A 54,345-nucleotide genomic window follows, 5' to 3' on the forward strand; every position below is an offset into this window, starting at 1 on the left:
CTGCCTGGCCGTCGAGGCGGACGTCGGGGAAGTGGAATGAACATCTGCGGCAGTCATGGCTACGTCTCCCGGAGTTCTTAAACATTGAAAAAGACTGCGCGCCATTGCCGCTCTTCGCCTTGACCGGCGTCAAAGCCCATCACGAATGCAAGGCTCATTCTCTCCTGCGTTCAAAACTTCGAACCCCGCAAAGGAGATTGAGATGAAGGCTCTCGTTTACGAAGGTCCGGGACGGAAATCCCTCATGGAACGGCCGCTGCCCACGATCGCGGCGGCGACCGACGCCATCGTAAAGGTGACGCGCACAACGATCTGCGGAACCGACCTGCACATCCTCAAGGGCGACGTGCCGACCTGTACGCCCGGCCGTATCCTGGGTCACGAAGGCGTGGGCATCGTTGAAGAGACGGGCGCCGGCGTGACCCAGTTCGCCAAAGGCGACCGCGTCCTGATCTCCTGCATTTCCTCCTGCGGCAAGTGTGAATATTGCCGGCGCGGCATGTATTCCCATTGCACGACCGGCGGCTGGATTCTCGGCAATACGATCGACGGGACACAGGCCGAATATGTCCGCATCCCTCATGCCGACACCAGCCTCTATCCGATCCCCGACGGCGCGGACGAGGAAGCGCTGGTCATGCTGAGCGACATCCTGCCCACCGGCTTCGAATGCGGCGTGCTGAACGGGAAGGTGCAGCCCGGAAGCACGGTGGCCATCGTCGGCGCCGGCCCGATCGGGCTTGCGGCGCTGCTGACGGCACAGTTCTACTCCCCCGCCGAGATCATCATGATCGACCTCGACGACAACCGGCTTGCGTGGCCAGCCGCTTCGGTGCGACGCAAACGGTCCGGGCGAGCGGCGGCGACGCGGCACGCCAGCTCCTGGCCTTGACCGGCGGCAAGGGCGTCGACACCGCGATCGAGGCCGTCGGCATCCCGATCACCTTCGAGCTTTGCCAGGAGATCGTCGCGCCTGGCGGCGTCATCGCCAATATCGGCGTGCATGGCGTCAAGGCCGATCTGCATCTGGAGAAACTGTGGTCGCAGAACATCGCCATCACCACGCGGCTGGTGGACACGGTCACGACGCCGATGCTGCTGAAGACCGTGCAGGCGGGCAAGATCGACCCGAAGAAGCTGATCACCCATCGGTTCAGCCTCGATCGGATCGGCGAAGCCTACGAGACCTTCTCCCGCGCGGCCGATACGCATGCCCTCAAGGTCATCATAGAAACCGGCAGCGCGCTGACGATCCCGGCCGAGGCGATGGCAAACGACTTTCTGGACACCGCTCTCATGACCCATACGGGGCTCATGTTGCATGTGCGCGCGGTCAAGCCGGAGGACGAGCCGCTTCTGGCGGAATTCTTCCGACATGTAACGCCCGGGGACCTGCGCTTCCGGTTTCTTGGCGGTGTCCGTGAAGTGAGCCACGAGCGCTTGCTTGCCATGACGAAGGTAGACCATGTCACCACGGAGCACTTCCTCGCCTTCTCCGGCGGCAGCGACGCGATTATCGCAGCGGCGCTCGTGGCCTGCGACCCGTCGATGACGAAGGCAGAGGTGGCGATCTCCGTGCGCGCCGACGACAAACACAAGGGCGTCGGCTGGGAAATGCTGCGCCATGTCGCCCGCTACGCGCAGGCCCATGGCGTCAAGACGCTGGAATCGCTGGAAAGCCGAGAGAACCACGAAGCCATCGAACTCGAACAGGAGCAAGGGTTCGTGGCGGTTCCCTACCCCGACGATCCGACCTTGGTCCTCATCCGCAAGGATCTTCGCTCAACCTGATATCGTTGCTACTGTCCGCGCCTCGTCAAAGCACGAACTCCTGATCGAGGCGCGGCACGACGCTCGGCCATCCAAGCTCGCGCCCAATGCGGATGCGCAACGCCTCCGACGCTTCCGGCTCGCCATGGACGATGAAGATGTTGCGCGGCGGGCGCGGGCAGGCGGAGAGCCAGCGCATCAGTTCGTCGGCATCGGCATGGGCCGAGAGCATGTCGAGATGCGCCACCTCCGCGTTGACCGGCACCCAGGCCCCATGGATCTTCAGCTCCTTGGCGCCGGCCTGAAGCGAGCGCCCCTCGTGCCGGCGGCCTGGAAGCCGGCAAGCAGGATCGTGTTGCGCGCGTCAGGGGCAAAGGCTTTCAGATGATGCAGCACACGGCCGCCCGTCGCCATCCCGGATGCGGAGATCACGATCTTCGGAATAGGGCTCGTGCTGATCGCCTTCGAGGCCTCGACGTCGTCGGTGTAGCGCGCGATGCCACACACCGCTTTGCAGGTTTCAAGATCGAGCCGATGGTCTTTGAGGTGCTCGTCCATCAGCCCCGTCGCATTGATGGCCATGGGCTGTCGAGGAACAGGGGAACGTCGCCAAGAAACCCCGCCTGTTTCAGTTTCCAGAAATAGTAGAGCAATTCCTGCGCCCGGCCGACGGCGAAGGCCGGCACGACAACCGTGCCGCCGCGTCTGATCGTCCGCTCGACGATTGCCCGCAAGGCATCGGCCGGATCGGTCTTGTCGTGGATGCGGTCGCCTTATGTGGATTCGATCAGGATATAGTCCGCCTCTACCGGGCGAGCGGGGTCCGGCATCAGCGGATCGCCGTAACGGCCGATATCGCCGGAAAAGACGATCCGCTTGCCACCCCATTCCAACTCCACCCATGCCGCGCCAAGTATATGACCGGCGCGGTGGAAACGGAACCATGCTCCATTGGAAAGCCGCACCGTCCGGCCGAATTCGGCGGTCGAGAAGTGCTCCACGGCATTTTGCGCGTCATGGACGGTGTAGAGTGGGAGAGCCGGCTTATGGCGGGAGAGCTTGTGTCGATTGAGGAATTCCGCGTCCTTTTCCTGCAGATGGCCGCTGTCCATGAGGATCAGCTCCGCCACATCGCGGGTGGCGCGCGTCGCATAGACCTTGCCCTGGTAGCCCTCGCGCACCAGACGCGGCAAATACCCGCTATGATCAAGATGCGCATGCGTCAGGATCACCGCGTCGATATCGCGTGATGAGACCGGCAGGGGCGTCCAATTAAGGTCGCGCAGGTTTTTCAGGCCCTGGAAGAGACCGCAATCGATCAGGATGCGATAGTCGCCGAGGCAGAGCAGATGCTTCGAGCCGGTGACGGTTCCGGCTCCACCGAGCGATTTCAATGACAGCATGGTTCCCTCCCCCTCGCGGACCGCCTTGCCCACGTCCATGCAATCCGGTTTGCTCCGGAAAGAGCGAGGCTCTACTGCGGCAGCGACCCACCAGCGGCGAAATGCCCGCAGGCCGTGTCGGTGATCGTATCGACACCCCGGCGTAATTCATCCAGCCCCGCCAAGACGGATTTCTCGGCAAATTCGGTCTGGCAGACCAGCATATTCAAAGGATCGTCGCACTCCGCAAGGTTCTGCAGATGGGCACACTGGTCCCGAAGCAGGCGGGACGTCGCCCCGAGCCAGTGCCTGTACATCGCCATTGCGATCTCGAAAGGCGCCATAAGAAGTGGATCGGCAGCCATGGGGGAAAAGGTTACCGCAATTCGCTCCGCATCTGCCGCATTCTTCGCGGACATGACGAACTCCCGTTTCGATTAGATCGCATTCTAGGCGGTTTCGCGCAATGAAACTTGATCTACGTCAACGGAGATAAAGACTGCCCTGTGTAGGGTAATATTCGATCCGCTACCCGTTCATGAGGTTGTCTTCAGCGGAAACCCACTCCTGCCGAAGGAGACACCCATGAATGCTCCGGCGAGCGAGATGTTGGCCTCCCGGCGGATGACGGATCTGCCGCCCGTCCCCCTGGGTGGAGGAACTGGGAAGCGAAGCCTTTCGCGCGATCGACCGCATGCGGGAAGCGATCGCCGGCCAGTTCAGCGCCGGCATGTCGCCTGCTGCCTTCGCACTTGCCCTGTTCGACTGGTCGGTCCACCTCGCCTCGGCCCCCGGGAAGCGGATGGAGCTCGTCGACAAGGCGAACCGCAAGGCGGTCCGCCTGCTCTGCCACCTTGCGGCCGTGGCGGCAGCACCGGATGTGCCGCCGTGCATCGAGCCCCTACCCGGCGACTACCGCTTCTCCGACGAACGCTGGAGGAAGCCGCCCTTCAGCATCTGGGCTCAGGCTTTCCTTCTCCAGCAGCAATGGTGGCACAACGCGGCAAAGGAAGTGCCGGGTGTCGCGCCGCACCACGAGGACGTGGTGCCCTTCGCCGCCCGCCAGATCCTCGACGTCTTTTCCCCCTCCAACATGCCTTTCGCCAATCCGGAGGTGATGGACAGGACGATCCGGACCGCCGGGATGAACTTCCTCGACGGTTTCCGCAACTGGATGGAGGATGTGAGCCGCCTCGCGACCGGGCAGCAGTCGGTCGGCACCGAGAATTTCGTCGTCGGCAAGAACGTCGACGTGACCCCGGGCAAGGTGGTCTACCGCAACCACCTGATCGAGCTGATCCAGTATGCGCCCGCGACGGAGGGCTGCAGGCCCGTCGCCGATGCTCCCGGTACCTATGTTTTCCAGAGGTGAACCGCTGATGGACGAATTCCTCCGCAACCGGACCTTCGATGAACTGCAGCCCGGCGACACCGCGTCGATCGTCAGGCTCGTCGGGCGCGACGACATCGACCTGTTCGCCGCCATCTCCGGCGATCAGAACCGGCGCATCTCGACGCCGCCTTCGCGAAAACCGGCTCTTCGGCCATGTCATCGCCCATGGCATGTGGACGACGGCCCTCGTCTCGGCCGTGCTCGGCACGCGGTTGCCGGGGCCGGGTACGATCTATCTCGGCCAGGACCTGCAGTTCCGCAAGCCCGTCGCCGGCGGCGCCACAAGGGAGGTTTCGTAATGATGATCCGGGAAATGACGCACAACCAATGCACGGCAATGGTTGCCGAAAACCGCGTGGCGAGATTGGCCTGCGCGGAAAACGGCATCCCTTATGTCGTCCCGATTTCCTACGCGCATTCGGGGAACCGTCTCTATGCCTTCTCAATGCCTGGAAAGAAACTCGACATCCTTCATGCCAATCCCCGCGCCTGCCTGCTTATCGAGTCTTTCGAAAGCAAGCAGCACTGGAAAAGCGTGGTGATCGACGTCGCCTTTCGCGAGCTTCCGGATACCAATGAATTTCACGACGAACGGCTGAAATCCTGGTCGCTTCTTGCGGAGGATTTTGACTGGTGGGAGCCAGGGGCGCTCAAGCTCCAACCGCAAGCAACGGTCGCTGCATCGCCTCACGTCTTCTTCGAGTTCGAAATCGTCGAGATCAGCGGCCGTGAGGCTTCGGCGGAAACAGGATGAGCGGCATCTAGCGGAGCGCCCTCAAGGCATTGAGGATAACGGCCACGTCGATCGCCTCCTGGAGGATCGCACCTTCGACGGGCTGAAGATATCCGCATGCCGCTGCGATCATCGCCACGATCGACAGCGTAAGGCCTACGGACACACTCTGAAGGGCGATCCGGCGGCTTCGGCGCGCAATTGCAATGGCCTTCGCGAATGGCGCAAGCTCGTCGACAAGGAGCACGACGCCCGCCGCTTCCGAAGACGAGGCCGTGCCGCGGGCGCCCATGGCAACGCCGATGTCGGCCGCCGCGAGCGCCGGCGCGTCGTTGACGCCGTCTCCCACCATCATCACCGGACCGTTTCCGGTCTCCTTTCTGACTGCGTCGACCTTGGCTTCCGGCGTCAGATCGCCGAGGACGGCATCCATGCCAAGTGCGTTGCCGACAACATGCGCGATCTCCGTGCGATCGCCGGACGCCAGCACGAGCCTCCGGATGCCTGCCGTCCGAAGATCCGCCAAAACCGACAACGCATCTGCGCGGACCTGGTCCTTGAGAACGATCATGCCCGCGAGCGCTCCATCTATAGCGACTGCCACAGTCATCGAGGACCGCATCTCGGGCGTGATCAGGTCATGCGGATCCTCGCAGCCGGATACGCGCTGCACAAATCCACTCCCGCCGACAACAATCCGTCGTCCCTCGACATAGCCCTCTATGCCGGTGCCGGGCACTTCCCGCACACTCTCCGGCTTCGACAGAGACAGGCCCCTTTCGGCGGCCGCACGGATCAGGGCAGCGGCAACGACATGGCCGGAAGCCTGATCCAGGCTCGCAGCCGCCCCTAGCACCGCTTCCGCTGTAAAGGACGATACCGTCCTGATGTCGACTACCGCCGCCTGACCATGGGTGAGCGTGCCGGTCTTGTCGAGAACCGCAGTCTGCACGCGCCCCAGCATTTCAAGCATGCCGCCGTTCTTCACGAGAACGCCGATGCCAGCCGCCTTCGACATGCCGGAAATAATGGCAACCGGGACCGCGAGGATCAGGGGACAGGGTGTTGCGACGACAAGGACGGCAAGCGCGCGGATCGGATCCTCCGAAAAATACCAAGCGCCGCCCGCGATGACGAGGGTCAGAACCAGGAAGCCCATCGCGAAACGGTCGGCCATGCGGACCATGGGCGCCTTGCTAGCCTGCGCGGCCTCGACCAACCGGACGATCCCGGCATAGGTGCTTTCGGCGGCCGTCCGGTTGGCGACCAGATCGAAGGCCGCGCCCACGCAGGTCGAGCCGCTGAGCGCCTCGGTTCCAGGTGGAGCGGGCTGTGGCAGAGGCTCTCCGGTCAAGGCCGCCATGTCCAGTGCCGCGCCATCGCCGGAGACGATCCCGTCCACCGGCAGCACTTCACCCTGCCGGATGAGCAGCCGGTCTCCGGGCCGTATCTGAGAGATGGCGACCTTCTCGAGCCCGGACGGGCCATGACGCATGGCAAAATGCGAGATGCGGCCCATCAGGGCCGTCATTTCGCGGCGCGCGCGCCCTTCTGCGAAGGATTCCAGCAACTGGCCGCCCGCGTACATCAAGCCAACGACGTTTCCGGCAAGCGGCTCGCCGAACGCGATCGCCGCAGACATGGAAAGCGCCGCAACGATATCGAGCCCGGCATCTCCCCGGCGCAATGCACTGAAAACCTGGAGGAGCAGACTGGCAAGGACGGCCAGCGTCGCTGCGCTCCAGACAAGATGAGCGTAGCGAGCGGCCTGCCACGATAAGACCAACCCGGTCACCAACCCACCGGCGGCGATTGCGACCAGGATCACGCTCGAATATCGTTGCCAGAGGCCTTTGTCCGCTTGTGGCACGTTCTCTGCTCCTATCGGCAGAATGCGAAGTGAGTAAGCCCACAAACGGGAGCACTCACCTTGCGCAAGATCAATTCCGGGAGCGGCGATTTCTCTACAATGAAGATCAATAAGCGCCCGCCGCGACTTGGCCGGCTGGTTCATTCTTGACGGCTCTGCAAATGGATATGCTCATAGCCAGATTGGGTCTCGCGTTATCGATCGGTCTTCTGGTCGGGCTCGAACGCGGCTGGCAGGAGCGGGAGGCTCCCGAAGGCAGCAGAACCGCCGGCATGCGCACGTTCGGGATATCGGGACTTCTTGGCGGCGTGCTGGCGGCCATCGCTCAGACACTCGGCTATCCAATGGTGTTTGCAATCGGTTTCCTGGGCTTCGCCGTGACGCTGGGCGTGTTCAAGCTGCGCGAGGCGCACTCGGATTCCGATTATAGTGTCACCACCGTCATGGCGGGACTTGGCGTTCTGGCGCTCGGGGGCCTGGCTGTTGCTGGCGATGCGCAAGCAGCGGCTGCCGGAGGTGCAGCCCTTGCGGCCACGCTTGCAAGTCGGAACGTCCTGCATGGCTTCCTGAAGCGCCTGACCTGGATGGAACTACGCTCTGCATTGATGCTTGCCGTCATGACGGCGGTGATCCTTCCGATCCTGCCGGACGAGGCCATCGACCCATGGGGAGGGCTCAATCCTTGGAAGGTATGGTTCTTCACCGTCCTGACCGCAAGTCTTTCGTTCCTCGGCTACGTCGCCGTCAGGATCTTCAGAGCGAGCAAGGGCTTCATGCTGAGCGCGATTGCCGGCTCCCTCGTCTCGTCCACCGCGGTCACCATGGTTCTGGCGCGAACCGCAAAACGCTCCGCCGATCCACTTCCGCTTGCCGGCGCTGCGGCGCTCGGTGCGGCCGTGTCCATCCTGCGCGTGATGGGGCTGATCCTGCTGATCGACCCGGCAGCGATCATTGCCGTCGGCCCGACCGCCGCCACGGCCGCGGTCGTTTTTACCGGATCTGGGCTTGCAATTTTCTACTGGCGGCAGGACAAGCCGTTCGCGGACGTATCGGCCAGTAATCCCTTCGAGATCGGTCCACTCCTGATCTTCGCGACGATTTTTGCGGCGGCCGCCATCGCCAGCGCTGTTCTCGTCTCGCATTTCGGTAGCTCCGGACTTTTGGCCACAACCGCATTGACAGGCGCTGTCGATGTCGACGTTGCCGTGCTGACGGCTCTGCAAGTGGGCCGGGACGTCATACCGATCGATGTAGTTGGAAAGGCAATCCTCATCGCCATGGCAACAAACGCCTTGTGCCGTGCAGGCATCGCAACCGTGCTTGGACCTTCGTCTTTCAGCGCACCGTTTGCCGGCCTCACGATCATCGCTGGCGCGTCAGCGTTTGCCGCTCACACCATCATCGCCGTCATGTAACAAGCGCGCTCAGCGGCATTGCCGCCGAGCACAGGAAGGGATGATCAGCCGACCGTCATCCGCCAAAGCACATTCGTCTTCCAATAAAACTGATGCGCCAGCGCACCGAGGACATGGAGGCCGACAACAACCCACAGGACGGCCTTGAGAACATCGGCATGGAGGTCGCCTGCACCCTCCATGCCGAAGTAGTAGGCAGCGGCGCCAGTAACCGGCATTGCGATAAGAAGAAGGTAAAGGGTCCATTCGGAAACCTTCGCAACCAACTTGAACATCGGCGGTTCCCCTGATGGCGCAGCCGGCACGCCCTGGACCTGCCGAAGCAAAAGGCGAACCGCCACGAGAACGAGGATCGCGATGCCGGCATAGGCGTGGATGTTGGCACTTGCCACCTGTTCGGCGCTCGCCGCACCGGTTTGCTTCATGCTTCTATTCCACGCATTCATGCCGTCCGGAAACAACAGGTTGAAGAAGACGAGCCCTGCGGTGAGCCAGTGCAAGACGCGCTGCGGGAGGGAAAACGAGAGCGATGGGGTCGTAGCCATGGACGTGGTTCGCCTTCTTTCGTGTGGCGGCTCTAGGAGGGTGCGGTCACTTCGTCACCGTCAGCACGGCGTGCATCCCCGCCTCGTAGTGGCCCTTGATGTTGCAGAGCAGGAGGTGGGAGCCCGGAGCAAGTTTCGCCTTCAGCTTGCCATCCGTGCCCGGTTTCAGATCCGATACTTCGCCGAGACTTTTCAAATGTTTCTCGTCCACCCGATGTTTGGAGGCGACGACACCGATCTTCTGATCGACCGACTTCAGCTTGACCAGGACCATTTCGTGCTCTTCCGTGAGCGCATCGTTGTGCACCACAAAGGTCGTCTCCCCGGCCTTTATCGTGGGATGGTCGAGCGTGAGATTCATCGGGCCGCCGCCTTCCCCACTTTCGATGACCTTGACGGTGTTCGCTGCCCATGCCGGCGAGGTGATTGCGACGATAGCAAGCGCGGCGAAGATATTGCGACGGATGTTCATGTCGGCTTCCTCTTTGCTGGAGCTGCGCTTGGGAATAAGTCGCCATGCTGACAGATGCCTGAACGATACCGAAAAGCACCGAGAACTCAGGATGAGTGCCCCGACGCAGGATATCCATCGGGGCATTTACCGCACCATGAAGACAGGCACGTCGCATTTCTCCAGGATCGAGGCGGTGACGCCGCCAAAAATACGTTCTCGCAGGCGCGAATGACCGTAGGCCCCCATGACGATCATATCGCAGCCGAGTTCGAGCGCATGTTGGCGGATCACGTCTTCCGTCGGTCTTTGGCCGCTCGCGATCTGCTCAACCACGACATTTGCACCATGACGGGACAGGAAGGTCGCCATGTCGGCGCCCGGCTCTCCACCATTCTCGAAGTAAGAAGAATCTGGATCGACGATGATGAGGCGGACAGTATCGGCGTCTTTCAGCATACCAATAGCCGCCTTTACGGCGCCGGCCGCTTGCGGGCGCGAGTTCCAAGCTAAAAGAACGCTTTTTGGCTTCAGGGTGACGCGGCCTGCCTTCGGCATCAAGAGTAGAGGTGTACCGACATTGAACGCTGCCGCCGCGATTGCAGCCTTGCGAAGCTCGACATCTGAACGAATCCCCTCCCCGGCAACGACCAAATCGGCGTACATCGCCCGCGTGCCGATATTGCTTTCGATGATGAAGCGATCATCGTAGATATGATTGACTTCGAACGACACACCACCTTTCCTGCAGCGCTCGTCAGCGATGCGTCGAACGTCGACTACCTCGTCGATTTCCCTTTGGCGCTCATTCAGCCAGGCGGCCGCGGCCGGGTAGTCGGCGCCGAACGGCGATATTGCGGCTCGCAACGCCATGACGGAGAGATGCCCCTCGACTTCTGCTGTCAGCGTTACGGCTTTGTCGATATCCGCCTCGGTGTTTGTCGTGCCGATGAGCGAGAGTATGGTCTTGAAAGACATTTCTGAGCTCCTTCACCAGAATGGTCAGGCAATGTAGGAAAGCCTAGCCCTCAACACCTTGGTGACGCGATGATCTGCGTCAAAAATTCTGCCGAGCCGCTCAGGCTTGACGGCACTCCTCAGAGCCCCATGTCGGGCACTCCGGATTGCGCCGGTTTCTCCTCGGGAATTTCCGTCATCGTCGCCTCGGTCAATAACAAGGTGCTCGCGACGGAAACCGCGTTCTCCAGGGCCACGCGCACGACTTTGGTCGGGTCGATGATGCCGGCCTCGACAAGATCGACATATTGCTTGCGCCCGGCGTCGAACCCGAAGTTCTTCTCGCCCTCGAGCATTTTCGCGACCACGACGCCACCATCGGCGGCGGAATTTTCCGCGATCTGGCGAACGGGGGCCTCGAGCGCCCGCTTCAGGATTTGAACGCCGGTGCGCTCGTCGCCGTCGACGCGCTTCTCCTCCTCCTCGATAGCCGCGATGCAGCGCAACAGCGCCAGGCCGCCGCCGGGCACGATGCCTTCCGCAACGGCCGCCTTGGTGGCGCTGATCGCATCGTCCAGCGCGTCCTTGCGCGATTTCATCTCCGACTCGGTCGGTGCGCCGACCTTGATGACCGCCACGCCTCCGGCCAGCTTCGCCAGCCGCTCCTGCAGCTTCTCGCGGTCGTAGTCGCTGGTCGTGTTGTCGATCTCCCGTCTTATCTGCTCGATCCGTGCCTTGATCGCCTTGCTGTCTCCGCTGCCACCAACGATCGTCGTGGTCTCCTTGTCGCAGACAATACGGCGAGCGCGCCCGACCTGCCCGATCGTCACGTTCTCCAGCTTGAGCCCCAGTTCCTCGGAAATGACCTGCGCGCCCGTCAGGATGGCGATGTCCTGGAGCATGGCATTGCGCCGGTCGCCAAAGCCGGGGGCCTTGATCGCGCAGCTCTTCAAGGTGCCCCGGATGTGGTTGAGGATGAGGGTGGCAAGCGCGTCCCCCTCCACCTCCTCCGCCACCACGAGCAGCGGGGAACCCGATTTGGCAACCTCCTCGAGAAGCTTGACCAGGTCGTTGAGCGAACCGATCCTGCGGTCGACGACCAGCACGAGCGCATCCTCCAGCACCGCCTCCATCTTGTCCGGATCGCTGACGAAATAGGGCGACAGGAAGCCTCGGTCGAATTGCATGCCTTCGACGACATCGAGCACCGTCTCGGTGGTCTTGGCCTCCTCGACGGTGATGACGCCCTCATCGCCGACTTTCTCCAGCGCCGCGCCGATCAACTCGCCGATCGCCGTATCGTTGTGGGCCGAGATCGCCGCGACCTGCTCCTTTTCCCGCCGGGTCTGAACCGGCTTGGAAATCTCCCTCATTGCGTCGATCGCGCACCGTGTCGCCCGATCGAGACCGCGCTTTATGTCGATCGCGCTGGCACCCGCCACGACGTTGCGGATACCGTCCGCAAGGATGGCGTGGGCGAGGATGGTCGATGTGCTGGTGCCGTCGCCAACCATTTCCCCGGTCTTCTCCGCGGCCTGCCGCAACATGCGCGCGCCGAGATTTTCCTCGGCGTCCTTCAGGTCGAACTCCTTCGCGATGGTAACGCCGTCATTGCAGACAAGGGGCGCGCGCCACTTCTTCTCGATGAGGACGGATTTGGAGCGCGGCCCGAGCGTAACCCGCACGGCATCGGCAAGCTGTGTGGCGCCTCGCAGGATCTTCTCGCGGGCCTCCGAGCGGAACAGCACCTGTTTGTGAGCCATCACTTTGCCCTCTTCGGATATCGCCGGTCGCCGTTTGCGACGACCAACCGCTCGACGCATCCTGCCATCGAGCGGGATACTTCATATTGACGCGGATCAATCGCCGTCCGTTCGGCGACCACCGCCGCGTCCGGTCGACATCGTCGATGGCCGGTTTGACATGCGTCAAAGCTTTGGATCGCAAATTGCCCAATTCTTTCCGGGTGGCGGCTCGCACTTCCTTCCTCTTGGCAAGTGCAGCTGTTGAGATGGCAATAAGTCCGTAGAGCCGCCGCTGCCCGTCCTGATGACACATCGACCCACCGACGCGGCGGCACCCAACAAACGTGAGTTCAGGAGACGTGTCGATGCTCCCTTGCAGCCAGGCGGACGCCATCGCATTTCTGGCGCGCGGCGGCGATCCTGCCGCCAAGACGGAAATCCTCGAAACGCATATTTCCCGGATATTCCTCACCGGCGATCGTGCATTCAAGATGAAACGCGCGGTGAAGCTGCCCTATCTCGATTTCTCGACACCCGAACTGCGGCTCGCCGCCTGCCGGAAGGAGGTCGAATTCAACGCGCCGACCGCTCCGGGGCTCTACATCGGCGTGCGGCGCATCACGCGCGATACTGACGGTCGGATCGTCTTCGACGGGAGCGGGATGCTGGTCGACGCGGTCGTGGAGATGACGCGTTTCGACCAGTCGCTTCTGCTCGACCGCATGGCGGACGCGGGCGCGCTGACGCCCGGACTGATGACGCAGACCGCATGCATGATCGCCCATTTCCACAATCAGGCGCCCGTCGTACATGCCGGCGAGGGTGCGGCAAACCTTGCCGCCGTCCTCGACATCAACAAGGCAGGTTTCGCGACGAGCCATGTTTTCAGCCGGGAGGAGGTGAATTCACTAGACGCCTCCTTCCGCCGGGCGCTGGCACGCCATGCCGAGACGTTGAACGAGCGCGAGACCATCGGCAAGATACGCCGCTGTCACGGCGATCTGCACTTGCGCAATATCTGCCTCTTCGACGGCCAGCCGCGCCTGTTCGACTGCATCGAGTTCAACGACCGGATCGCGACCGTGGATGTGCTGTACGATCTGTCCTTCCTGCTCATGGACTTGTGGCATCGCGGCCTCCCGCACCTCGCCAATCTGGCGGCGAACCGGTATCTGGACGAAACGGAGAACGAGGATGGCTTCGTTCTCCTGTCTTTCCTGATGGCCGTAAGGGCGGCTGTCCGGGCGCATGTGACCGCGACGCAAGTCGAAGAGGACGGGGATCCGTCGGGCGACCTGTCGGCACAAGCCCGGTCCTATTTCGACCTCGCCAGGCACCTGCTTCGCGAGCAGCCTGCGCAGCTGATCGCCATCGGCGGGCTAAGCGGGTCGGGCAAGACCACGATCGCGGAGGCGCTGGCCGCCGGCGTCGGCGGCGCGCCGGGCGCCCGCATCGTCGAAAGCGACCGCATTCGCAAGGCCATGCATGGCGTGTCGGCCGAGACGCGCCTGCCTGAGAAAGCCTATCGACCGGAAATTTCCGAGCTTGTCTACCGGGAGATCGCCTGGCGGAGCGGTCTCATCCTGGCCGAAGGCGGAGCGGTCATCGCCGATGCCGTGTTCGACCGCCCGGCGGATCGCCAACGCATCGAACAAGTTGCACACGAGCGCAACCGTCCCTTCCTCGGCATCTGGCTTGACGTCTCTCCCGATGTGCTGTGGCGACGGGTCGAACAACGCCGCGGCGGTCCATCCGACGCCACCGTCGACATCCTGTCACGACAGTTGCAGAAGGATTTGGGCAAGGTCGGCTGGCGCCGGATCGATGCCGCGCGCAAGCCGACGACAATCGTCTCCGACATTCTCTCGATGGCGGCCGATCGCATCTACACCGAGAAGGGAACGCCGGCCACTCCAAGCTGAAGCGCCGGATGGATCGTGAAACGGCGGGAAATGCTTAGCCAGCACCGTGCCGACCGACATCGGCCTCAAGCGCTCGATACAAGTCCTGAGGCGGCAGTTTCGTCAGATCCTTGGCGATCTCCTTGACGACAGCCCGACGGAGCATCGGCGGAAGCCTGAGACGGATGGCGCCGAGCATGCGTGGCTCGGCCACGACGACGACACGGTCGAATTCCTGCGCGCCATACGCCCGCATCAGCGTATCCAGCATCATGCCGGCAAATCGTGCCTCCTGCTCCTGAACGGGCTGGGAGTGATACTCCATGGCGGAGCGCCGCGTACCCTTCGCGGTGATGCTTCGACCCGGCCGATCCGTCATGATTTCACCCAGCTTCTTGTGATCGATCTCGAAAATCAGATCGTCCAGCCGGTTGCCCGTTTCCGCATCGGGCCGCAGCTGGCGGATGATCCGGCCGCGCGATCCATCGGCTATCAGTATCCAGGTCCTGTTCGTTCTCATCGGCTTTGCCCTAGCTTGTAAACGGTCACGGCGCATGAAACCGCCGCCAGACACCGTCTCCATTTTGACAATACGGCGGCAAACCGCGTTGATTCCCGTCAATCCAGGCCAATGCCTTCACGGCCTGTTCGACAAGCCCGACAAAGGGCCGTGAACCGAACCGCGATCTCCCCGGCCGCGCAACCGCCGTACACGCTCGCGCGTCAGAGGATGCGTGCGCAGGAGGCGGAGATCGGGCATGCGCCGGCCGGGGAACATCGACTCCCAGAGATTTCTTTCCGCGCCTTCCAGCTTCCAGAGGGCGGCAACAAGCGCCTCCGGATCGCCCGTCAGCTCGGCCGCGGTCGCGTCGGCCTGAAATTCCCGCGTGCGCGACAGCGCGAGTTGCAACAAGCTTGCGATCGTCGGCGAAACGATCAGCAGAACGATGGTCATCCAGGAAGCCGGATCGTGCTCGAGAGCGGTCAGCGGAATGTTGAGGAGCAGCAGGAGAATGCCGGCATTGGCGAAGATGCCAGCCACCCGCGAGAACGCATCCGCCAGCGCCATGATGCGCAGGTCGTTGTTGCAAATATGCGCGATCTCATGCGCCATGACGGCGGCCTGCTCGCGCGGCGTGAGTAGCGCCAGCAATCCTCTGGAAACCATAATGGCCGCATCGGAGGGTATGCCGACAGTCAGTGCCTGTGGCGCGAGGTTCGGCAGATACCAGATACGCGGGGTCGCGAGCAGACCGGCGCGTTCAGCAAGGGCTCTCGTCGCTGCCTGAAGATCGCGTAGTTCGCGAGGGGAGAGCGCGCGAGCGCCATAGGCGTAAAGAACCAATCGAGGCGGCAAGAACGATGCGATCGTCGCCCCCAGCGCAACGGTGAGGAAGGCAGCGAGCATCCCGCTCCAGCCCATCAGTCCGTAGGCGGACAAGACCACGACGAGCGCAAGGCCAAGCACGATCACCGCCGATTGCACGGCGTTGATCAGTCGTTTTTGCCAACAAGGTCTGCCAAATCGAGCCTGTCTCGTCGTTTCCATTCCAAGTTTCCTTAGAAAGAAGCGTCCGTCTATTGTGTGGCCGGTTGCGCATTTGTGGGCTGGGCCGAGTCAACTGGCGCAGACGCCGGCGACGTGAAAAACGAATAGCCGACCAAAGCCAGGATGATCACGATAGCGATATATACGGCGATCTTCGCATTCCTGTTCATGACAGCCTCCATGATAGAATAAAAACAACCTTCTAAGATTCAGCACGCGAAGACGCTTTGCCGTGGATCAATCCGCCCCTGAAATCGAAGAAGCGAACACCTCCTCGCGGGCTCCATCCTCTGGAGAACCCCTGCCGCCTATCCCAGCAATTTCGCCTGTTCGAGGATTTCGACGTGGCGAGGCGTCAACAAACGGATGACGCCGTCGCCCTCAAGCGCCCGCAACATGCGTGCGAGCTTCGTGGTCGACGTGCCGAGATAGGCGGCCAACGCGATCCGATTGATCGTCACCGTCGTAATGGGATGGTGCCGGATGGAGACGACCGTCCGGTCCGTGTCGAACGGCCGATATATCAGGCGCAAAAGGTAGTATCTGAGCTTGTCGAAGGGGGTTCACCACGCCCATGGTAAAGCCATGATCGCCGCATAGAGACACGCTCGCGCCGCGCGCAAATCGCCTGGTACATCCAAGCCCGCGTGAAAGCCATTCCACACCATCGAGCGCTGACGCCATTGCGCAATGAGAATGGAACGACGGATCGAGGAGGAATTTACCGCTCTTTCTCTTGGCCATTGCCGAACACCAATGAAGGCGATTTCACGCCTCAATAGTTTCCGCGTGAAGGAAGGCAGTCATTGCTCCAGATCAATATGGACGGCACCGACGCCACGAAGCAGCGGCACGGAGAGCAGGTCTCCACCACGAGGACAAGGCGCAAGGCGTTCCGGCGTTCGACACGTCCACTGGACGCCGCCTCGTCACGGTTTGACCGGCGTCAATGAGGCAAATCGTAAGTCGTCTATTTTGTTTCCATGATCAGGTCACCCATCCCATTCCTGGATAGAGCAGATGCGGGCCGTCAGTTGGCGGCCAAGTTGGCCGCACTCGCCCCCGATCGTCCGCTCGTTTATGCCTTGCCCCGCGGCGGCGTGCCGGTGGCTGTGGAAATCGCACGTGCGCTGCGCGCGCCGCTCGACCTCATTCTTGTGCGCAAGATCGGTGCGCCCGGTGCAGCCGAGGTGGCGCTTGGCGCTGTGGTGGAAGGCAAAAGCCCGGAGACGGTCATCAATGAAGATGTTCGCAAAGCCACAGGCGTTGATGATGCCTATCTCGAACGCGCGCGCCAGCACGAACTCATCGAACTGGAGCGGCGCCGCGCACAATATCTTGGAAGCCGCACGCGCCTGGAGCCGACCGGACACACCGCCATTGTCGTCGATGACGGCCTTGCCACAGGGGCGACGGCGAAAGCCGCGCTCATCGCGATCAAGCGCCAGGGCGCAGAGAAGATCATCCTCGCCATCCCCGTCGCACCGGAAGAAACGCTGGCGGAACTGCGCCGGCATGCCGATATCGTCGTGTGCCTGCATCCGGCGACGAATTTTACGAGGGTCGGTGCATTTTATAGCGATTTCCACCAGCTTACCGATGAAGAAACCATCGGGCTGCTGCGGCAAGAATGGGCGGAGGCCGGCAGCACGGCGTCCGATCCCGACCGGCGCCGGATTGCGGTTCCCCCGCTCGGGCTGGTCGGCGATCTGTGCGTGCCGCCGGACCCGCGCGGCATCATCCTGTTTGCCCACGGCAGCGGGTCGAGCCGGCTGAGCCCTCGCAATATCGCCGTTGCCGACCGGCTGAATTCCGAGGGATTTGCAACGCTTCTTCTAGATTTGCTGACAGCGGATGAGGCGAACGACCGCCGCAATATCTTCGATATTCCCCTGCTTGACGAGCGCCGGCTCGAGGCCGCAATCTGGATCGGAGCGGAGCCGGATATCGCAGATCTGCCGCTGGGCCTGTTCGGCGCGAGCACCGGTGCCGGGGCCGCAATGCTGGCGGCAGCGGAACTCCAAGGCCGCGTGGCAGCGGTGGTCTCGCGCGGCGGTCGCCCCGATCTGGCCGGTCCGCGCCTGGCCGAAGTCAAAGCGCCGACCCTGTTCATCGTCGGTGGCGACGACCAGGAGGTTCGCGCGCTGAATCGCAAGGCGTTGGCTTCCCTCCAATGCGACAAGCTGCTGAGGGTCGTCCCCAACGCCACTAACCTGTTCGAGGAGCCCGGTGCGCTGGAGGCGGTGACCGAGTTGGCGAGCGCCTGGTTCCAGCATCATTTGCCGCCGCCGGCGCAAGTCCGTACGCCGGCACCAGTAGAGCGGCAAGCGGCGGCGTCCATATCCACGGCCGCCGCCCTGCGGGCAGCCGCCGAACCGCTGCCTTCGCTGGAGAACCCCGAATTCTCCGCCACCTTCGATCGGTTTGCTGAAGCACGCGTCGTACTGCTCGGCGAAGCCTCTCACGGCACGTCGGAATTCTACCGCGCCCGCGCTGCCATCACGCGACGGCTGATCGAGCGGCATGGCTTCACGATCGTTGCCGTCGAGGCAGATTGGCCCGATGCCGCATCGATTGACCGCTATGTGCGGCAACGCCCGCACCGAGCCGTGACGTCGGCGCCCTTCTCCCGGTTTCCGACGTGGATGTGGCGCAACAAGGACGTCGACGCCTTCGTCCGCTTTCTGCGCGATCACAACGCCGCCCGGCTGCCTGACCAAAGGGTCGGCTTCTATGGACTCGACCTTTACAACATGACGGCATCGATTGCCGCAGTGCTTGCCTATCTCGACCGCATAGATCCCCAAGCCGCGACTGTGGCGCGCGAGCGCTATGCCTGCCTTTTCGCCTTGGTCGCGCGAGCCGGCCGCTTATGGACGCGCTTCGCTGACCCGAGGCTATGCACTATGCGAGCGGCCGGTAACGCGCATCCTCGTCGACCTCCTGCAAAAGGAACTTCAGTATGCACGCCAGAATGGCGCCGACTTCTTCGACGCAACGCAAAACGCCCGTCTGGTGGCCGATGCCGAACGCTACTATCGGACCATGTATTTTGGCGCGCACGAATCGTAGAACCAACGTGACCGGCACATGTTCGACACCTTGCAGAATATCCTCGAGCAGGCGGGCCCTAGCTCGAAGGCCGTCGTCTGGGCACACAATTCCCATATTGGCGATGCGCGATTCACAGAGATGGGCTTGGAACGAAGTGAACTGAACATTGGCCAGTTGTGCAGACAGGCTTATGGACACAACGCTGTCCTTATCGGCTTTGGCACGCATTCGGGCACCGTTGCGGCGGCCTCGGAATGGGATGCACCGATGGAGGTCAAGGCTATACGGCCGTCTCGGCCGGACAGTTACGAGGCTTTGTGCCACGACGTCGGTGTTGACCGTTTCCTGCTGGACTTTCGCGCCGGACACGATGACCTCCGCCGCGCCATGGCCGAGCCGCGGCTCGAGCGCTACATCGGCGTCATCTATCGGCCTGAAACGGAGCGATGGAGCCATTATAGCCATGTGTCGCTAGCCGCCCAGTACGATGCTTTCGTCTGGTTCGACGAGACGAATGCGGTCATCCCTCTGCCGACGAAAGTAGTCACCGGAGAGGACGCGAGACCTATCCCTTTGGGCTCTGAGCCAAAAGGGAGCCGGCTGGGAAATTAGCAATGGATGAAGGGCAGTAGAAATGTTGAATACCATCCACACCAGCGCAAATTCCGAAACAACCTGCCAGGAAGAACCTGAATCTGCTCAGTCCACCCACCTCGTCGATTTTCGGTTAGTCCGCCTGCAGGAAGGTGGGTGGAGGCTTCATGTCATGAGTGCACGCGCGCCTTATTGGCTTCATGCAAATCACTTGCACTTGTGCGAGGCCGGCATCACATTCGATCTCACACGAGAAAATGATTTTCTTCGAAACGCTCGTAAAGATGGCTTCAAGACGGAGTATATTTGCCCTGTTTCCCGTACCGTCCTTTGATTGGCTTGCCCTGGACTCGATTTTATTCAGATAAACCCCGATAATGGATAAGTTCTCTTTAAGTACAATCGCTCGCCAGTGAGGAGTATATTTCTCATGCAAGAAATCGCTCTTGAAGACGTCTACCAGCTCATGGAGCCGGGTCCGGTCGTGCTGCTCATCACTTGCAACGAAGGCCAACCCAATGTCATGACCATGTCATGGCATATGATGGTCGACTTCGTCCCACCATTGGCTGCGTGTGTCGTGTCGCGCAGAAACCTTTCCTTCACCGCACTGCGACAGTCCGGCCAATGCGTCATCGGTATTCCTGGCGTCGAACTGGCGCAAAAGGTGGTGGACATCGGCAACTGTTCCGGTCGCGACGTCGACAAATTCGCTCGGTACGGTTTGACGCCTTCAGCGCCGAAAAAAGTGGCAGTTCCCTTGATCAAGGAATGTTTTGTGAACCTTGAGTGCAAAATCAAGGATCCGCGGCTCATCGAAGATTACGATCTGCTTGTTCTAGAGGTCGTAGCGGCATGGCGCGACCCCGAACGGAAGACTTGCAAGACCTTTCACCATCAAGGTTATGGCTCCTTCGTCGTAGACGGCCAAGCGATCAGCCTGGCATCGAGGATGCCATGACGACAGCGAGCCGCGACTTCCGATCGAAGAGTGCGGAAAAACCGCGACATCAACTGTCGACTCCCGACATGGCAGGTATCAACCGGACCGTGGCCGGAAAACTCCGGGAGTATGCCGATCTTCTCGTCCAACAGGGCGAAGGTGGTTTTCGCTCGCGGGCCTTCCAAAAGGCCGGAAACGCCGTTGAGGCCCTACCACGTGGCGTAGACGAAATCCTTGCGGCTGAAGGCCGAGCAGGTCTGGTCGCCCTGCCGACCATTGGATACGGGATTGCAGCGGCGATCGCGGAGATGCTGGCAACCGGGCGCTGGAGTCAGTTGGATCGGCTCCAAGGCGAATTCGCACCCGAGACACTTTTTCAGACGATCCCCGGTATCGGACCCCGGCTGGCCCGGCGATTGGCGGAAGACGGTCATTTGGAGAATCTTGCGGATCTCGAATATGCTCTGCACCTCAATGACCTCAGCATCAAGGGAATCGGGAAACGCCGCAAACGGATGATCGCCGATGCGCTCTCCGAACGGCTCGGACAGCCGTCGCAAATCCTCATCGCAAGGAAATCAGTGCCATCGGTGACCCTGCTTCTCGATGTCGATCGAACATATCGCGAGCGCGCGGCTGCTGATAAACTGCGAAAGATTGCGCCGCGGCGGTTCAACCCGAACGGCGAAGCGTGGCTGCCGATTATGCATATGCGGCGGGCGGGCTGGCATTTTACGGTGCATTTCTCAAACAGCCGACTGGCGCATGAACTGCGGAAAACCCGTGACTGGGTGATTGTTCATTTCCAACGCGATGGCGAGACGGAAGGACGCTGTACCGCGATAACCGAAACGAGCGGCCCTATGATGCGCAAACGTGTCATTCGAGGTCGCTGAGGGATAGTTGTGATAAGCCTGCTTGATCGAAACCGACCGATATGTCGGGCGAGCAGCCTGGAAATGAAACTCGGCCTTGACTCGGATGACTGGCTTGGGACCGCCGACGACAGGTCTGCTTCTGAGATTGCTTCACAAAAAGCAACGAGTTTGAAGACTCCAGGTTCTCGGGGAACTTCCTGCCATTGCCGCTGCGAGGTTATGAGTGTCAACTTTGGTTGACAGGTCTATAATATCCATTATTCTGGATATATGGATGACAACACAGCGATAGCGGCGCTCGGCGCCTTGGCCCAGGCCACGCGGCTGGAGACATTCCGTCTTCTCGTGCGGCACGAACCCAACGGCATTCCGGCTGGAGAGCTGGCCCGCCTCATCGACGTGCCGCAGAACACCATGTCGGCGCATCTTGCGACGCTGTCGCGGGCGGGCCTCGTCACGAGCGAGCGGCAGAGCCGGTCGATCATCTATCGCGCCGATCTTAATGGCCTGTGCGAGCTGACCCTGTTCCTGCTCAAGGATTGCTGTGGCGGATCGACGGAGCTTTGTGCTCCGCTGATTGCCGAGTTGGCGCCTTGCTGTGTACCGGAGGCGACGCTGTCATGAGCACGGTCCGGCTGGAGCAGGTTGCCGGCACCGACGCCAGCCTCAAGGCGGCCTTGGCGAACGCACATTTACCGACCGACGACATCGAGGATGACGGCCGGACCTTCTTCAAGGCCATAGTCGCAGATGGTCGGATCGTCGGCTTCTCCGGTGTCGAGCTATGCGGTGTCGATTATCTCCTCCGATCCGTCGTCGTGCTTTCCGAGCATCGAGGGCAAAGTCTGGGCCGTGCCGTCGTCGAACAGACATTGGCGCGTCTCGACCGCGGCGACGTCTTCCTCGCGACGACGAACGCAGCGCCGTTCTTCGCGCGCATCGGATTTTCCGAAGTGCCGCGGGACAGCGTGCCCGCATCGGTGCTGGCGACGCGCCAGCTTTCCTCCATCTGTCCATCATCGGCGACCATCATGAAGCGCACCAGGCCGCCAACCTAACCACGGACCACGACCATGACCGACAAGACCTACACCGTGCTGTTCCTCTGCACGGGCAATTTCGCGCGCTCTATTCTCGCCGAATCCATCCTCAACAAGGAGGGCGGCGGACGGTTCAAAGCCTTTTCCGCCGGCAGCCAGCCGAAGGGCGAGGTCAATCCGCACGCGCTGAAGGAGCTGGAAGCGCTCGGCTATCCGTCGACGGGCTTCTCGTCGAAGAGCTGGGACGTGTTCGCAAAGCCCGGCGCCTCGCGAATGGATTTCATCTTCACCGTCTGCGACAGCGCCGCCGGTGAAGCCTGCCCGGTCTGGATCGGCCATCCGATGACCGCCCATTGGGGCGTCGAGGACCCGGCCGCCGTCGTCGGAACCGAGATGGAGATCCAGCGCACCTTCGCCCAGGCGGCCCGTTTCCTCAAGAACCGGATCGCGGCCTTCGTCAGCCTGCCGTTGGAATCCATCGACCGCATGGCGCGCGGGACGAAGCTTCGCCAGATCGGCGCGATGGAAGGTTCGACTTCACCGCAGCGAAAGTCCGCCTGATGTCCACGTTCGAACGCTACCTGACCATCTGGGTGTTCCTCTGCATCATCGTCGGCGTGGCGCTCGGCCATCTCATGCCCGGCCTCTTCCAGATCATCGGCGCGGTTGAGGTCGCCAAGGTGAACATTCCCGTCGCGATCCTGATCTGGCTGATGATCATCCCGATGCTGCTGAAGATCGATTTCCGGTCCCTCGCGCAGGTCGGCACCTTCTGGCGCGGCATCGGCGTGACCCTGATCATCAACTGGGCCGTCAAGCCGTTCTCGATGGCTCTCCTTGGCTGGCTCTTCATTGACTGGCTGTTCCGCCCCTACCTGCCTGCCGACCAGATCGATTCCTACATCGCCGGGCTCATCATCCTCGCCGCCGCCCCCTGCACGGCCATGGTCTTCGTCTGGAGCAATCTCACGCGCGGCGAACCGCTGTTCACCCTCTCCCAGGTCGCGCTGAACGATGCGATCATGGTCGTCGCCTTCGCACCGATCGTCGGCCTGCTGCTGGGCCTTTCCGCCATCACCGTGCCGTGGGACACGCTTGCCCTGTCAGTCGCCCTCTACATCGTCGTACCGGTCGTCATCGCGCAGGTCATCCGCCACCGGCTCACGGTTGACGGAACGACGCGGGTACTGGATGGCGTGCTTGCCAAGCTGCAACCGATCTCGCTGGTGGCGCTGCTCGCAACGCTGGTTCTTCTCTTCGCCTTTCAGGGCGAGCAGATCATCGCCCAGCCGGCCGTCATCGGCTTGCTTGCCGTCCCGATCCTGATCCAGGTCTATCTCAACTCCGGACTTGCTTATCTACTCAACCGGGTCGCTGGCGAACGGCACTGCGTTGCCGGCCCGTCTGCGCTCATCGGCGCCAGCAACTTCTTCGAACTCGCGGTCGCAGCCGCCATCAGCCTCTTCGGCTTCCAGTCCGGTGCGGCGCTCGCCGCCGTCGTCGGCGTTCTCACCGAGGTCCCGGTGATGCTGTCGGTCGTGTGGATCGTGAACCGCTCGAAGGATTGGTATGAGGCCGCCCCCGCCGTTTCCCGAACCACCGTCACCGAACGGCACTGACCATGGACGCAACCATCTATCACAACCCCGCATGCGGAACGTCCCGCAACACGCTGGCGCTGATCCGCGCGGCCGGGATCGAGCCTGTTGTCATCGAATATGTGCAGGATCCACCGACGCGCGAGCAGCTTGCGACGATGATTTCGGATGCCGGGCTGACGGTCCGGGAAGCCATCCGCGAAAAAGGCACGCCCTATGCCGAACTCGGTCTCGACAACCCGGACCTGACCGACGGCCAGTTGCTCGACGCGATGATCGAAACGCCGATCCTCATCAACCGTCCCTTCGTCGTGACACCGCTCGGCACCAGGCTCGCCCGCCCGTCCGAGGCGGTGCTCGACATCCTGCCCGATACCTTCAAGGGGCCGTTCTTCAAGGAGGACGGCGAACAGGTTCTCGACGAGGAGGGAAAGCGCATTGCCTGACACGTTCCGCTCGACCAAGCGCGACGCATGAGCAGACGACGAAGCTTGAGAAGCGCGTGCCGTTGCGCTCAGCCTGACGGGTTCGGCGTGGCGATGGGGCTCCGCTTCGCCGCCATCGCGACCGCGACGAAGGCGGCGATGCCGACAGAGCCGAGCACGGCGCTCAACGCGAGCGAGGCGCCGATACCAAACTGTCCCATCGTCGCCGCAAAGGCGAACGGGGCCGCAGCGCCCGCAGCCAGCCTGGCGGCTGCCATCTTTCCGGTCAGTGCGCCATAGCCATCCGAGCCGAACAGATAGAGCGGCAAGCTGCCCTGGGCGGTGCTGTTGATGCCGGATCCGAGGCCGAGGCAGATCGAGAAGGCGACCGCCCCGGGAAGCCAATTGCCGGACAACGCCAGGATGACGACGCTGAGGACCATCAAGCTCGCGGAGACGACGGCAAGGCCCGGCGGCGCAAGGCGCGTGCCGAAAACCATGTTGACCAGGCGGCTGAGAACCTGCGCCGGGCCGAACAGCGAGCCGATGACGACCGCGGCGCTTCCGAAGCCGAGCGTTCCGAGCATCGGCACCATATGGGCGAGCATGGCGCCGAGGGTGAAGCTCAGCAGCGCGAATCCCGCCGACACGATAAGCACCGCACCGCGCCGGCGCTCTGGCGGAACAGCCCCGACGACAGGCTCGCGCATCGGTCTCTGCCCGCCGGCCGCCGCAACCTTTCCCTTCCGCATGATCCAGACGTGGAACGGCATGCAGACGGCGATGTTGAGCCCGGCATAGACGAGGTAGATCTCGCGCCAGGAGAGATGGCCGAGCAGCACCGTGGTGATCGGCCAGAAGATCGTGGAGGCGAAGCCGGCGATCAGCGTGAGATAGGTGATGCTTCGCGATGCGGACCGGGGATCGGCTTCCACCAGCGCCGCGAAAGCGGCCTGGTACTGGACCATGCCGGACGCTATTTCCAGAAGGACGATGGCGAGGGCAAAAATCGCCACGGACGGCGACCAGGCGCACAGCATCAGGGTTAAGGCAGACAGCAACGAGCCGATCGCCATCACCGTCGCCGCACCGACGCGGTCCATCTGCCGGCCGACATAGGGCGCCGACAAACCGCCGACGAAGAGCGACGCGGAAAACACGGCAAAGACCTGCGCGACGGTGACGCCGAGATCGGCCGCCATGCCGGGCGCCAGGATGCTGAAGCTGTAATAGAGGGTGCCGTAGCCGATGATCTGGGTCAGGCCGAGCGCGGCGACGATGCCGACGGGTGCTTTCGGGTCACGCAACGACGTCGATCTCGCCGCAGGCAGCATCCGTCCCGCAGCAGCCGTCGGATCGCTCGACGCTCTCGCGGATGGTGGGATGCCCGGCACAGCAATCTTCCATCAGGAATTTCACGAGATCGGCAAGAGCATCGTAGCTGGCGCTGTAGACGATCGAGCGGGATTCCCGCCGCATCGCGATCAGGCCCGATCGCTCCAACTCCTTCAGGTGGAAGGAGACGTTCGACGGCGAGACGCCCATGCGCTCGGCGATCAGCCCGGCGGCCAGCCCGTCCGGTCCAGCGACGACCAGCGTGCGCACGATAGCAAGGCGAGTCTCCTGCGATAGGGCTGCAAATGATGCGAGGGCTTGACGCTCGTCCATATTTCAATAATCCTTTAATCATTGAAAAACAGGAGTAGCGCACATGACCGCGATCGACAAGACCGTTTCATCCGACATCACGCTGGGCCAGCTTCTCGATGGGCTGGCGGCGGCGCCGAAGGCCCCGCTGGTGTTCGTCTATGACGGACGTCCGGTGAAGGCTGGCTATCATGTCACCGAGGTCAAGGCGGGCGCGTTCTCGGCACTCGACTGCGGGGCCAACCCGGAAACCTGGTCGGAGATGTTCGTCCAGCTCTGGGATATCGACGAGGGCGGCAGGGGTCACATGCCGGCGGGGAAGTTCTCCGCGATCATCCGCAAGGTTTCCGATCACGTCCGGCTCGATCCTGCGGCCAAGCTCACCTTCGAGGTCAGCGACGGAAGCCGGGCGATGGCCCTCTACTATGCGTCGTCGCCGCGCTTGGCCGAAGGCAGAATCGAGGTGATACTGGCCGCAAGGCCGGCAAGCTGCAAACCCCGTGATCGCTGGCTGACAGAGAAGAGCGCAGCCGCAAATTCCTGCTGTGGTCCGGCAATGATTAGCTCGAAGTGTTGCGCCTGAAGAGCGAATGCTCTTGAAGAGAATCGAACCGCCGGCCGGCCAGCCAGTCTCTAAGCTGTTGATTTACCCTCGCAATGTTACAGGAACCAGCTTTGGAACCGTTTAGCCTAACCCGAGGCGGCCCCGCGCCGAACTACGGCTGGACAGAGTCGACCCCGTCAAGCGCATAAGTCGATCGCCTAATTCTAGGCGGTAAAAAAGTCGATAGTCTGAATTTGGCTTTACACGCGGATCCAGGCGCCATTTTTCTTAGAAGAAGCCACGCAGGCCTCGACGAACACGACGCCCTTCACACCATCGTTAACGGTCGGATAGAGAACGGCCGGTTCCACCGCAACGCCCAGCTTAGCGGCGTTTATTGCGTTGGCGGCCTCCGTGTAAATTGTCGCAAATGCTTCTAGATAACCTTCCGGATGGCCGGACGGAACACGAGAGACGCGGGCGCTGGCGGCGCCCGAGCCAGCCCCGTTACGGGTGATCAAGCGCTTTGCTTCACCAAAGGGCGTGAACCAAAGATAGCTTGGATCTGCCTGGGCTCATTCGAGCCCCCCCTTGGAACCGTAGACACGGATCCGCAGGCCATTCTCGTGGCTAGGCGCCACCTGACTGCACCAGAGCATACCCTTGGCGCCGCGATCAAACCGCAGCATAACAGCGTTGCCTTATCAGCTATACAACGGACAAGCCCAAACGCTGCTCGTCCCTCCGGCACAATAGCCATTATCACAAAACGCCAAAAGAAAGACTGAAGGCAGCAAGCCGCGTTAAGGTTCACGACCACCATCAGATTTCAGCCTGATGGCGATCGAACCAGATATACGTGCGAGCGATTTTAAATGGGTCGCTCGTCCACTTCAGGACGCGGGCCAATCACGAGGTGACGGATGTGTAAATCAGAAGAGCACCTGATACCCTCCCAGTCACTTGCGTACATGTTCCCGAAGGCGTGATCGCGATCGGCATTTTCATCGAGCCGCTTCAGGATGCTCTCACCTCTTTCCAGATTCTCGTACGCAAACACAAAAGAGGAATACGGCTTATCCTCACCGTTCCTTGTCTGGAACCAAAATCCGATGGCATCAGTGGACGCGAGAGCTTCGCTCAAGATCATCTCCTGAGGTCGGTTCGTCTTGCGGTCGACGGCGGCTCCATGGAACTTCCCGGATGGCTCGGCAAGAGTTTCGGCTTGCTTCTTTCGAATGGCCGCCAAAAGCGGGCTCAGCACATCCGGTGAACTCCCCTCACCCGGCGCGGAGTTAAGTCCGCCTTCCCCTGCAGCGGTTTTCTCGCTGACTGAAGAAACGACAATAGGTAGACTCTGACCGTCGGCAGGATACCAAAGAATAGCATCGACAGCGGCGAGCCCACTTGAGCTGTCGTACCATTCCTTACTTCTAACGAGCTTTTGTTGGACACACCATTTAAGGCTTTCGACGTCATCTTCAGCCGATCCAGTTAAGGTGAAGCCAAATCCACCGCCATTATTCAGCTCTGGATCGTCCCAGTCGAAGATCTCAATTTCATAGCGTAGCGTGGTGATGTCGCCCAAGCGGTTGATGAGGTGGACCAGATATGGCTCGAAACGCGGCCTCATGTCGAATTCAACATGACGCCGTCGTCCCAAGATGATCACGCGCTCGGTATCCTCCCGTTTCAAAGACCGTGCCCCGTCGAGGATCGAGCAACGGTAGTTCTCAATCATATCCAAGAGCTAGCCGTTCGGATGCGACATACGGCCATTCACATAGCCTTGAATCTGATCGTCGATCACTTCGATAGCGACGTCAGGACCGGAGAAGACCAACTGCCCCTCATAATCACGTTCGTTCGTGGCGGGCGCTTCATTGGTCCTGTCCTGATGAAAGTTCGTCATGCAGTACAGGTTCTTGTGATCGTTCATCCTGGCTCCTTATGGGCGCGCGTATTTGTCCTGGCCATGCGGAGCATGACCAAGGGCAAAAGCCGCAGCCTGGCTTATGAAAGAGGCTCGCGTTCGCGTACCCTATAGAAAGGCTTGTCCGAAAAACGATGCCTGACAAGGCCTTTTCAGATTATTTTCATTTTCTCTTCTATTTCTTCCAGCCGGCACAGACAGTTATAAACAACTCCGCCTCATCTCTCAGACGATCGATCTTAATGTCTCCGCAACGTTACTTTCAGGTTGGAATCCAGCCGACGCGACTTCATACCGCTGACAGCGGCATCACAATTTCAGGACGAAGCGGAGGGACGAGCTGATCGTTATTCGAGAGCATGCAGTCTCGATGTTACCGAAAGCGGGCAGCTTCATCTCGATCGCGGCGACGCGCGACGATGCTCACCGTCGCGTCCGACTCGTAGGTTTCCTGGATGATGGCCAGCTTCTCTGCCGCGCTCCAGCGCCGCCGTTCAGGCCCAGAAAGGACCTGCATCTTATGGGTGGTGACAGTCATAGTGCCAACATTACTCCTACCCAGTTAGGCAGTGTAGACGGATTGCCGCATGAAGAGAGGCGAGGACTCCTCTGAAAGGATTTGCCTGTTTCATGGAGAGCCGACTGATTTGGAGGTCGGCGATGTCCACGAAGATGACGGACAAGGATTGGGCGGTGGTGCTGGACGTGTTCCGGGCCTCGCTGCCGCGTCGAGGCGACAAGGGTCGTGACGACCGGCTGTTTCTGGAAGCGATGCACTCGCTCCACAACATCTCTTGGCGGGCGCAGCCGGAGCGGTTCGGCAAATGGAACAGCGTCTGGAAACGCTTCGACAGATTGAGCAAGGTAGGCGTGTTCGAAACCTTCTTCGATCATCTCGCGGCGCTGTTATCCCCGGCGCATCTGATCCAGATGTTCGATAGCACCGTCGTGCGCACCCATGTCTCTGCAGCGGGCGCAAACCTGCGCAGCCTCTCGACGGCGTGCAGGTGTTGAGATCGGGAAGGCCCTCTTCGGAAGGCGTCATGATTTTTCCGACATGCTTCGCGACGAATCCTTCCTGCATAGGCGTTCGTGCTGCACATGTGATCTGACGGTGATTTGGCTGTGATCTGGAAGTTATCCACAGGAACGTTCATAGACGATTTTGAGGCCGTCAGACGCGCTCTGTGATTGAGCTTTGTGACTTAATCGTGATCTGGGAAAGCTTTTGTGATCTATAGATTGATTAAGGTAATCAGCGTAAACCATTATTCTTGGAATAATGGTGGGTGATCACGGGCTCGAACCGTGGACCCGCTGATTAAGAGTCAGCTGCTCTACCAACTGAGCTAATCACCCACTTGACCGCTCCAGCGGTCTGACGGGGCGTATAAAGGCCTTCGTGGAGCTTGTCCATAGCCATCCGGAAAAAAGATGCGTCCGCGGATAAATTTCTTCCGCAGCGCAAAAAACCGTCACAAATCCAACGTTCCCGACGCGATGCGGACCGCCTCGCCGCCGATGCGCGCACCGGCGATCGTCCCGCCCGCGATATCGAGATGGAGGTGGATGAGCGACGGGCGCCCCATTTCGACGCCCTGCTCGATCAGCAACGGATGGTGGCCGTCCACCAGCTTGTCGAAGAAGTGGATGGCGCCGGACATGGCCGCGACCGCGGCCCCCGTCGCCGGGTCCTCGGCAATGCCCATGTCGGGCGCGAACATGCGGGTGTGGAAGCGGGCGACGTGATTGACCCCGCCGCGGCAATAGAGATAGGCCGAGGCGAGCCGTCCCTCGGCGAAGGGCGCGCAGCGCTCCCAGAGCGTCGGGTCGAATTCCACCGCAGCGGCCGCCGCGAGGTCGTGCACCGGGATCATCACGAAGGCGACGCCGGCGCTCCACAACGAGGGTACGTGATTCTCGAAGCCGATCTGGCCGGGCTTCAGGCTGAAGGCATCGGCGAGCGCCTGCCGGTCGAACGCGGCCTCCAGGCGCGCCGCCTTGCGCGGCACGTCGAATTCGGCGAAGGCGGCCTTGCGCGCGCCGAGCCTGACCGCGCAGCGCACAGGACCGACATTTTCCTCCAGAACGCTGACGAGATCGCGCGGGCCCGCCTCGCCGCCCTCGCCCGCCTCGGCGATGGCGATCGCCGCGCCGACCGTCGGGTGGCCGGCGAACGGCAGCTCCCGGCCGGGCGTGAAGATGCGCAGGCGCGCGCTGTGCGCCGGGTTCTCCGGCGTCCTCACGAAGACGGTCTCGGAAAGATTGAACTCGCCGGCAATGCGCTGCATCGTGCCGTCGTCGAGATCATCGGCATCGAAGACGACGGCCAGCGGATTGCCGGCGAGCCGCGTGTCGGTGAAGACGTCATAGATGGCGTAGCGACGGGGCAAGGCATTCTCCCTGTTCGTTTTTTGCCCGAAAGCATCCTGCTAGAATTGCCCGAGGCGCTTCCTGCGGGCAAGGGAAAACCACACCGTGCGCCAATGGGCGTTTCCGGGACCGGCAGGCCGGAGAACGGGTCAAAGGTCGAGCGTCATCACCACCGGGCAATGGTCGGAGGCCTTCGGCCGGTCCCAGCCGACGCGGGGATACCGCTCCACCTCCTGCCCCGGCGGGAAGGGCGTGCGGAAGGGCTGGCCGGCGCGGATGATTTCGGGAACGCGCTGCGCGTTGCGCTCGGCAAGCGAGGGCGAGAGCCAGATATAGTCGAGCTGGCAGAGATGGCGCTCCTCCGGCCCCCGGCTGTGATAGAGCGTCCAGCGGTCGTCCACCGGCCGGCGCAGCATCGGGTTCACGGCGAAACCGTCCGCGCTGAAGGCATCGAGCGCGCTCACCGCCTCCTTGCGCGGGATGAAGCGGTAGCCGTTGCGCTTGTCGCCCTCGATCGCCAGCTTCTCCTGATAGTCGTTCATGTCGCCGCATATGGCGAAGGCCTTGCCCGCCGTATGGCCGGCGCCGAAGCGGTCCTCGATGATCCGGCGCACCGCCTTCGCCTCGGCCATGCGCACCGGCATGGTCGACTGGCGCCCGTCCATGCCCTCCCTGCCCGGCCCCATCGACTTGAAATGCACCACGTAGAGCGTCAGCGGCCGGCCGCCGATGCGCAGGTCCATCTCCAGGCAATCGCGCTTGAAGATCTTGTCGTCCGGATTGAGCCCCTGCCCGAGATCCGGCGTATGGAGATCGAAATCGCGATAGGTGACCGCGGCATGGCTGCGGATATCGACGCATTCGATGCGCTGGCCGTCGCGCGTCTCCTCGCGCATCAGCACGGAAACGTCGATGCCGCGGCTGTCATTGCCCTCGATCAGGTATTTCTGCCGGTAGCCGTTGCCGACCATGCGGAAGAGATAGCCGTATTCGAACGCCTGGAGGGCCGCCATGTTGTCGGTTTCCTGCAGGCAGAGGATGTCGGCATCCGCATCGGCGATGGCCAGCGCCGAATGCTGGCGGGCATCGTCGGTGTGCGCGATGGTGCGCGCCTCCTCCAGCCGCTGGTATTCCGCCTCGTTGCGGATATCGAAGAGGCGCAGCACGCGGTCCTGGCGAAGCTGGTTGCGAAAGCCCGTGAAATCGAAACGGGTCATGAGGTTTTCGATATTGAAGGTGGCGATGCGTAGCGACATGGGGGCTTTCAAGGGTCCTTCGGGCAATGCCGGGCAAGTGTAACCGGCTGACCGGCAATGGAAAGCCGCTTTTCGCACCGGCGCCTGTCCTTCCCGGAATAAACCGGCCTGCCGCGCCGTTACCCAGTGCGGATGATGCGCATCCGGTTGCGGGCGGAGGATCGCTCATGGGGACTGTATCCAGCACAGCACGGGCGTTCCTGGCCGCATGGCTCGCGCTGCTGCTTCTCACCTGCCTGCCCGCCCGCGCCGCGGAAAGCTACATCACCGGTCCCGGCGAGGCCGCCCGCGCGGCAGGACGCGTCACCGAAGCGCTTGGCAGGACGCCGCAGGTGCACACGATCCGAATCACCGAAAAGGAGGTGAACCTCGTCATAGAGGGGGCCGGAACGGGCAACGTGGACGAATGGCGCGTGCGGCAGGCGACCCGCCTTCTCTTCTTCGAAGCCGAGACCGTCGGCGGCCCTTCGGCGCGGTCCGCACCGGCGATGGTGGCCGATCTTGCCAGCGGCCTCTTCCCGCTCGACGCGATTCCCCTTGCCAAGGCCGACCAGGTCGCCACCCGCGCCATAAGCTATGCGAAGCTCGAGAGCGGCGGCGCGGTGCAGTCGATCGAGATCTCCCGGCGCGTGAACCTCCTGCCGACGCCCTCCTACGGCGATATCCGCTGGGCGGTCTACGTCGCCTCGCCGCGCGAAAGCGCCACCGTCTACGCGGATGCCGGAGGCACGATCATCGGCGGGGACCTTTCCAACACCAACCGCGCCCGCCAGATGGATTTCTTCAAGGACGAGGACTGGCCGAAGGAGGCCGCGCTGGAAAGCCTCGCCTCCGTCATCGGCAACAAGCCTGTCGTCCGCGACCTGACGATCTACCCGAAATCCGTGCAGGTGAAGGCCGACCATCCCAGCCTGCCGGAAACCACGGTCGGCTATTCCTGGGACATTTCCGGCGTCACGCGCTCGCCCATCACCTCGCCGATGTTCCCCGGCACATCGGCCCTGCCCGGCTTCTCGATCGGCGATGTCGACCTCTCCAGGCTCACGATGATCCGCGACAAGGCGAAGGCGGCCTGGCAGAACGACAAGTCGACGATGAGCTACATGATGCTGAAGCTCTCGACCGACGGGCCCGGCAAGCCGGAACTGCGCTGGGTGGTGCATTTCACCGATCTCGGCCAGCCGGGGGAAATGACGCTGTTTACCGCCAGCGGCACGGTGGAGGTGACGACGGACGGCACGGTGCGCGCCGCCAACCTGCCCGATGCCCGCAAGCCGAAGCGCAACTGGCTCGACCCCGCCATGACCTGGCAGACGCTCGGCACGATCGGCGAGCAGTTCGGCAAGAACGCCCGCTTCGCCGAGATCACGGTCAGCAAGGATTCGATGAGCCTGCTTGCCGAAGTGCCCGACACGCCCGGCACCATGCGCGACTACAACGCCAACGACCGCGGCATCACCGCATCGAGCATGATGATGCCCTGGGATGCGGAATTCCGGCCCGAACGGCTCTTCCGCCTGGAGGACCTCGCCTTCTTCTCCGCCGAAAAGCTCGGCGAGCTGACGGCGCGGACCTTCACCCGCCTGCAGGTCGGCATGGAGATGGCGGTGACGCGCTACACCTTCTCCGTCGGCCAGCTGATGGCGCCGGACGGCAGCTTCATGGTGCCCTCGCCGGACGGCAAGGTGACGCTCGAAATCCGGCTGGAGGCCGCCGACGGCTGGAAGGGCGGGCGCATCACCTATTCCTCGACCGGCGAGGAAATCGACATCGTGATGCCGTAGGGCCTGCGACCCGTTACAAGGTCGTCAGCAGCAGGCTGGTTTCCGATTTCGAGACGCCGTCCATGGCGCGGATGCCGCGCAGCACGCGCTCGAATTCCACGAGATTGTCCGCGTGGATTTCCGCCACGAGGTCCCAGGCGCCGTTCGTCGTGTGCAGGGCGCGCACTTCTGGAAGGCCGCGCAGCGCCTGGATGGCGGCCAGCGTCTTCTGGCCGGTGATCTCGATCATCATGATGGCGCGCACGGCGTGCGGATCGTCGGCCTGCGTCACGCGCACGGAAAAGCCGGCGATGACGCCGTCGCGCGTCAGGCGCTCTATCCGGTTCTGCACCGTGCCGCGCGAGACCTTCAGCTCCTCCGCGAGAGCCGAGAGCGAGGCGCGGCCGTCCTTGCGCAGGAGGGCGAGGAGCTTGCGGTCGATCGTATCCATCACACCTGCCGGATTGTCAGTCTTTACTGGCGAAACGGCAATAACGCCTGCAATTTTTCCAAAAAATTGCCGTTTCGCCTGCCGTCGTCCTTGGTTAGCCTTGTGCGTCCCTCAATGCAACCGCTTTCGGCAGGCCCCATGACGAACGACACCGCACATGCCATCGCAACCGCGCGAACCCGCGACCTCTCCCTCCTGATGACCCGCTGGCCGAGCGTGACGGGCTCGCCGGACGAGGCGCATTTTTCGCACAAGCTGCGGGCGCATCTTGCCGAAACGCCCTATTTCACCCGCCATCCCGACCAGCTCTTCACCGTGGACAGCCATGGCGAACCGCTGACGCGGAGCGTCGCGGCGCTGGTGCGCGGCAGCGGGCGGCGCACGGTGGTGCTGGCCGGCCATTTCGACACCGTCTCGATCGCCAATTACGGCACGCTCGCGCCGCTCGCCTGCGATCCGGAACCGCTGACCGAGGCGCTTCTGAAGGAGCTGAGAAGCCGGCCGCTGAATGCCGCGGAAGCCAGGGCGCTGAAGGATTTCGAAAGCGGCGATTTCATTGCCGGGCGCGGCCTGCTCGACATGAAGAGCGGCCTTGCCGCCGGCATCGCGGCGCTGGAGCGTTTTGCCGGACTGGAGACCAGAGAAGGCAACATCCTCTTCGTGGCGACGCCCGACGAGGAGAACCGTTCGCGCGGCATGCGCAGCCTGCGCAATGCCCTGCCGGACATCGCCCGGCGCTTCGACCTCGACATTGTCGGCGGCATCAACCTCGATGCCTCGAGCTGCGAGCGCGACGGCGCGGAAGGCCGCGCGGTCTATCTCGGCTCCATCGGCAAGTTCGCGCCCTTCGCCTTCGTCATCGGCCGGCCGACCCATGCCGGCTATCCGTTCAACGGCACGAGCGCCCACCGCATCAGCGCCGAGATCGTCCGGGCCATGGACACGGTGCCGGAGCTGAGCGACGCGGCCTTCGGCGAGCATTCTCCGCCGCCCGTCTGCCTTGAGGCGCGCGACATCCGCGATGGTTACGACGTGACCACGCCGGACCGCGTCTGGCTCTCCTTCAACTGGCTGACGCACCGGCGCAGCGCCAGCGACATCGTCGGCGAATTCCAGACCATCGTTTCTAATGCGCTGGAGACCGCACTTCGAGCGCAGGACGACCACGCCGCCCGCTATCGCGGGCGCGACACCGGGAAGACGGCAGGGATCGTGCTCGACTATGCGGAACTGCTGGAGCGGGCCGCCGCGCGCGGCGGCCATGCGGCGCGCGGCCGGCTCGAGGCCCTCGACCGCGCGCTTGCCGGCAGCACCGACCCCCTGAAGGTCAGCCGCGAGATCGTCTCCGCCGCGGCGACCGAGGCCGGCATCGAAGGGCCGGCGGTGATCATCGGCTTCGGCAGCCTGCATTATCCGCTGGTGCATCTCGACCAGTCCGAGGCCGGCCGCCGGATGCAGGCACGGCTTCAGCCCGTGATGGAAGAGGCCGCAGCCCGGCACGGCACCTCGATCAAGTTCAAGCAGATCTTCGCCGGCATTTCCGACATGAGCTTCTTCGGCCATCGACCGGAGGCCGGCGAGACGGGCCTGCTGACCGCCAACACGCCGTCCGCGGCCTTCACCGACGACGCGCCGGACGGCCTGCTCTCCTTCCCGACGGTCAATATCGGCCCCTGGGGTCGCGACTACCACCAGAAATGGGAGCGCGTGCATGCGCCCTATACGTTCGGCGTCTTGCCGGACCTGGTGTTCGCATCGGCACTGGCCTGCCTGGAGGAATGACGCAGTCGGGACTTCGGCCCCTCATCCGGCCTGCCGGCCACCTTCTCCCCGCAAGCGGGGCGAAGGGGATAGGGCGCACCCGCTTCCCCAACCAATGACCGCTCGCAGGGCACGTCCCCTCTCCCCGCCTGCGGGGAGAGGGCTAGGGTGAGGGGCAAACCCCACCCGCGTCGAACGCCATTCAGGCCGCAAGCCGCTCGCTGGCGAGCAGCCGGCCGAGGCGGGAAATGCCTTCCTCGATGGTCGCATCGTCGGCGCAGGAGAAGCTGAGGCGCAGCGTGTTCGCACCGCTGCCGTCCGCATGGAAGGCCTGGCCGGGCACGAAGGCGACCTTTTCCGTCTCGATGGAGCGGGCGAGCAGCTTTGCCCCGTCCATGCCGGCCGGCAGCGTAACCCAGACGAACATGCCGCCCTCCGGTTTCGTCCAGCTGACGCCCTCGGGCATGTATTTCTGCAGGGCGGCGAGCATGGCGTTGCGGCGCGCGCTGTAGGCGGCCCTGATCTTCGCCACCTGCGCGTCGAAACCGCGCTCGGCGACATGGGCGATGGCCATCTGGTTGATGGTCGAGGAATGCAGGTCTGCCGCCTGCTTCATCAGCACGAGCTTGCGGATGACGGGCGCGGCCGCGACGATGTAGCCGACGCGCAGGCCCGGCGCGAGCGTCTTGGAGAAGCTGCCGCAGTAGATCGTGCGCGCCGCGTCGATGCTGCCCTTGCGGGCGATCTCCAGCGCCAGGATCGGCGGGATGGCCTCGCCGTCATAGCGCAGCGACTGGTAGGCGGCATCCTCGATGACGGGGATTTCCAGCTCTTCGGCGAGGTCGAGCAGCTTTTCGCGGCCCGCCCGGTCGACCGTCTCGCCGGTCGGGTTGGCGAAATCGGCGGAAAGATAGGCGAACTTGACGCGGCCACCGGCCTCCGCCGCCGTCGCGCGATAGGCATCCGGCGTGCGGTTGCCGGAAAGGTTCAGCCTGTCGTAGGTCGGCTCATAGGCGTTGAAGGCCTGCAACGCGCCGAGATAGGTCGGCCAGGTGACGAGCGCGGTGTCCTTGGGCGAGAGGAAAAGCTTTCCGAGATAATCGAGGCCCTGCTGCGAGCCGGAAACGATGAAGACGTTTTCCGCCGTACAGGGGATGCCGATCTTACCCATCTCGCCGGCGAGCCAGTCGCGCAGCGGCTTGTAGCCCTCGCTGACGGAATATTGCAGGCCCGCCGCCGCACTCTCGCCGGCCAGCACATCGGTATAGGCGGCCGAGAAGGCTTCCTTCGGAAACAGCGCCGGATCCGGGATGCCGCCTGCGAACGAGATGATATCGGGCCGTTCCAGGAGCTTCAGCAATTCGCGGATTTCGGATGCCTTCATGCGCGACGCGCGCGTGGCGAAGGCTTGTTCCCATTTGAACATAGGGGGTTTCCTCGGGCTTGTTGTTTGAACGCACCTCATCACGGTGCGGTTTTTATGTCAATAATACTGACCTAAATAATCGCAACAACAAAACATGCCCGCACCCCAAGATTTCGTACGGGACTAATCTCGCCGGAGCGCCCGTGCCCCGGCGGCGGTTTCAGCCGCAGGCGGCGCTCAGGTGGCGCGGTCGCTGTAAAGGCTGAGCAGCACGAGCGTGGCTATACTGCCCAGGATAAAGAGATCGAACCAGGCGAAGTATTGGACAATCGTGGACATCGCATTTTCCTCCCGGAGACGGAACGAAACACGCCTGTATTTTGTTCCTGTTCGCCCTCCGGAGCAAGTTTATTACTTGCTGCACTGCAAAGAGGCGGAAGATGCACTGCATTATTTCAGGAGGCCTGAAATAGAAGACCGGGCGGAAAACCCGCCCGGCCCGTCGTCCTGCGCAAAGCAGAAACGATTGCCGATCCCCGCATTGCCGGCAGGCATGCCGACAGGACGCGGGATCGGCAGACCCCTTAGTTGACGGCCTTGTCGACCAGCTTGTTCTTGCCGATCCACGGCATCATGCCGCGGAGTTTCGCGCCGACTTCCTCGATCTGGTGCGAGTCGTTGTTGCGGCGGATACCCTTGAAGCGGGCGCCGCCGGCCTTCCATTCCTGCATCCATTCGGAGGTGAACTTGCCGGTCTGGATGTCGTGGAGGACGCGCTTCATCTCGGCCTTGGTCTCGGCGGTGATGATGCGCGGACCCGTGACGTATTCGCCCCACTCGGCCGTGTTGGAGATCGAGTAGTTCATGTTGGCGATACCACCTTCATAGATCAGGTCGACGATCAGCTTGACTTCGTGCAGGCACTCGAAATAGGCCATTTCCGGCGCATAACCGGCCTCGACCAGCGTTTCGAAGCCGGCGCGGATCAGCTCGACGAGACCGCCGCACAGGACGACCTGCTCGCCGAAGAGGTCGGTTTCGCACTCTTCCTTGAAGTTGGTCTCGATGATGCCCGAACGGCCGCCGCCGACGCCGCAGGCGTAGGAGAGCGCGAGATCGAGCGCGTTGCCGGATGCGTTCTGGTGAACGGCGACGAGGCAGGGAACGCCGCCGCCCTTCTGGTATTCGCCGCGAACCGTGTGGCCCGGGCCCTTCGGCGCGATCATGACGACGTCGACCGAGGCCTTCGGCTCGATGAGGCCGAAATGGACGTTGAGGCCGTGCGCGAACGCGATGGCCGCGCCGTCGCGGATATTGCCGGCGATCTCGTTCTTGTAGATGTCGGCCTGGAGTTCGTCCGGCGTCGCCATCATCAGGAGGTCAGCCCACTTGGCGGCGTCCGCAACGGTCATGACCTTGAAGCCGTCGGCTTCGGCCTTCTTGATGGTCGGCGAGCCGGCCTTGAGGGCGATCACGAGGTTCTTGGCGCCGGAATCCTTGAGGTTGAGGGCGTGGGCACGGCCCTGCGAGCCGTAGCCGACGACGGCGACGTTCTTCGCCTTGATGAGGTTGAGATCGGCATCACGATCGTAATAGACGCGCATCGATGGTTCCTTCCCTTCGCTAGTCTGTTTGCGTTGAACCGGCGGGCCTGCCTGCCGGCTTATCCTTTCGCGCCGTAAAGCGTCAGGAAGGCATCGACCGCCTTCTCCGCGCGGGGCGAGAATTCATTCTTGAGCGCTGCGGCATTCTCGCCGAGCAGCATGCGCAGGTGCATGTCGGAGACGATCAGGCCGTAGAGCGTGCCGTATGCCTCGTCCGCACCGTCGAAAGCAAGCAGCTTCGCCTTGCGGCCCGCCTCCAGGAGGGCCGCGGCGCGTCTGCTGATCTGCCGGCGGCCGCGCTCCTGCAAGAGGCGGCCGAGACCGGCGCCCTCGCGGCTCGCCTGGCCGATGGCAAGGCGGTTCAGCGCCAGCGACACATCGCCGGAAAGCACGTCGATCAGGTCGCGGGCAAAAGCGAGGAGATGCTTGCGCAGCGTCTCGGCCGTCAGTGCGCCCGCGCTCACCTCGACCGTGCGCACCTTGCCGGCCTGGTAGGTGATCATCGCCGAGATCAGCCCGTCGCGGTCGCCGAACCACTTGTAGAGGCTTTCCTTCGAACAGTTCGCCGCGCGCGCCACGCCGGCCGTTGTCAGCGCACGCTCGCCGCCCTCCACGAGCAGGCCGAGCGCACGCTCCAGCACCGCGCCCTGACGTTCCGTCAGTCCCGCGGCCGCAGCCCCCGCTTTTGCCTGTTCGAACACCTGCAAGATGATCATCCATCCGTTTGCGTACCGTACCGTACGGTTCGGCAACCTTCTAGCGATCTCCGCATGGCCGGTCAACAGCCTTCTTCCAACGAATGAAAGAGAAGTGATTTGCCGTGCCGAATCTCTTTCCAGGCCGGGCCATGCGACATGCAATAATCGCTGCAATGCACAATGAGACGGAAATTTTCTTTCCGCTATGTCGCTGATTTGAAACATAACTCTACGCCAAACCGACAGAAGGCCTGCGCGGCACAAAATTTTTCGCTTCCCAATCCGTTTCCGCTTGTTAAGATTTGTGAGACCTGCGGTGCAGCAGGCCGTTCGCATCGCGCGTCGGCACGCCGGCATCGGGGCTCTCAGTCAGGAGTATGAAGCCAATCGCCCTTACGCCAAGGAGACAGAAGATGATGAATTTCCTGCCAGACCTTCACGAAGGACATGCGCCCATCACTCTGCAGCAGCTGTTCGGCGCCGCCCTCGAGGCGCTCGACGCGTGGGAAGACGAACGCGCCGAACCGATGGTGATCTACGAGGACCAGATCATCCCGATAAGCATCGTTTTCGAAAGCATGCGGGCGTGCACCGATATCCTGCCGCGTACCCTGGCGGACATCGTTTCCGACACGCTTGCCCGCAATCCGGCGACGGCCGAGACGGAAATCGGCACCTTCGGCGATGCCGCCCATCTTGCCGGCGCCCTTGTCGAGCAGCGTCGCCTGTGCGGCGAGGCCGCCATCGCCGCCTTCCTCGATCATCACCGGGTCGACAAGCGCCGCCCGGCCTGATTCTCAAGGGGTCCCGTCCAGGGCGGGACCTTTCTTGCATGGCCCGACGGCCCCGCGAATAAGGGGCAGGCGCTGCGTGTTACAGCTTCGCCTGCCCTCCTGCGACGGATCCCGCCATGCTTCGTCTCCTTGCGTCCATCCTGCTTCTTTCCGCCCTGCCCGTCCACGCCGCCGGGGAGCCGCCCTATGTCGGCACCTGGGATTGCGAGGTCTCGACCTTCACCTTCACCGCCGACACCTATGATTCGGGCGAAGGGCCGATGCCCATCCTGAAAAGCGAGCAGGACGGTGGCGCCTACATCCTGACCTTCGCCGACGACTATCGCATCGGCCTTGCCAACATCACCGACAGCGGGATGGACTGGGCCTCCGAGGCCAGCGGCGACACGTTCCACTGCAAGAAGATCGGGAACTGAGGGCGCGACGATGAGGAAGCCGATCCTCTTTGCCCTGCTCGCCCTGGCGGCCACCGTCGCCATGGCCGAGGCAGCCGAAACCCGCTGCGGCTGGCTGCAGAACCCGACACCCGCCAACTGGTGGCTCGACGACAGCGAGGGGAGCTGGACACTGATGACGCAGGGCGCCGGCGAGGAGCCCGCCGGCTTCGACCGGATTCCCGACATTTCCGCCGGCGACTATGTGCGCACCAACGGCAATTACGGCTATGCCTGCGCCTGCATGAAGGTGGAGACCGATGCCGCGGAGGGCCGGATCACCGCCATTCACAGCGTCCGGCAACTGCCGATCTCGCAATGCGCGAACGATACGGCGCTGCCGGCGGTCGAATGAAAACCGTAGGCGATCCGGGCCGCGCACATCTTGACCCGGAGCACCGAACCACTTATTTCTCCCGCATCGAGATTTGAACGTTGACTTCTGCATTTGCAGGCGCTTGCGCCTGCAGTTACGAACCTACCCTTCAAATTCGACCTCCCATGGTTGCCGTCCCGGCGACCGAAGATTGATTTGACGGCTTAGGAAAGGTTTCGTCATGGCAACTGGTACCGTAAAGTGGTTCAACACGACCAAGGGTTACGGCTTCATTCAGCAGGACAGCGGTGAGCCGGACGTTTTCGTCCACATCTCCGCCGTTCAGCGCGCTGGCCTCGCAGCGCTCAACGAAGGTCAGAAGGTCAGCTTCGAGCTGGTCCGCGACCGCAAGTCCGGCAAGATGTCGGCTGACCAGCTCGTCGCAGCCTGATCGGCCGCGACAGCATTGAAATCGGAAAGGCCGGAGCGATCCGGCCTTTTTTGCGTCCGCCCCCTTGCACACTTGGCCATGCAACGGCAACAACGCAAATTACTTGACTCAGTCAAATAAATGGCGACGATGGTGATCGAAGGAGATCATCATGACGGCCATTGCCACTGAGGAACCCGGTGCGGACACGATCGAAGCGGTCCGCGCCTTCAACCGCTTCTACACCAACCGCATCGGCGTGCTCGACCGCGCCTATCTCGACACGCCCTATACGCTGACCGAAGCGCGCGTCATCTACGAACTCGCCAATGGCGGCGCCACCGCCGCCTCGCAGCTGACGACGGAACTGTCGCTCGACCCCGCCTATGTCAGCCGCATGCTGAAACGTTTCGCGGGGGCGGGCATGGTCGACATCCGCCAGGACCCGGCCGATGGTCGCGGACGGCTGCTGAGCCTGACGGAGAGCGGCCGGGCGGTCGCCGCCGACCTCGCCACGCGGTCGCGGGCAAGCATCGCGACCCTCATCGAGCCGCTCGACGAGGTGGCGCGACACAGGCTGACGGCGGCGCTCAGCGACGTCACGGCCCTCCTTGCCGGGCAGGAGCCTTCAAGCCCGATCCGGATCCGCCCCCACCGGGTCGGCGACATGGGCAGGGTGATCGCCAGCCAGGCCCAAAGCTATGCGGAAAGCTACGGCTGGAACGAGGAATACGAGGCGCTCGTCGCCGAGATCTGCGCGAAATTCCTGCGCGACTTCGATCCGGCCCGCGAGCACTGCTGGATCGCCGAGCAGAACGGCACGCTCGTCGGCAGCATCTTCCTGGTGAAGGCCAGCGAGACGACGGCCAGGCTGCGCCTGCTGCATGTCGCCGAGGCCGCGCGCGGCCATGGCCTCGGCACCCGCCTGGTGACGGCGTGCATCCGCTTTGCGCAAGACGCCGGCTACAGGCGGCTGGAGCTCTGGACGAACGACATCCTGGCCGCCGCCCGCCGCATCTACCAGGCCGCCGGCTTCACGCTGGAGAAGGAGGAGACGCACCACAGCTTCGGCCAGGACCTCGTGGGGCAGACCTGGGCGCTCGACCTTGCCGGCTGGCAGGAACCGCTCACGCCTCCTGCAGCGCGCGTTCCAGCCAGCGGCACTCCTGAAGCCCGGCCCGTATGAACGGATCGACAAGCGTGCCGGAGACGATCGCCGCAAGGACCTGCGGTGCCGGCGGGATTTTCGCGACGGTCGCCACAAGCCGGTCGCGCAGCCAGGCGATCGCCCGCGAATCCGACTGGTAGAAGGGCGTGAAGACGTAGGAGAGCAGCTGGAACAGCCGGACATGGTTGCGCCGGGCGGCCGCATAGGCCGCCAGCCCCTCCTCCAGGGAGGCGGCCGTGGCCAGGGCATGCGCCAGCGCCGCCGCATCGAGCAGCGCCATGTTCGCCCCCTGCCCTAGCTGCGGGCTGGTCGAATGGGCGCTGTCACCGATGAAGGCGATGCCGTCCGCCACGGGCGGCAGCGTGGTGCGGTGGGCATAGCGCGCGAGCGTCAGCTGGTCCCAGTCCGTGATCTGGTCGAGGAAGGGCGCGGTCTCGGGCCAGTAGTCGAGGATGCGTCCCTTCCAGCGCTGGAGGCCGGCCTGCCGCACCGCGTCCGCATCCGCCGCCCTGAGACTCCAGAAGAAGGCGACCTTGCGCCCCTCGCCCGCATGGGCCCGGCCGACCGGCAGCACGCCGATCATCACCTTCGCCGCGTCATAGCGTTGCGCGAGCGCCCGCGCATCGTGCGGTATGCCGTCGCAATCGAGCGTCGCCCAGAAGGCGCCCCAGGGCAGTTCGCGCACAGCGGGCGCGACGACGGACGCGGCGGCAAGCTGGGAACGGGCGCCCGTCGCGTCGACCACCAGGTCGTAGTCGCCGACGATCCCGCCCTCTGGATCGTGAAGGGCGGTGCGCGCCTGCCGCGTCTCGGCCTTGGCGAGCGTGATGCCGGTGCGGATGGGCAGGCCCGCGGCCGCCACCGCATCATGCAGGGTGGCAAAGAGCGCCGCCCGATGCACGGCAAGGCCATAGCGGCCGCCGGCCAGCGCATCGTAGCGCACGTCGAGCACCGTCCGCCCGCTCCGCGCGTCGGCCCCATGCAGCCGGTCGATGCGGTTGCCGAGCGCATGAATGGCCGGGGAAAGGCCGAGCGCATCGAGCACGGTGAGCCCGGTCGGCTGCATCAGCAGGCCGGAACCGACGGGGGACGGCTGCTCGAAGCGTTCGATCAGCTCCACCCGGTGACCGGCGCGCGACAGGAACAGTGCCGCCGCAAGCCCCGCGGGCCCGGCGCCGGCGATACCGATATCGAGTGGCTTCATGGCCGCCTTCCCTGCATGCGGCTCCGGAGCTCAGCGGCCGGAGCGTCAGTCCTTTACCGCGTCGTAGGCCTGTCGGGCGGCCCGGATCGCGGCATGGTTCTCGGTAGACCACTGCACGAGGGAGCGCAGAAGCGCAAGGAAGGAATGGCCGAGCGGCGTCAGGCAATATTCGACGCTCGGCGGCTGGGTGGGATAGACGGTGCGCGTCAGATAGCCGTCGCGCTGCAGGTCGCGCAGCGTCTGGGTCAGCATGCGCTGCGAAATATCGGGGATGAAGCGGCGCAGCTGCGAAAAGCGGCGCGGCCCATCGGCAAGGCCGAGAATCATCAGCGACGTCCACTTGCCGCCGACGCTGTCCAGCACGTCGCGCACCGGACAATCGTCCATCGACATGGCGACACCGTCGATGAGAATGACGCGCTCGCCCTCGGCACGGTCGACGATCCTATTCATGGCCGGTTCCCTCCAGGTAACCACCGCAGAAAAAACTGCCTTCTTTACAGCTCCTATCAGATTACCAGATAAGAGCAAGTCTCAATTAGAGACCAACGCGCAGCAGGACCAGGGCGCCTCCCCGCCACGCCTGCAGGAACGGTCCGCAAGGGCCTAGAAAGGCAAAGACATGACCGACACAGTTCTCGTTACCGGCGCCTCCGGCCAGCTCGGCCGCCTCGTCATCGACGCGCTCCTCGCCTCCGGCAAGCTCGCGCCCGCCAACATCATCGCCACGACCCGCGACGTCTCCAAGCTCGCCGCCTATGCCGACAAGGGCGTCACCGTGCGCGCCGCCGATTTCGACGATCCGGCCTCGCTCGACGCGGCCTTTGCCGGCGCCGGCAAGGTGCTGATCATCTCCACCGACGCGCTCGACACGCCCGGCAAGCGCCTCGCCCAGCACAAGGCCGCCATCGCCGCCGCCGCCAGGGCGGGTGCGAAGCACATCCTCTATACGTCGATGCCGCAGCCGGACGATTCGCTCGTCACCTTCGCCCCCGACCATCTCGGCAGCGAAGAGGCGATCAAGGCGACCGGCATCCCCTACACCATCCTGCGCGACGGCTGGTATGCGGAAAACCTCTTCATGTCGCTGCCGCATGCGCTGCAGACGGGCTCCTGGTACACCTCGTCCGGTGCGGGCAGGATCGCCCACATCACCCGCGCCGACACCGCCGCCGCCCTTGCCGGCGCCGTGCTGAAGGCCGGCAACGAGAGCCGCACCTACACGCTGACCGGCCCGAAGACGCACACGGCCGAGGAGATCGCCGCCATCGTCTCCGCGGCGACCGGCAAGCCGCTTGCCGTCGTGCATGTCACGGATGCCCAGCTTGCCGAGGGGCTGAAGGCCGCAGGCCTGCCGGAAGGCTTCGTGCCGACCATCGTCTCCTTCGACGCCAACACGCGCGAAGGCAGGATCGCGATGATAACGGAAGACGCCGAGGCGCTTTCCGGCCGTGCGCCGACAGCCTTCGAGGACTTCGTCGCCGCGAACAAGGCCGCGTTTCTCGGTTGATGCCATTCAAGGTGCGGCGCTCGAACGGGCGCCGCAAGGCCTGTCAGACGTCCTGGCCGCAGGCGCGGCAGAAGCGCCGCACGGTCTCCGCCATGCCATGTTCCAGCGCGTCGGCGGTCAGGCCATGCCCGATCGACACTTCGGCAAGACGCGGGATGCGCGCGACGAGCGCCGGCAGGTTGGCAACCGTCAGGTCATGGCCGGCATTGACGTCGAGGCCGAGCTCGAAAGCGATATCCGCCGTCTCGCCAAGCCGTTCGACGATCCGCGCCGCCTCGGCCGGATCGTCGTAGCAGCCGCCATAGGGGCCGGTGTAGAGCTCGATCCGGTCCGCGCCGACCTCCTTCGCGATGGTCAGCGCCTCACGGTCGGGATCGCCATCGGCAAAGACCGAGACGCGCAGCCCCAGCTTCTTCAGCCGGCCGACGATGTTGCCGAGGAGATTATGGTTCTTGCGGAAGTCCCAGCCGTGGTCGGAGGTCGCCTGGGAGGGATCGTCGGGCACGAGCGTCACCTGCTCGGGGCGATGTTCCTCGACGAGCCGCATGAAGCCCTCTTCCGGAAAGCCCTCGATGTTGAATTCCGTATCCGAGAACTCCGTGTCGATGAGGTTGCGGATCGGTGCGAGATCGGAAAAGCGGATATGGCGCTGGTCCGGCCGCGGATGCACGGTGAGGCCGCTCGCGCCTGCCTGAAGGGCGATCCGGCCAAGGCCGGTGACGCTCGGCCAGGGCAGGTCCCGCCGGTTGCGCAGCATGGCAATGGCATTGAGATTGACCGACAGTTTCGCAGGCATGGCGACGCAAACTCCTCTTGCAGGCCACAAGGTCTAGCCTGTTGTTTCCACAAGGGCAATCGCCGCAAGGCGGCCGCAGACCGGGGCCTTGCGGCTTTGTGGCGGGAGCCTGTGCATGCCCCCTTGCCGTTGCGCAAGAATCACCGGTAGAATCCCGATGATTTTAGGGGATGCCGGGCCGGCGTCCCGTCTTGGGGAACGGGAAGGAAATCGGGCAGCAGCGATGGTCTCCTCTGTGGCGACACCATGAGCAGGACCGACAGGCCGGCGTGCGAACGTGTGCGGCGTGCGCTTGATGCCATCATCACGAGCGAGGCCTTTGCCCGCTCCGGGCGGTTGCGCTCGTTCCTTTCCTATATCGTCGAAAGCGAGCTCTCCGGCAAAGCCGCCCAGCTCAAGGGCTACAGCATCGGCATCGACGTCTTCGGCCGGCCGCCGGGTTTCGACGCCGGCAACGACCCGCTCGTACGCGTCCAGGCCGGCAAGCTCAGGAAACTGCTGGAGCAGTACTACGAGACGGAAGGCGCAGGCGACCGCCTGCGTATCCGCGTGCCGCTCGGCAGCTACGTTCCGGAATACAGCGCTGCCGAGGACGAGCCGGAAGCGGTGGACGACGCCTCCGCCATGCCGCCCCCCACGGTGCGGGCCGCGCGGCAGAAGCCGGAAGTGCGTCGCTCCTGGCTCCCCGCGCCGGTCTCCTCGCCGCTCGCCCTTTTCTCGCTGCTGCCGCTGTTCTTCCTTGCCCCTTCCATCTATCCGGACGCCTCCAGCGCGGCGATCGCCAAGGCGCAGCTGGCGCTGTCGGTGCAGAACAAGCTTGCCGGCCTCGCCCAGGCGCTGCCGAGCCTCCACATCCTGCAATGCTGGCCATCGGGCGGCGAATGCAATGCGCTGGCCCGCGCCATCGCCGGCTCCGCCGGCTACCACAGGACCGTGCACCTCGTCGATTTGCGCGAAGCGCCGGAACCGCACGCGCTCTCCTACGCCCTCCGCATCGAGAACCGCCCGAACGGACACGGCGTCTACGCCCGGCTGATCCACGAACCGTCCGGGACCACGGTTTTCACTCGCCACTTTTCGCACGAACAGCTCCGCAGCGAAGGCGGCCTTGCCTATGAGGCGGTCGCTTTCGCCGCCCGCGCCCTCACCGCCACCGGCCCGCTCTATCGCCATGCCATGCGCACGGGAACGGCCAGCAGCCTCATGGAATGTCTCGCACAGGCGGAGCAGGACCCGCCGCGCGGAACACCCGGTGCCGGTGAGCCGATCGCCTGCAACCTGGCGCCGGCGACGCTGGCCGGGGTCTCGCCGACGGAGAGCCCCGTCACCACCCTGACGCGCTGAGGCTCCCGCATCCAACCGGCAGGCGGCGCCAGAAAATACATCCCTAGATATAACGATAGGCACGCCCCTCCCTTGGGTTTATTTTATGATGCAGGGCGGATTGGTAGTGTGTGCCGCTCGGATTCAGGATTCCGCACAATCGAGTCGCGAACGGAATCTGGAATCCCTGCACGATCGCATACAGTTTCATCGGCATGCACAGCCGGTGAAACGGTGAAGGGCATTGTCCGCCGGCGCGTCATCCAGCCTTCGCAGGGAGGCTGGTCATGGGCCGGCGACCGGGGGTTAAGCACATGACCAATCTACTTCTTGCGGGCTGCTTTCATGATGACCAATGAGTCGAAGAAGGCCGACAGCCGCTCGGGCGCGCGCAAATCCATCCGTTTTCTGCCAATCGCGCCCCTGCCGGAGAACCTGCCCGAAGGACGCCTTGCGATTGCGGACATGGCCAACGCCTTCGGCGTGACCCATCGCACGCTGCATTTCTACGAGGAGAAGGGCCTTTTGACCGCGGCCCGCGTCGGCCCCATGCGGGTCTACGGCCCGGATGAGATCCAGCAGATGGCGGTGGTCAACACCTGTCGCGAGACGGGCATGCCGGTCGCGGTGATCCAGGAACTGCTGGAGCGCCTTTCCGCCGCCGAAAGCCAGGAGGAGGCCGACGGCGTCTTCCGCAACGCCATGACCGCCCGCAAGCGCGAACTGGTGGCGCAGCAGTCGACGATCCGCCGGCAGATGCAGCAGATCAGCGAACTGCTCGACTTCAGCTCCGCCCACGAGCCGGAGACGAACGACAACACGCCCCGCGCCCACCTGACACCGGCCGAACTGCGCTGCCTTGCCCTGATGGCGGAAGGCTACCCGACGAGCCGCATTGCCCGCGCGCTCGAGATCGAGCCCGGCGAAGTGCAGGTGATGGAAAAGAACATCATTGCCAAGTTCGACAGCAACAACCGTTTCCAGGCCGTCGCCAAGGCGGTCATGCTCGGCATCGTCGGTCACTGAAACCGGCGAGACGGGCCGGACATGACGACCGGCCCCTTCCATCCGCTTCCTGAAAAGCGGTCCGTCGCGCGGGTCCTGTCTATCGCACGACGGTGAGCGTTTCCGCGGCGCGCGTAATGGCGGTGTAGAGCCAGCGTTCGCGCGTGTCGCGGAAAGCAAAACTTTCATCGAACAGCACGACATTGTTCCACTGCGAGCCCTGCGCCTTGTGCACGGTCAGCGCATAGCCGAAATCGAACTCGTCATAGCGCTTGCGCGTCGACCAGGGGATTTCCTCGTCGAGGTTCTCGAAGGCGGCCTTCAGGAGCTTGATCTTGGCCGCGCCGCGATCCATGTCGTCGTCCTCCGGCCGGATCATCAGGTTGATGCCGGGCTTCACCGTCTCCTTGGACGAGCTCATCACCTGCCAGAGCGAGCCGTTGAGCAGGCCCTTGGCCGGGTCATTGCGCAGGCACACCAGCTTGTCGCCGGATTGCGGATAGTCGGTGGTAAAGCCCTTCAGCTCGCGCAGGCGCTGGTTGTAGCGCCGCCGCGTCCGGTTCGTGCCGACGAGCACCTGGTCGGCATCGAGCACGAGCGTCTGGTCCACCTCGTTGCGACCGATGACGCGCGCGGCGCCATAGTCGCCATAGGCGATGTCGCTGCCCTCGCGCACCTGCATGGCGAGCTGGATGATCGGATTGTCGCGCGCCTGCCGGTGGATGTCCGTCAACAGATAGTCCGGCTCCTGGTTGGTGAAATAGCCGCCGCCGGAAACGGGCGGCAGCTGGCCGGGATCGCCGAGCACGAGGATCGGCGTGCCGAAGCTCATCAGGTCCTTGCCGAGCGCCTCGTCGACCATCGAGCATTCGTCGACGACGACGAGGGCGGCCTTGGCGACCGGGCTCTGGCGGTTGATGGAGAACATCGGCGAGACCGAGGTCTTGCCCGTCTCCTCGTCCGCCACCTCCTCTTCCCCGCGCGGACGGTAGATCAGCGAGTGGATCGTCTTGGCGTTGGTCGCGCCCTTGGAGCGCAGCACCTGGGCGGCCTTGCCGGTGAAGGCGGCGAACAGCACCTCGCCGTCGACATTCTCCGCAAAGTGGCGGGCAAGCGTCGTCTTGCCCGTGCCGGCATAGCCGAACAGGCGGAACAACGGCTCGCGCCCGTCCTTCAGCCACCGCGCGACGGCCTTCAGCGCGTCATCCTGTTGGGGTGCAAATTCCATGACCGGACTTGGCAGGATTCGGCGCCGCGAGGCAAGGGGGACGTGGCCGTTTCGCGGGCTGGCGGGCGGATTCGTCGCCCGGGCGATTTTCCCCTGTTCGCCGACGCCCTGCCGCGCTATTGAGGGCGCAGTTTTCCGGAGCGATCCTTGTCCCGCGCCTCCCCTCCCTCGAAGAGCACCGTCCCGCCCGCGGGATTCGGCAGGCTGCCCGCCCTCCTGCAATGGTTTGCGGTCGGCGCGCTCTCGGTCGTCATCACGGTGCCGCTGGAATTCGGGGGCTTTCCCGCCGCCCTGCTGATGGGACCGATGCTGGCCGGCATCGCCGTGGCGCTGGGCGGGGGAACGATCCGCCTGCCGCGCATCTTCTTCTTCTTCGTCCAGGTCGTGCTGGCCCTGATGATCGCCACCACGGTCTCCGAGGATTTCCTCGGCACCTTCCAGCGCAACTGGCCGCTGATGCTGTTCGTCGTGGTCTCCGTCATCAGCATGAGCACGCTGTGCGGCTGGCTGATCACGCGCACCGGCATCCTGCCCGGCACGACGGCGATCTGGGGCTCCTCCGCCGGCGCCGCCTCGACCATGATGATGATGGCGGAAGCCTACGGCGCCGATGCCCGGCTTGTCGCCTTCATGCAATATCTGCGCGTCGTCTTCGTTGCCAGCCTTGCCACGCTCGTCGCCCATTTCGGCGGGCACGACGGCGCGGCGGTGCCGCCGCATGCCTGGTTCGAGCCGGTGCCGCTGCCGCCGCTCGTCCTGATGCTGGCGGTCGGCATCGTCAGCGGCCTCGCCGGCCAGAAGCTGCGCATCCCGGCCGGTGCCTTCCTGGTGCCCTTCGCCCTCGCCGCCGTGCTCAATGCCTCCGGCGCCATCAGCATCGAGCTGCCGCAATGGCTGCTCGTCGTCGCCTTCACGCTGCTCGGCTGGAACATCGGCCTCGGCTTCACCCGCGCCATCCTCCTGCATGCGCGCCGGGCGCTCCTGCCGACGGTGCTCTCCATCCTCGCGCTGATCAGCTTTTCCGGCCTGCTTGCCGGCCTGCTGATCCTTCTCCTCGGCATCGATCCGCTGACGGCCTATCTCTCGACCAGCCCCGGCGGCCTCGATTCCATCGCCGTCATCGCCGCCTCCAGCAAGGTCGACGTCGCCTTCGTCATGACGCTGCAGACGGCCCGGCTCATCCTGGTGACCCTGTTCGGCCCGTGGCTTGCGCGATTCGTCGCCGATCGGGCTTAGGATCGATCGACATCCAGCCCAGGCCGGCATGAACTGAAAGGCGATTGGTCCTGGTCCATCGCGTTTTCAAGACGGATGGGTTTTCCATGCGGCGTCGCCTCGGCGGCGCGCGCCCAGCGGTCGGACAGCGCGGCCTGCTCCGCCTCGCTCGTAATGCCCCTTTCAGCAAGTAGCGAGGACAGCGCGGCAACCCAGCAGTCGAAATAATCGGCACCATCGGCCGCCCTTGCGGGCCGGTGAACCTCGCGCGACAGGGCCTCGGCCCACTCGCCCCAGGTGAAGACGCCCCGTTCGTGGAGGCGCACCGTCATCGCGAAGGCCTGCGCCTGCCAGGGTTCGGCGAAGACCGGATCGCCTTCCCGGGATTTCGGCAGGCCGGGCGAATCGGCCGGCGTCTCACACCGGCTCAAGATAGCTCTCCCAGGCGTCGATCGAGACGGTGAGGCCGGGCGCAGCCCCCTCGCCCCAGATCTCCGCCCCGTCGAAGACGACGGTATAGACCCATTGCGGGTTCTCGCCCCTGCCGTGCGCGCTGTCGTCCGGAAAGACGAAGGAGCCCTGCACGGTCTCGACCACGCCGACCTTGCCGCGGGCGTAACGCGGCAGGCGGGTATGCGTCGCCGGATTGACATTGCGGGTGCGCACGCGCGCGCCGGCGGCAAACCGCGGCGCCGTGTCGACCGGCCGGTCGCACGGCCCGCCCCTCGCAAGAACGGCCGGCACCATCTGCGCCGTCAGCACGCGCTTCGGCGTCGCGCCCTTCTCCAGCATCCGGCCCTCGGCAAGCTCCGCCCCGCTGACGAAGCCGTGGCGCTGCAGAAGCGTTTCCAGCGCCCGGATCCAGATCTCGTAATAGCTTGCGGCAAGATAGGTGGCCGGCGGGATGTTTTCCCGCGCATGGCGGCTTTCGTCGATGGTCCAGGCGCCGAAGGCGCCGCAGGAAAGCGTCACGCCGAGCGCCCGCTTTTCCCACTCGGCATGGAAATACGGCTCGTTAACCTCCGGCGCGACGGGGCCGAAACCGTGCAGGCCGCCGAGATCGTGCGGCCCGTTCATGCCCGCGCCTCGGGAGAAAGCGCCAGCCCGGTGCCGATCATGGCATCGCGCGTCACGAGATCGGCAAGCGCTTCCTGGTCAAGCCCCTCGCTGCCCGCCGGCCGCTCCGGCACGACGAGATAACGCAGCTCCGCCGTCGAATCCCACACGCGAATCTTCCGGTCGGCCGGCAGCGTGACGCCGAATTCCTCCAGCACGCCGCGCGGGTCCATCACGGCGCGCGCGCGATAGGCCGGCGCCTTGTACCAGACGGGCGGCAGGCCGAGCACAGACCAAGGATAACAGGAGCAGAGCGTGCAGACGACGAGATTGTGCGTCTCGCCGTCGTTGAACACCGCCCGCATATGCTCGCCCTGCCGGCCGGTATAACCGAGGCTGGCGATCGCGGCCGTCGCATCCTGCTTCAGCCAGGCGGCAAAATCCGGCTCCGCCCAGGCCTTGGCGACGACGCGCGCGCCGTTGCGCGGGCCGATCTTCGTCTCGTAGGTCTCCACGATGACGTCGATGGCCTCCGGATCGATCAGGCCCTTCTCCGTCAGGATGGTTTCGAGCGCGCGCACGCGCGCTTCCATCGGCGAGAAATGGTTGTCGTGATGATGGTCGTCGTCGTGGTCATGCATGTGCATGGCAGTCCCTGCGCTCCGGTCCGGCCTTCCTTTTACGCGTCTAGCGCAGCATCGGCCAGAGGCTTGCGACGAGCAGCAGGGCCATGGTGATATTGAACCATTTCAACCGCACCGGATCGGAGAGCCACTGGCGCAGCGCCGAGCCGAAGCCGGCCCAGGTGGAGACGCTGGGGAAGTTGACGATGGCGAAGGCGATGCCGACGATCAGCACGCTCATCGTGTAGTTCGCCGCGTTCGTATAGGTCGCCATGGCGGAGACGGCCATGACCCAGGCCTTCGGATTGACCCACTGGAAGGCGGCGGCTTCAAGGAAGCTCATCGGCCGCGCCCCCGTCTTGCCTTCGCCAAGCGAGCGCGACGTGCCGATCTTCCAGGCGATCCAGATGAGGTAGGCGCCGCCCGCGAACTTCAGCAGCGTATAGACCAGCGGCACGGCCTCCAGGAGCGCGCCAAGCCCGAAGCCGACGGCAAGCAGCAGCACGAGGAAACCGACGCCGATGCCGCACATATGCGGGATCGTGCGCACGAAACCGAAGTTCACGCCGGAGGCGAAGAGCATCATATTGTTCGGGCCGGGGGTGATGGAGGTGGTGAAGGCGAAGACCAGAAGCGCCAGAAAAATCTCGATCTGCATGGGAGGTCCTGAATATCCCGGTTGTTTTTTCCGATTGATAGTCCATCTCCTTGCAACGACCAGCCAATTCTTGTCATGCATGCAATTTGGATGGCTGATGCATGGCCCATGCAAGCGGAGCGCAACATGAAAGCGGAACTACCGGCAGTCACCCTCCCCGGCGGTCGGCAGGTGCCGGCCCTCGGCCTCGGCACCTGGCACATGGGCGAAGGCGATGCCTCGATGGCCGCGGAGGTAAACAGCCTTCGCGCCGGCATCGACCTCGGCATGACGCTGATCGACACGGCGGAAATGTATGCCGACGGCGGCGCCGAGACCGTGGTCGGCGAGGCGATCCGGGGCCGGCGCGATGCGGTGTACCTCGTCAGCAAGGTGCTGCCCTACAATGCGAGCCGCAGCGGCACGATTGCCGCCTGCGAGGCGAGCCTGAAGCGCCTCGGCACCGACCATGTCGACCTCTACCTCCTGCACTGGCGCGGCCGCCATCCGCTCGCCGAGACGGTCGAGGCCTTCGAGGCGCTGAAGGCTGAGGGCAAGATCGGCGCCTGGGGCGTCTCCAATTTCGACAAGGACGACATGCTGGAACTGCTCGACGCCGCCGAGCCCGCCCGCCCCGCCGCCAACCAGGTGCTCTACAACCTGTCCCGCCGCGGCATCGAGTTCGATCTCCTGCGCTGGAGCCAGGTGCAGGGCATCCCGATCATGGCCTATTCGCCGCTCGACGAGGGCCGCCTCGTCGGCCATCCGGTGCTGGAGGAGATCGGCCGCATCCACAAGGCGAGCTCCGCCCAGGTCGCCCTCGCCTTCCTCCTGACCAGACCCGGCGTCATCGCCATCCCGAAGTCCGGCTCGCCGGACCGGGTGCGCGAAAACTTCCACGCCGCCGAGATCCGCCTGACCTCGGAGGACCTCCGCCTCCTCGACGAAGCCTTCCCGCCGCCGACGC

The 54,345-nt window shown here is 63.6% G+C and carries 57 protein-coding genes, 1 tRNA gene and 4 pseudogenes (1 of these 62 only partly in view); 29 read left to right on the forward strand and 33 right to left on the reverse strand.

Annotated features, from left to right (window positions below):
• Positions 1-202: 202 nt before the first annotated feature.
• Together MUU56_RS07235 and MUU56_RS32795 are read left to right on the forward strand one after the other, a co-directional pair.
• Positions 203-1,233, forward strand: a pseudogene (locus tag MUU56_RS07235) (zinc-dependent alcohol dehydrogenase family protein); the annotation flags it as partial.
• 261 nt (positions 1,234-1,494) lie between these two features.
• Positions 1,495-1,791, forward strand: a pseudogene (locus MUU56_RS32795) (GNAT family N-acetyltransferase); the annotation flags it as partial.
• Positions 1,792-1,816: 25 nt separating this feature from the next.
• On the opposite strand, the gene MUU56_RS32895 reads toward MUU56_RS32795, so the two are convergent.
• The 4 genes from MUU56_RS32895 to MUU56_RS07250 form a co-directional block, all read right to left on the reverse strand.
• Positions 1,817-2,035, reverse strand: coding sequence for an MBL fold metallo-hydrolase RNA specificity domain-containing protein (locus MUU56_RS32895; RefSeq protein WP_425314244.1), 219 nt, complete (start codon positions 2,033-2,035; stop codon positions 1,817-1,819).
• Between the two features lie 17 nt (positions 2,036-2,052).
• Positions 2,053-2,352 (reverse strand): hypothetical protein, encoded by a 300-nt coding sequence (locus MUU56_RS32900; RefSeq protein WP_425314245.1) that lies wholly within the window; start codon positions 2,350-2,352, stop codon positions 2,053-2,055.
• Positions 2,353-2,543: 191 nt separating this feature from the next.
• The gene (locus MUU56_RS32905; RefSeq protein WP_425314246.1) at positions 2,544-3,173 is read right to left on the reverse strand and encodes an MBL fold metallo-hydrolase; all 630 of its coding nucleotides are present in this window, start codon (positions 3,171-3,173) and stop codon (positions 2,544-2,546) included.
• A 71-nt stretch (positions 3,174-3,244) separates the two neighbouring features.
• Positions 3,245-3,571, reverse strand: coding sequence for a hypothetical protein (locus MUU56_RS07250; protein ID WP_244766661.1), 327 nt, complete (start codon positions 3,569-3,571; stop codon positions 3,245-3,247).
• A 233-nt stretch (positions 3,572-3,804) separates the two neighbouring features.
• Here MUU56_RS07250 and MUU56_RS07255 point away from each other — a divergent pair, with 233 nt between their 5' ends.
• Both MUU56_RS07255 and MUU56_RS32800 read left to right on the forward strand, forming a co-directional pair.
• Positions 3,805-4,524: a poly-beta-hydroxybutyrate polymerase N-terminal domain-containing protein gene (locus MUU56_RS07255; RefSeq protein ID WP_398431874.1), complete on the forward strand. Its 720-nt coding sequence runs from the start codon at positions 3,805-3,807 to the stop codon at positions 4,522-4,524.
• Positions 4,525-4,531: 7 nt separating this feature from the next.
• Positions 4,532-5,299: a pyridoxamine 5'-phosphate oxidase family protein gene (locus tag MUU56_RS32800; RefSeq protein ID WP_317633307.1), complete on the forward strand. Its 768-nt coding sequence runs from the start codon at positions 4,532-4,534 to the stop codon at positions 5,297-5,299.
• A gap of 7 nt (positions 5,300-5,306) precedes the next feature.
• On the opposite strand, the gene MUU56_RS07270 is transcribed toward MUU56_RS32800, so the two are convergent.
• Positions 5,307-7,292 (reverse strand): heavy metal translocating P-type ATPase, encoded by a 1,986-nt coding sequence (locus tag MUU56_RS07270; protein WP_244766663.1) that lies wholly within the window; start codon positions 7,290-7,292, stop codon positions 5,307-5,309.
• A 17-nt stretch (positions 7,293-7,309) separates the two neighbouring features.
• On the opposite strand from MUU56_RS07270, the gene MUU56_RS07275 reads away from it, so the two are divergent.
• Positions 7,310-8,563, forward strand: a complete 1,254-nt coding sequence (locus MUU56_RS07275; RefSeq protein ID WP_244766664.1) for an MgtC/SapB family protein — start codon at positions 7,310-7,312, stop codon at positions 8,561-8,563.
• A 44-nt stretch (positions 8,564-8,607) separates the two neighbouring features.
• On the opposite strand, the gene MUU56_RS07280 is transcribed toward MUU56_RS07275, so the two are convergent.
• The 4 genes from MUU56_RS07280 to groL all read right to left on the reverse strand — a co-directional run bounded on the left by MUU56_RS07280 (position 8,608) and on the right by groL (position 12,279).
• Positions 8,608-9,108 (reverse strand): cytochrome b, encoded by a 501-nt coding sequence (locus tag MUU56_RS07280; RefSeq protein ID WP_244766665.1) that lies wholly within the window; start codon positions 9,106-9,108, stop codon positions 8,608-8,610.
• A 46-nt stretch (positions 9,109-9,154) separates the two neighbouring features.
• A complete protein-coding gene (locus MUU56_RS07285; protein WP_244766666.1) occupies positions 9,155-9,580 on the reverse strand; it encodes a copper resistance protein in 426 nt (141 codons plus the stop codon).
• Positions 9,581-9,706: 126 nt separating this feature from the next.
• A complete protein-coding gene (locus MUU56_RS07290) occupies positions 9,707-10,537 on the reverse strand; it encodes a universal stress protein (protein WP_244766667.1) in 831 nt (276 codons plus the stop codon).
• A gap of 119 nt (positions 10,538-10,656) precedes the next feature.
• Positions 10,657-12,279, reverse strand: coding sequence for a chaperonin GroEL (groL, locus tag MUU56_RS07295; RefSeq protein ID WP_244766668.1), 1,623 nt, complete (start codon positions 12,277-12,279; stop codon positions 10,657-10,659).
• 347 nt (positions 12,280-12,626) lie between these two features.
• On the opposite strand from groL, the gene MUU56_RS07300 reads away from it, so the two are divergent.
• Positions 12,627-14,183: a bifunctional aminoglycoside phosphotransferase/ATP-binding protein gene (locus tag MUU56_RS07300; protein ID WP_244767141.1), complete on the forward strand. Its 1,557-nt coding sequence runs from the start codon at positions 12,627-12,629 to the stop codon at positions 14,181-14,183.
• A 34-nt stretch (positions 14,184-14,217) separates the two neighbouring features.
• Here the strand turns inward: MUU56_RS07300 and MUU56_RS07305 are convergent, their stop codons facing one another.
• The 3 genes and pseudogenes from MUU56_RS07305 to MUU56_RS07315 all read right to left on the reverse strand — a co-directional run.
• On the reverse strand, positions 14,218-14,784 hold the full coding sequence (locus MUU56_RS07305; protein ID WP_244766669.1) for a host attachment protein: 567 nt from the start codon (positions 14,782-14,784) through the stop codon (positions 14,218-14,220).
• Between the two features lie 15 nt (positions 14,785-14,799).
• Positions 14,800-15,711 carry a zinc metalloprotease HtpX gene (locus tag MUU56_RS07310; protein ID WP_244766670.1) on the reverse strand — a complete coding sequence of 304 codons (912 nt, stop codon included), beginning with the start codon at positions 15,709-15,711 and terminating at the stop codon, positions 14,800-14,802.
• Between the two features lie 308 nt (positions 15,712-16,019).
• Positions 16,020-16,247 (reverse strand): annotated as a pseudogene (locus tag MUU56_RS07315) (helix-turn-helix domain-containing protein); the annotation flags it as partial.
• A 510-nt stretch (positions 16,248-16,757) separates the two neighbouring features.
• On the opposite strand from MUU56_RS07315, the gene MUU56_RS32910 reads away from it, so the two are divergent.
• The 9 genes from MUU56_RS32910 to arsC all read left to right on the forward strand — a co-directional run bounded on the left by MUU56_RS32910 (position 16,758) and on the right by arsC (position 24,264).
• The gene (locus tag MUU56_RS32910) at positions 16,758-18,794 is read left to right on the forward strand and encodes an erythromycin esterase family protein (protein WP_425314247.1); all 2,037 of its coding nucleotides are present in this window, start codon (positions 16,758-16,760) and stop codon (positions 18,792-18,794) included.
• 7 nt (positions 18,795-18,801) lie between these two features.
• On the forward strand, positions 18,802-19,377 hold the full coding sequence (locus tag MUU56_RS32915) for an erythromycin esterase family protein (protein ID WP_263194037.1): 576 nt from the start codon (positions 18,802-18,804) through the stop codon (positions 19,375-19,377).
• A 412-nt stretch (positions 19,378-19,789) separates the two neighbouring features.
• Positions 19,790-20,320 (forward strand): flavin reductase family protein, encoded by a 531-nt coding sequence (locus tag MUU56_RS07330; protein ID WP_244766672.1) that lies wholly within the window; start codon positions 19,790-19,792, stop codon positions 20,318-20,320.
• The gene (locus tag MUU56_RS07335) at positions 20,317-21,198 is read left to right on the forward strand and encodes a helix-hairpin-helix domain-containing protein (RefSeq protein ID WP_244766673.1); all 882 of its coding nucleotides are present in this window, start codon (positions 20,317-20,319) and stop codon (positions 21,196-21,198) included. The genes MUU56_RS07330 and MUU56_RS07335 overlap by 4 nt, the downstream gene beginning before the upstream one ends.
• A 252-nt stretch (positions 21,199-21,450) precedes the next feature.
• Positions 21,451-21,804, forward strand: coding sequence for an ArsR/SmtB family transcription factor (locus MUU56_RS07340; protein ID WP_244766674.1), 354 nt, complete (start codon positions 21,451-21,453; stop codon positions 21,802-21,804).
• On the forward strand, positions 21,801-22,238 hold the full coding sequence (gene arsN2, locus MUU56_RS07345) for an arsenic resistance N-acetyltransferase ArsN2 (protein ID WP_244766675.1): 438 nt from the start codon (positions 21,801-21,803) through the stop codon (positions 22,236-22,238). The genes MUU56_RS07340 and arsN2 overlap by 4 nt, the downstream gene beginning before the upstream one ends.
• Positions 22,239-22,253: 15 nt before the next feature.
• Positions 22,254-22,781: an arsenate reductase ArsC gene (locus tag MUU56_RS07350; protein ID WP_244766676.1), complete on the forward strand. Its 528-nt coding sequence runs from the start codon at positions 22,254-22,256 to the stop codon at positions 22,779-22,781.
• A complete protein-coding gene (gene arsB, locus MUU56_RS07355; protein WP_244766677.1) occupies positions 22,781-23,839 on the forward strand; it encodes an ACR3 family arsenite efflux transporter in 1,059 nt (352 codons plus the stop codon). The genes MUU56_RS07350 and arsB overlap by 1 nt, the downstream gene beginning before the upstream one ends.
• Positions 23,840-23,841: 2 nt before the next feature.
• A complete protein-coding gene (gene arsC / locus MUU56_RS07360; RefSeq protein WP_244766678.1) occupies positions 23,842-24,264 on the forward strand; it encodes an arsenate reductase (glutaredoxin) in 423 nt (140 codons plus the stop codon).
• Positions 24,265-24,332: 68 nt separating this feature from the next.
• Here the strand turns inward: arsC and arsK are convergent, their stop codons facing one another.
• Positions 24,333-25,577, reverse strand: a complete 1,245-nt coding sequence (gene arsK / locus MUU56_RS07365) for an arsenite efflux MFS transporter ArsK (RefSeq protein ID WP_244766679.1) — start codon at positions 25,575-25,577, stop codon at positions 24,333-24,335.
• Positions 25,543-25,911 (reverse strand): ArsR/SmtB family transcription factor, encoded by a 369-nt coding sequence (locus MUU56_RS07370; protein ID WP_244766680.1) that lies wholly within the window; start codon positions 25,909-25,911, stop codon positions 25,543-25,545. The genes arsK and MUU56_RS07370 overlap by 35 nt, the downstream gene beginning before the upstream one ends.
• Before the next feature lie 43 nt (positions 25,912-25,954).
• Here MUU56_RS07370 and MUU56_RS07375 point away from each other — a divergent pair, with 43 nt between their 5' ends.
• A complete protein-coding gene (locus MUU56_RS07375) occupies positions 25,955-26,473 on the forward strand; it encodes a DUF6428 family protein (RefSeq protein ID WP_244766681.1) in 519 nt (172 codons plus the stop codon).
• 221 nt (positions 26,474-26,694) lie between these two features.
• On the opposite strand, the pseudogene MUU56_RS07380 reads toward MUU56_RS07375, so the two are convergent.
• The 4 genes and pseudogenes from MUU56_RS07380 to MUU56_RS07395 all read right to left on the reverse strand — a co-directional run.
• Positions 26,695-27,126, reverse strand: a pseudogene (locus MUU56_RS07380) (Gfo/Idh/MocA family oxidoreductase); the annotation flags it as partial.
• Positions 27,127-27,305: 179 nt separating this feature from the next.
• Positions 27,306-28,175, reverse strand: coding sequence for a hypothetical protein (locus tag MUU56_RS07385; protein ID WP_244766682.1), 870 nt, complete (start codon positions 28,173-28,175; stop codon positions 27,306-27,308).
• A 9-nt stretch (positions 28,176-28,184) separates the two neighbouring features.
• Positions 28,185-28,373: a hypothetical protein gene (locus tag MUU56_RS07390; protein WP_244766683.1), complete on the reverse strand. Its 189-nt coding sequence runs from the start codon at positions 28,371-28,373 to the stop codon at positions 28,185-28,187.
• A gap of 367 nt (positions 28,374-28,740) precedes the next feature.
• The gene (locus MUU56_RS07395) at positions 28,741-28,905 is read right to left on the reverse strand and encodes a transposase (RefSeq protein WP_263194031.1); all 165 of its coding nucleotides are present in this window, start codon (positions 28,903-28,905) and stop codon (positions 28,741-28,743) included.
• Between the two features lie 122 nt (positions 28,906-29,027).
• Between MUU56_RS07395 and MUU56_RS07400 the strand changes: the two genes are divergently transcribed.
• The gene (locus MUU56_RS07400) at positions 29,028-29,381 is read left to right on the forward strand and encodes a transposase (RefSeq protein WP_244766684.1); all 354 of its coding nucleotides are present in this window, start codon (positions 29,028-29,030) and stop codon (positions 29,379-29,381) included.
• Between the two features lie 269 nt (positions 29,382-29,650).
• On the opposite strand, the gene MUU56_RS07405 is transcribed toward MUU56_RS07400, so the two are convergent.
• From MUU56_RS07405 to MUU56_RS07415, 3 genes are all read right to left on the reverse strand, one after another.
• Positions 29,651-29,726 (reverse strand) — tRNA-Lys (locus MUU56_RS07405).
• A gap of 116 nt (positions 29,727-29,842) precedes the next feature.
• A complete protein-coding gene (locus tag MUU56_RS07410) occupies positions 29,843-30,760 on the reverse strand; it encodes a PhzF family phenazine biosynthesis protein (protein ID WP_244766685.1) in 918 nt (305 codons plus the stop codon).
• Positions 30,761-30,889: 129 nt separating this feature from the next.
• On the reverse strand, positions 30,890-31,996 hold the full coding sequence (locus tag MUU56_RS07415) for an endonuclease/exonuclease/phosphatase family protein (RefSeq protein WP_244766686.1): 1,107 nt from the start codon (positions 31,994-31,996) through the stop codon (positions 30,890-30,892).
• Between the two features lie 167 nt (positions 31,997-32,163).
• Here MUU56_RS07415 and MUU56_RS07420 point away from each other — a divergent pair, with 167 nt between their 5' ends.
• Positions 32,164-33,780 (forward strand): hypothetical protein, encoded by a 1,617-nt coding sequence (locus MUU56_RS07420; RefSeq protein ID WP_244766687.1) that lies wholly within the window; start codon positions 32,164-32,166, stop codon positions 33,778-33,780.
• Between the two features lie 13 nt (positions 33,781-33,793).
• Here MUU56_RS07420 and MUU56_RS07425 read toward each other — a convergent pair whose 3' ends face one another.
• Positions 33,794-34,210, reverse strand: a complete 417-nt coding sequence (locus MUU56_RS07425) for an Lrp/AsnC family transcriptional regulator (RefSeq protein WP_244766688.1) — start codon at positions 34,208-34,210, stop codon at positions 33,794-33,796.
• 138 nt (positions 34,211-34,348) lie between these two features.
• Here MUU56_RS07425 and MUU56_RS07430 point away from each other — a divergent pair, with 138 nt between their 5' ends.
• Positions 34,349-35,992, forward strand: a complete 1,644-nt coding sequence (locus MUU56_RS07430) for a M20/M25/M40 family metallo-hydrolase (RefSeq protein WP_244766689.1) — start codon at positions 34,349-34,351, stop codon at positions 35,990-35,992.
• Positions 35,993-36,173: 181 nt separating this feature from the next.
• On the opposite strand, the gene MUU56_RS07435 is transcribed toward MUU56_RS07430, so the two are convergent.
• The 3 genes from MUU56_RS07435 to MUU56_RS07445 all read right to left on the reverse strand — a co-directional run bounded on the left by MUU56_RS07435 (position 36,174) and on the right by MUU56_RS07445 (position 39,657).
• Positions 36,174-37,397: an aminotransferase-like domain-containing protein gene (locus MUU56_RS07435; RefSeq protein ID WP_244766690.1), complete on the reverse strand. Its 1,224-nt coding sequence runs from the start codon at positions 37,395-37,397 to the stop codon at positions 36,174-36,176.
• A 524-nt stretch (positions 37,398-37,921) separates the two neighbouring features.
• Positions 37,922-38,941, reverse strand: a complete 1,020-nt coding sequence (gene ilvC, locus MUU56_RS07440; RefSeq protein ID WP_244766691.1) for a ketol-acid reductoisomerase — start codon at positions 38,939-38,941, stop codon at positions 37,922-37,924.
• Positions 38,942-39,000: 59 nt separating this feature from the next.
• Entirely contained in the window at positions 39,001-39,657 is a 657-nt protein-coding gene (locus MUU56_RS07445; protein ID WP_244766692.1) for a TetR/AcrR family transcriptional regulator C-terminal domain-containing protein, read from the reverse strand.
• 395 nt (positions 39,658-40,052) lie between these two features.
• Here MUU56_RS07445 and MUU56_RS07450 point away from each other — a divergent pair, with 395 nt between their 5' ends.
• From MUU56_RS07450 to MUU56_RS07470, 5 genes are all read left to right on the forward strand, one after another.
• Complete coding sequence (locus tag MUU56_RS07450) at positions 40,053-40,433, forward strand: BRA0787 family protein (protein WP_244766693.1); 381 nt, start codon at positions 40,053-40,055, stop codon at positions 40,431-40,433.
• A gap of 116 nt (positions 40,434-40,549) precedes the next feature.
• The gene (locus MUU56_RS07455; RefSeq protein WP_244766694.1) at positions 40,550-40,849 is read left to right on the forward strand and encodes a hypothetical protein; all 300 of its coding nucleotides are present in this window, start codon (positions 40,550-40,552) and stop codon (positions 40,847-40,849) included.
• A 10-nt stretch (positions 40,850-40,859) separates the two neighbouring features.
• Positions 40,860-41,222 carry a DUF4087 domain-containing protein gene (locus MUU56_RS07460; protein WP_244766695.1) on the forward strand — a complete coding sequence of 121 codons (363 nt, stop codon included), beginning with the start codon at positions 40,860-40,862 and terminating at the stop codon, positions 41,220-41,222.
• A 202-nt stretch (positions 41,223-41,424) separates the two neighbouring features.
• Entirely contained in the window at positions 41,425-41,634 is a 210-nt protein-coding gene (locus MUU56_RS07465; protein ID WP_064330432.1) for a cold-shock protein, read from the forward strand.
• Between the two features lie 151 nt (positions 41,635-41,785).
• Positions 41,786-42,799, forward strand: a complete 1,014-nt coding sequence (locus tag MUU56_RS07470) for a bifunctional helix-turn-helix transcriptional regulator/GNAT family N-acetyltransferase (protein ID WP_244766696.1) — start codon at positions 41,786-41,788, stop codon at positions 42,797-42,799.
• On the opposite strand, the gene MUU56_RS07475 is transcribed toward MUU56_RS07470, so the two are convergent.
• On the reverse strand, positions 42,741-43,985 hold the full coding sequence (locus MUU56_RS07475; protein WP_244766697.1) for an FAD-dependent oxidoreductase: 1,245 nt from the start codon (positions 43,983-43,985) through the stop codon (positions 42,741-42,743). The genes MUU56_RS07470 and MUU56_RS07475 overlap by 59 nt on opposite strands.
• Before the next feature lie 45 nt (positions 43,986-44,030).
• Positions 44,031-44,438 (reverse strand): winged helix-turn-helix transcriptional regulator, encoded by a 408-nt coding sequence (locus MUU56_RS07480; RefSeq protein ID WP_244766698.1) that lies wholly within the window; start codon positions 44,436-44,438, stop codon positions 44,031-44,033.
• Between the two features lie 169 nt (positions 44,439-44,607).
• Between MUU56_RS07480 and MUU56_RS07485 the strand changes: the two genes are divergently transcribed.
• On the forward strand, positions 44,608-45,495 hold the full coding sequence (locus MUU56_RS07485; protein ID WP_244766699.1) for an NmrA family NAD(P)-binding protein: 888 nt from the start codon (positions 44,608-44,610) through the stop codon (positions 45,493-45,495).
• A gap of 43 nt (positions 45,496-45,538) precedes the next feature.
• Here the strand turns inward: MUU56_RS07485 and MUU56_RS07490 are convergent, their stop codons facing one another.
• Complete coding sequence (locus tag MUU56_RS07490) at positions 45,539-46,291, reverse strand: pyridoxine 5'-phosphate synthase (protein ID WP_244766700.1); 753 nt, start codon at positions 46,289-46,291, stop codon at positions 45,539-45,541.
• Between the two features lie 246 nt (positions 46,292-46,537).
• On the opposite strand from MUU56_RS07490, the gene MUU56_RS07495 reads away from it, so the two are divergent.
• Together MUU56_RS07495 and MUU56_RS07500 are read left to right on the forward strand one after the other, a co-directional pair.
• Positions 46,538-47,635: a hypothetical protein gene (locus MUU56_RS07495; protein WP_244766701.1), complete on the forward strand. Its 1,098-nt coding sequence runs from the start codon at positions 46,538-46,540 to the stop codon at positions 47,633-47,635.
• A gap of 324 nt (positions 47,636-47,959) precedes the next feature.
• Entirely contained in the window at positions 47,960-48,640 is a 681-nt protein-coding gene (locus MUU56_RS07500; RefSeq protein ID WP_398431854.1) for a MerR family transcriptional regulator, read from the forward strand.
• Between the two features lie 79 nt (positions 48,641-48,719).
• Here the strand turns inward: MUU56_RS07500 and MUU56_RS07505 are convergent, their stop codons facing one another.
• Positions 48,720-49,847, reverse strand: a complete 1,128-nt coding sequence (locus MUU56_RS07505; protein WP_244766702.1) for an ATP-dependent DNA helicase — start codon at positions 49,845-49,847, stop codon at positions 48,720-48,722.
• A gap of 147 nt (positions 49,848-49,994) precedes the next feature.
• Here MUU56_RS07505 and MUU56_RS07510 point away from each other — a divergent pair, with 147 nt between their 5' ends.
• Positions 49,995-51,083, forward strand: coding sequence for an AbrB family transcriptional regulator (locus MUU56_RS07510; RefSeq protein ID WP_244766703.1), 1,089 nt, complete (start codon positions 49,995-49,997; stop codon positions 51,081-51,083).
• Here MUU56_RS07510 and MUU56_RS07515 read toward each other — a convergent pair.
• From MUU56_RS07515 to MUU56_RS07530, 4 genes are read right to left on the reverse strand one after another with little or no spacing between them, the layout of a single operon-like run.
• Entirely contained in the window at positions 51,080-51,493 is a 414-nt protein-coding gene (locus MUU56_RS07515; RefSeq protein ID WP_244766704.1) for a nitrile hydratase accessory protein, read from the reverse strand. The two genes, MUU56_RS07510 and MUU56_RS07515, sit on opposite strands and share 4 nt — an antisense overlap.
• Complete coding sequence (gene nthB / locus MUU56_RS07520; protein WP_244766705.1) at positions 51,480-52,139, reverse strand: nitrile hydratase subunit beta; 660 nt, start codon at positions 52,137-52,139, stop codon at positions 51,480-51,482. Before nthB ends, MUU56_RS07515 begins: the two co-directional genes overlap by 14 nt.
• On the reverse strand, positions 52,136-52,765 hold the full coding sequence (nthA, locus tag MUU56_RS07525) for a nitrile hydratase subunit alpha (protein ID WP_244766706.1): 630 nt from the start codon (positions 52,763-52,765) through the stop codon (positions 52,136-52,138). The genes nthB and nthA overlap by 4 nt, the downstream gene beginning before the upstream one ends.
• A gap of 40 nt (positions 52,766-52,805) precedes the next feature.
• Positions 52,806-53,399, reverse strand: coding sequence for a LysE family translocator (locus MUU56_RS07530; protein ID WP_244766707.1), 594 nt, complete (start codon positions 53,397-53,399; stop codon positions 52,806-52,808).
• A gap of 126 nt (positions 53,400-53,525) precedes the next feature.
• On the opposite strand from MUU56_RS07530, the gene MUU56_RS07535 reads away from it, so the two are divergent.
• Positions 53,526-54,345, forward strand: the 5' portion of a protein-coding gene (locus MUU56_RS07535; RefSeq protein ID WP_244766708.1) for an aldo/keto reductase. It continues 26 nt past the right edge of the window; 820 of the gene's 846 nt are visible here — the first part of the coding sequence; its start codon is at positions 53,526-53,528; its stop codon lies off the right edge, out of view.

The organism is Shinella yambaruensis (assembly GCF_022899355.1).
Lineage (GTDB): Bacteria > Pseudomonadota > Alphaproteobacteria > Rhizobiales > Rhizobiaceae > Shinella > Shinella yambaruensis.

Excerpts from the sequence above, each read along its gene's own strand:
- MUU56_RS32900 (WP_425314245.1), bottom strand. The coding sequence starts at position 2,352 with ATGGCCATCAATGCGACGGGGCTGATGGACGAGCACCTCAAAGACCAT.
- MUU56_RS32905 (WP_425314246.1), bottom strand. The coding sequence starts at position 3,173 with ATGCTGTCATTGAAATCGCTCGGTGGAGCCGGAACCGTCACCGGCTCG.
- MUU56_RS07250 (WP_244766661.1), bottom strand. The coding sequence starts at position 3,571 with ATGTCCGCGAAGAATGCGGCAGATGCGGAGCGAATTGCGGTAACCTTT.
- MUU56_RS32800 (WP_317633307.1), top strand. The coding sequence starts at position 4,532 with ATGGACGAATTCCTCCGCAACCGGACCTTCGATGAACTGCAGCCCGGC.
- MUU56_RS07270 (WP_244766663.1), bottom strand. The coding sequence starts at position 7,292 with ATGAACCAGCCGGCCAAGTCGCGGCGGGCGCTTATTGATCTTCATTGT.
- MUU56_RS07275 (WP_244766664.1), top strand. The coding sequence starts at position 7,310 with ATGGATATGCTCATAGCCAGATTGGGTCTCGCGTTATCGATCGGTCTT.
- MUU56_RS07280 (WP_244766665.1), bottom strand. The coding sequence starts at position 9,108 with ATGGCTACGACCCCATCGCTCTCGTTTTCCCTCCCGCAGCGCGTCTTG.
- MUU56_RS07285 (WP_244766666.1), bottom strand. The coding sequence starts at position 9,580 with ATGAACATCCGTCGCAATATCTTCGCCGCGCTTGCTATCGTCGCAATC.
- MUU56_RS07290 (WP_244766667.1), bottom strand. The coding sequence starts at position 10,537 with ATGTCTTTCAAGACCATACTCTCGCTCATCGGCACGACAAACACCGAG.
- groL (WP_244766668.1), bottom strand. The coding sequence starts at position 12,279 with ATGGCTCACAAACAGGTGCTGTTCCGCTCGGAGGCCCGCGAGAAGATC.
- MUU56_RS07300 (WP_244767141.1), top strand. The coding sequence starts at position 12,627 with ATGCTCCCTTGCAGCCAGGCGGACGCCATCGCATTTCTGGCGCGCGGC.
- MUU56_RS07310 (WP_244766670.1), bottom strand. The coding sequence starts at position 15,711 with ATGGAAACGACGAGACAGGCTCGATTTGGCAGACCTTGTTGGCAAAAA.
- MUU56_RS32915 (WP_263194037.1), top strand. The coding sequence starts at position 18,802 with ATGTTCGACACCTTGCAGAATATCCTCGAGCAGGCGGGCCCTAGCTCG.
- MUU56_RS07330 (WP_244766672.1), top strand. The coding sequence starts at position 19,790 with ATGCAAGAAATCGCTCTTGAAGACGTCTACCAGCTCATGGAGCCGGGT.
- MUU56_RS07335 (WP_244766673.1), top strand. The coding sequence starts at position 20,317 with ATGACGACAGCGAGCCGCGACTTCCGATCGAAGAGTGCGGAAAAACCG.
- MUU56_RS07340 (WP_244766674.1), top strand. The coding sequence starts at position 21,451 with ATGGATGACAACACAGCGATAGCGGCGCTCGGCGCCTTGGCCCAGGCC.
- arsN2 (WP_244766675.1), top strand. The coding sequence starts at position 21,801 with ATGAGCACGGTCCGGCTGGAGCAGGTTGCCGGCACCGACGCCAGCCTC.
- MUU56_RS07350 (WP_244766676.1), top strand. The coding sequence starts at position 22,254 with ATGACCGACAAGACCTACACCGTGCTGTTCCTCTGCACGGGCAATTTC.
- arsB (WP_244766677.1), top strand. The coding sequence starts at position 22,781 with ATGTCCACGTTCGAACGCTACCTGACCATCTGGGTGTTCCTCTGCATC.
- arsC (WP_244766678.1), top strand. The coding sequence starts at position 23,842 with ATGGACGCAACCATCTATCACAACCCCGCATGCGGAACGTCCCGCAAC.
- arsK (WP_244766679.1), bottom strand. The coding sequence starts at position 25,577 with ATGCTGCCTGCGGCGAGATCGACGTCGTTGCGTGACCCGAAAGCACCC.
- MUU56_RS07370 (WP_244766680.1), bottom strand. The coding sequence starts at position 25,911 with ATGGACGAGCGTCAAGCCCTCGCATCATTTGCAGCCCTATCGCAGGAG.
- MUU56_RS07375 (WP_244766681.1), top strand. The coding sequence starts at position 25,955 with ATGACCGCGATCGACAAGACCGTTTCATCCGACATCACGCTGGGCCAG.
- MUU56_RS07385 (WP_244766682.1), bottom strand. The coding sequence starts at position 28,175 with ATGATTGAGAACTACCGTTGCTCGATCCTCGACGGGGCACGGTCTTTG.
- MUU56_RS07390 (WP_244766683.1), bottom strand. The coding sequence starts at position 28,373 with ATGAACGATCACAAGAACCTGTACTGCATGACGAACTTTCATCAGGAC.
- MUU56_RS07395 (WP_263194031.1), bottom strand. The coding sequence starts at position 28,905 with ATGACTGTCACCACCCATAAGATGCAGGTCCTTTCTGGGCCTGAACGG.
- MUU56_RS07400 (WP_244766684.1), top strand. The coding sequence starts at position 29,028 with ATGTCCACGAAGATGACGGACAAGGATTGGGCGGTGGTGCTGGACGTG.
- MUU56_RS07415 (WP_244766686.1), bottom strand. The coding sequence starts at position 31,996 with ATGTCGCTACGCATCGCCACCTTCAATATCGAAAACCTCATGACCCGT.
- MUU56_RS07420 (WP_244766687.1), top strand. The coding sequence starts at position 32,164 with ATGGGGACTGTATCCAGCACAGCACGGGCGTTCCTGGCCGCATGGCTC.
- MUU56_RS07425 (WP_244766688.1), bottom strand. The coding sequence starts at position 34,210 with ATGGATACGATCGACCGCAAGCTCCTCGCCCTCCTGCGCAAGGACGGC.
- MUU56_RS07430 (WP_244766689.1), top strand. The coding sequence starts at position 34,349 with ATGACGAACGACACCGCACATGCCATCGCAACCGCGCGAACCCGCGAC.
- MUU56_RS07435 (WP_244766690.1), bottom strand. The coding sequence starts at position 37,397 with ATGTTCAAATGGGAACAAGCCTTCGCCACGCGCGCGTCGCGCATGAAG.
- ilvC (WP_244766691.1), bottom strand. The coding sequence starts at position 38,941 with ATGCGCGTCTATTACGATCGTGATGCCGATCTCAACCTCATCAAGGCG.
- MUU56_RS07445 (WP_244766692.1), bottom strand. The coding sequence starts at position 39,657 with ATGATCATCTTGCAGGTGTTCGAACAGGCAAAAGCGGGGGCTGCGGCC.
- MUU56_RS07450 (WP_244766693.1), top strand. The coding sequence starts at position 40,053 with ATGATGAATTTCCTGCCAGACCTTCACGAAGGACATGCGCCCATCACT.
- MUU56_RS07455 (WP_244766694.1), top strand. The coding sequence starts at position 40,550 with ATGCTTCGTCTCCTTGCGTCCATCCTGCTTCTTTCCGCCCTGCCCGTC.
- MUU56_RS07460 (WP_244766695.1), top strand. The coding sequence starts at position 40,860 with ATGAGGAAGCCGATCCTCTTTGCCCTGCTCGCCCTGGCGGCCACCGTC.
- MUU56_RS07465 (WP_064330432.1), top strand. The coding sequence starts at position 41,425 with ATGGCAACTGGTACCGTAAAGTGGTTCAACACGACCAAGGGTTACGGC.
- MUU56_RS07470 (WP_244766696.1), top strand. The coding sequence starts at position 41,786 with ATGACGGCCATTGCCACTGAGGAACCCGGTGCGGACACGATCGAAGCG.
- MUU56_RS07475 (WP_244766697.1), bottom strand. The coding sequence starts at position 43,985 with ATGAAGCCACTCGATATCGGTATCGCCGGCGCCGGGCCCGCGGGGCTT.
- MUU56_RS07480 (WP_244766698.1), bottom strand. The coding sequence starts at position 44,438 with ATGAATAGGATCGTCGACCGTGCCGAGGGCGAGCGCGTCATTCTCATC.
- MUU56_RS07485 (WP_244766699.1), top strand. The coding sequence starts at position 44,608 with ATGACCGACACAGTTCTCGTTACCGGCGCCTCCGGCCAGCTCGGCCGC.
- MUU56_RS07490 (WP_244766700.1), bottom strand. The coding sequence starts at position 46,291 with ATGCCTGCGAAACTGTCGGTCAATCTCAATGCCATTGCCATGCTGCGC.
- MUU56_RS07495 (WP_244766701.1), top strand. The coding sequence starts at position 46,538 with ATGAGCAGGACCGACAGGCCGGCGTGCGAACGTGTGCGGCGTGCGCTT.
- MUU56_RS07500 (WP_398431854.1), top strand. The coding sequence starts at position 47,960 with ATGATGACCAATGAGTCGAAGAAGGCCGACAGCCGCTCGGGCGCGCGC.
- MUU56_RS07505 (WP_244766702.1), bottom strand. The coding sequence starts at position 49,847 with ATGGAATTTGCACCCCAACAGGATGACGCGCTGAAGGCCGTCGCGCGG.
- nthB (WP_244766705.1), bottom strand. The coding sequence starts at position 52,139 with ATGAACGGGCCGCACGATCTCGGCGGCCTGCACGGTTTCGGCCCCGTC.
- nthA (WP_244766706.1), bottom strand. The coding sequence starts at position 52,765 with ATGCACATGCATGACCACGACGACGACCATCATCACGACAACCATTTC.
- MUU56_RS07530 (WP_244766707.1), bottom strand. The coding sequence starts at position 53,399 with ATGCAGATCGAGATTTTTCTGGCGCTTCTGGTCTTCGCCTTCACCACC.